General features: G+C 32.5%; 59 protein-coding genes and 1 tRNA gene (2 of these 60 cut by a window edge). 16 read left to right on the forward strand and 44 right to left on the reverse strand.

Going from position 1 to position 57671, the window contains the following annotated elements:
* The 4 genes from asnS to ACSYSW_RS08960 form a co-directional block, all read left to right on the forward strand.
* On the forward strand, positions 1 to 247 hold the 3' end of the coding sequence (gene asnS, locus ACSYSW_RS08945) for an asparagine--tRNA ligase (protein WP_491705386.1). 1157 nt of this gene lie to the left of the window's left edge; the window shows 247 of its 1404 coding nt (coding positions 1158–1404); the start codon falls outside the window, past its left edge; the stop codon is at positions 245 to 247.
* Between the two features lie 432 nt (positions 248 to 679).
* On the forward strand, positions 680 to 1801 hold the full coding sequence (locus ACSYSW_RS08950) for a porin (protein WP_491705385.1): 1122 nt from the start codon (positions 680 to 682) through the stop codon (positions 1799 to 1801).
* Positions 1802 to 2040: 239 nt separating this feature from the next.
* Positions 2041 to 3171, forward strand: a complete 1131-nt coding sequence (locus tag ACSYSW_RS08955) for a porin (protein ID WP_491705384.1) — start codon at positions 2041 to 2043, stop codon at positions 3169 to 3171.
* 160 nt (positions 3172 to 3331) lie between these two features.
* Positions 3332 to 3793 carry a methylglyoxal synthase gene (locus ACSYSW_RS08960; protein ID WP_491705383.1) on the forward strand — a complete coding sequence of 154 codons (462 nt, stop codon included), beginning with the start codon at positions 3332 to 3334 and terminating at the stop codon, positions 3791 to 3793.
* Here the strand turns inward: ACSYSW_RS08960 and ACSYSW_RS08965 are convergent.
* The 5 genes from ACSYSW_RS08965 to ACSYSW_RS08985 form a co-directional block, all read right to left on the reverse strand.
* The gene (locus ACSYSW_RS08965) at positions 3790 to 4569 is read right to left on the reverse strand and encodes a class II glutamine amidotransferase (protein WP_491705382.1); all 780 of its coding nucleotides are present in this window, start codon (positions 4567 to 4569) and stop codon (positions 3790 to 3792) included. The genes ACSYSW_RS08960 and ACSYSW_RS08965 overlap by 4 nt on opposite strands.
* Positions 4570 to 4572: 3 nt before the next feature.
* The gene (lpcA, locus tag ACSYSW_RS08970) at positions 4573 to 5151 is read right to left on the reverse strand and encodes a D-sedoheptulose 7-phosphate isomerase (protein ID WP_491705381.1); all 579 of its coding nucleotides are present in this window, start codon (positions 5149 to 5151) and stop codon (positions 4573 to 4575) included.
* A gap of 89 nt (positions 5152 to 5240) precedes the next feature.
* Positions 5241 to 5447, reverse strand: a complete 207-nt coding sequence (locus tag ACSYSW_RS08975) for a heavy-metal-associated domain-containing protein (RefSeq protein WP_491705380.1) — start codon at positions 5445 to 5447, stop codon at positions 5241 to 5243.
* Positions 5448 to 5479: 32 nt separating this feature from the next.
* Positions 5480 to 6856 (reverse strand): tRNA uridine-5-carboxymethylaminomethyl(34) synthesis GTPase MnmE, encoded by a 1377-nt coding sequence (mnmE, locus tag ACSYSW_RS08980; protein WP_491705379.1) that lies wholly within the window; start codon positions 6854 to 6856, stop codon positions 5480 to 5482.
* Between the two features lie 117 nt (positions 6857 to 6973).
* Complete coding sequence (locus ACSYSW_RS08985) at positions 6974 to 7585, reverse strand: DNA-3-methyladenine glycosylase I (RefSeq protein ID WP_491705378.1); 612 nt, start codon at positions 7583 to 7585, stop codon at positions 6974 to 6976.
* Between the two features lie 211 nt (positions 7586 to 7796).
* On the opposite strand from ACSYSW_RS08985, the gene ACSYSW_RS08990 reads away from it, so the two are divergent.
* Positions 7797 to 9143: an MFS transporter gene (locus tag ACSYSW_RS08990; protein WP_491705377.1), complete on the forward strand. Its 1347-nt coding sequence runs from the start codon at positions 7797 to 7799 to the stop codon at positions 9141 to 9143.
* A 113-nt stretch (positions 9144 to 9256) separates the two neighbouring features.
* Here the strand turns inward: ACSYSW_RS08990 and gorA are convergent, their stop codons facing one another.
* The 22 genes from gorA to sohB all read right to left on the reverse strand — a co-directional run bounded on the left by gorA (position 9257) and on the right by sohB (position 30479).
* Positions 9257 to 10609: a glutathione-disulfide reductase gene (gorA, locus tag ACSYSW_RS08995; protein ID WP_491705376.1), complete on the reverse strand. Its 1353-nt coding sequence runs from the start codon at positions 10607 to 10609 to the stop codon at positions 9257 to 9259.
* A gap of 281 nt (positions 10610 to 10890) precedes the next feature.
* The gene (gene hldE / locus ACSYSW_RS09000; protein WP_491705375.1) at positions 10891 to 12315 is read right to left on the reverse strand and encodes a bifunctional D-glycero-beta-D-manno-heptose-7-phosphate kinase/D-glycero-beta-D-manno-heptose 1-phosphate adenylyltransferase HldE; all 1425 of its coding nucleotides are present in this window, start codon (positions 12313 to 12315) and stop codon (positions 10891 to 10893) included.
* Positions 12316 to 12341: 26 nt separating this feature from the next.
* Positions 12342 to 13121, reverse strand: a complete 780-nt coding sequence (tatC, locus tag ACSYSW_RS09005) for a twin-arginine translocase subunit TatC (RefSeq protein ID WP_491705374.1) — start codon at positions 13119 to 13121, stop codon at positions 12342 to 12344.
* On the reverse strand, positions 13114 to 13461 hold the full coding sequence (tatB, locus tag ACSYSW_RS09010) for a Sec-independent protein translocase protein TatB (protein WP_491705373.1): 348 nt from the start codon (positions 13459 to 13461) through the stop codon (positions 13114 to 13116). Before tatB ends, tatC begins: the two co-directional genes overlap by 8 nt.
* A 6-nt stretch (positions 13462 to 13467) precedes the next feature.
* Complete coding sequence (gene tatA / locus ACSYSW_RS09015) at positions 13468 to 13695, reverse strand: twin-arginine translocase TatA/TatE family subunit (RefSeq protein ID WP_491706045.1); 228 nt, start codon at positions 13693 to 13695, stop codon at positions 13468 to 13470.
* A gap of 70 nt (positions 13696 to 13765) precedes the next feature.
* Positions 13766 to 15334, reverse strand: coding sequence for a ubiquinone biosynthesis regulatory protein kinase UbiB (gene ubiB, locus ACSYSW_RS09020; RefSeq protein WP_491705372.1), 1569 nt, complete (start codon positions 15332 to 15334; stop codon positions 13766 to 13768).
* Between the two features lie 11 nt (positions 15335 to 15345).
* Entirely contained in the window at positions 15346 to 16122 is a 777-nt protein-coding gene (gene ubiE / locus ACSYSW_RS09025; RefSeq protein ID WP_491705371.1) for a bifunctional demethylmenaquinone methyltransferase/2-methoxy-6-polyprenyl-1,4-benzoquinol methylase UbiE, read from the reverse strand.
* Between the two features lie 79 nt (positions 16123 to 16201).
* Positions 16202 to 17134: a multifunctional transcriptional regulator/nicotinamide-nucleotide adenylyltransferase/ribosylnicotinamide kinase NadR gene (gene nadR, locus ACSYSW_RS09030; RefSeq protein ID WP_491705370.1), complete on the reverse strand. Its 933-nt coding sequence runs from the start codon at positions 17132 to 17134 to the stop codon at positions 16202 to 16204.
* Between the two features lie 139 nt (positions 17135 to 17273).
* Positions 17274 to 18353 carry a TrmH family RNA methyltransferase gene (locus ACSYSW_RS09035; protein ID WP_491705369.1) on the reverse strand — a complete coding sequence of 360 codons (1080 nt, stop codon included), beginning with the start codon at positions 18351 to 18353 and terminating at the stop codon, positions 17274 to 17276.
* A 20-nt stretch (positions 18354 to 18373) separates the two neighbouring features.
* Positions 18374 to 18793, reverse strand: coding sequence for a transcription antitermination factor NusB (gene nusB / locus ACSYSW_RS09040; protein WP_491705368.1), 420 nt, complete (start codon positions 18791 to 18793; stop codon positions 18374 to 18376).
* A 4-nt stretch (positions 18794 to 18797) separates the two neighbouring features.
* Positions 18798 to 19268, reverse strand: a complete 471-nt coding sequence (gene ribH, locus ACSYSW_RS09045) for a 6,7-dimethyl-8-ribityllumazine synthase (protein WP_491705367.1) — start codon at positions 19266 to 19268, stop codon at positions 18798 to 18800.
* Between the two features lie 285 nt (positions 19269 to 19553).
* Positions 19554 to 20912 (reverse strand): Trk system potassium transporter TrkA, encoded by a 1359-nt coding sequence (gene trkA, locus ACSYSW_RS09050; RefSeq protein ID WP_491705366.1) that lies wholly within the window; start codon positions 20910 to 20912, stop codon positions 19554 to 19556.
* Between the two features lie 23 nt (positions 20913 to 20935).
* Positions 20936 to 21931, reverse strand: a complete 996-nt coding sequence (gene trpS / locus ACSYSW_RS09055; protein ID WP_491705365.1) for a tryptophan--tRNA ligase — start codon at positions 21929 to 21931, stop codon at positions 20936 to 20938.
* 25 nt (positions 21932 to 21956) lie between these two features.
* Positions 21957 to 22652 (reverse strand): phosphoglycolate phosphatase, encoded by a 696-nt coding sequence (locus tag ACSYSW_RS09060; protein ID WP_491705364.1) that lies wholly within the window; start codon positions 22650 to 22652, stop codon positions 21957 to 21959.
* Positions 22645 to 23322 carry a ribulose-phosphate 3-epimerase gene (gene rpe, locus ACSYSW_RS09065; RefSeq protein ID WP_491705363.1) on the reverse strand — a complete coding sequence of 226 codons (678 nt, stop codon included), beginning with the start codon at positions 23320 to 23322 and terminating at the stop codon, positions 22645 to 22647. Before rpe ends, ACSYSW_RS09060 begins: the two co-directional genes overlap by 8 nt.
* A 53-nt stretch (positions 23323 to 23375) precedes the next feature.
* Entirely contained in the window at positions 23376 to 24197 is an 822-nt protein-coding gene (locus ACSYSW_RS09070; RefSeq protein ID WP_491705362.1) for a Dam family site-specific DNA-(adenine-N6)-methyltransferase, read from the reverse strand.
* Positions 24198 to 24246: 49 nt separating this feature from the next.
* Positions 24247 to 25113, reverse strand: coding sequence for an SPOR domain-containing protein (locus ACSYSW_RS09075; RefSeq protein ID WP_491705361.1), 867 nt, complete (start codon positions 25111 to 25113; stop codon positions 24247 to 24249).
* Between the two features lie 51 nt (positions 25114 to 25164).
* Positions 25165 to 25686 carry a shikimate kinase AroK gene (aroK, locus tag ACSYSW_RS09080; protein ID WP_491705360.1) on the reverse strand — a complete coding sequence of 174 codons (522 nt, stop codon included), beginning with the start codon at positions 25684 to 25686 and terminating at the stop codon, positions 25165 to 25167.
* A 414-nt stretch (positions 25687 to 26100) separates the two neighbouring features.
* Positions 26101 to 27063 carry an arabinose-5-phosphate isomerase GutQ gene (gene gutQ / locus ACSYSW_RS09085; protein ID WP_491705359.1) on the reverse strand — a complete coding sequence of 321 codons (963 nt, stop codon included), beginning with the start codon at positions 27061 to 27063 and terminating at the stop codon, positions 26101 to 26103.
* Positions 27064 to 27298: 235 nt separating this feature from the next.
* Positions 27299 to 27916, reverse strand: a complete 618-nt coding sequence (locus tag ACSYSW_RS09090; RefSeq protein WP_491705358.1) for a LysE family translocator — start codon at positions 27914 to 27916, stop codon at positions 27299 to 27301.
* A gap of 16 nt (positions 27917 to 27932) precedes the next feature.
* Positions 27933 to 29372 (reverse strand): LTA synthase family protein, encoded by a 1440-nt coding sequence (locus ACSYSW_RS09095; protein WP_491705357.1) that lies wholly within the window; start codon positions 29370 to 29372, stop codon positions 27933 to 27935.
* Positions 29373 to 29447: 75 nt separating this feature from the next.
* Positions 29448 to 30479 carry a protease SohB gene (sohB, locus tag ACSYSW_RS09100; RefSeq protein ID WP_491705356.1) on the reverse strand — a complete coding sequence of 344 codons (1032 nt, stop codon included), beginning with the start codon at positions 30477 to 30479 and terminating at the stop codon, positions 29448 to 29450.
* Between the two features lie 150 nt (positions 30480 to 30629).
* On the opposite strand from sohB, the gene ACSYSW_RS09105 reads away from it, so the two are divergent.
* Together ACSYSW_RS09105 and ACSYSW_RS09110 are read left to right on the forward strand one after the other, a co-directional pair.
* Entirely contained in the window at positions 30630 to 32330 is a 1701-nt protein-coding gene (locus tag ACSYSW_RS09105) for a formate--tetrahydrofolate ligase (RefSeq protein WP_491705355.1), read from the forward strand.
* Positions 32330 to 32740, forward strand: coding sequence for an RnfABCDGE type electron transport complex subunit B (locus ACSYSW_RS09110; protein WP_491705354.1), 411 nt, complete (start codon positions 32330 to 32332; stop codon positions 32738 to 32740). Before ACSYSW_RS09105 ends, ACSYSW_RS09110 begins: the two co-directional genes overlap by 1 nt.
* Before the next feature lie 63 nt (positions 32741 to 32803).
* On the opposite strand, the gene ACSYSW_RS09115 is transcribed toward ACSYSW_RS09110, so the two are convergent.
* The 9 genes from ACSYSW_RS09115 to ACSYSW_RS09155 all read right to left on the reverse strand — a co-directional run bounded on the left by ACSYSW_RS09115 (position 32804) and on the right by ACSYSW_RS09155 (position 40457).
* Positions 32804 to 33637 (reverse strand): DNA adenine methylase, encoded by an 834-nt coding sequence (locus ACSYSW_RS09115; RefSeq protein WP_491705353.1) that lies wholly within the window; start codon positions 33635 to 33637, stop codon positions 32804 to 32806.
* A 26-nt stretch (positions 33638 to 33663) separates the two neighbouring features.
* Positions 33664 to 35358, reverse strand: coding sequence for an AAA family ATPase (locus ACSYSW_RS09120; protein ID WP_491705352.1), 1695 nt, complete (start codon positions 35356 to 35358; stop codon positions 33664 to 33666).
* A gap of 137 nt (positions 35359 to 35495) precedes the next feature.
* The gene (locus tag ACSYSW_RS09125) at positions 35496 to 36410 is read right to left on the reverse strand and encodes a hypothetical protein (RefSeq protein ID WP_491705351.1); all 915 of its coding nucleotides are present in this window, start codon (positions 36408 to 36410) and stop codon (positions 35496 to 35498) included.
* Between the two features lie 116 nt (positions 36411 to 36526).
* Entirely contained in the window at positions 36527 to 37435 is a 909-nt protein-coding gene (locus ACSYSW_RS09130) for a restriction endonuclease (RefSeq protein ID WP_491705350.1), read from the reverse strand.
* Between the two features lie 272 nt (positions 37436 to 37707).
* Complete coding sequence (locus ACSYSW_RS09135; RefSeq protein WP_491705349.1) at positions 37708 to 38016, reverse strand: hypothetical protein; 309 nt, start codon at positions 38014 to 38016, stop codon at positions 37708 to 37710.
* A gap of 329 nt (positions 38017 to 38345) precedes the next feature.
* Positions 38346 to 38603, reverse strand: a complete 258-nt coding sequence (locus ACSYSW_RS09140) for a hypothetical protein (RefSeq protein ID WP_491705348.1) — start codon at positions 38601 to 38603, stop codon at positions 38346 to 38348.
* A 205-nt stretch (positions 38604 to 38808) separates the two neighbouring features.
* Positions 38809 to 38894: transfer RNA gene (locus ACSYSW_RS09145), tRNA-Leu, on the reverse strand.
* 6 nt (positions 38895 to 38900) lie between these two features.
* Complete coding sequence (secG, locus tag ACSYSW_RS09150) at positions 38901 to 39269, reverse strand: preprotein translocase subunit SecG (RefSeq protein ID WP_491705347.1); 369 nt, start codon at positions 39267 to 39269, stop codon at positions 38901 to 38903.
* 198 nt (positions 39270 to 39467) lie between these two features.
* Positions 39468 to 40457 (reverse strand): hypothetical protein, encoded by a 990-nt coding sequence (locus ACSYSW_RS09155; protein WP_491705346.1) that lies wholly within the window; start codon positions 40455 to 40457, stop codon positions 39468 to 39470.
* A gap of 810 nt (positions 40458 to 41267) precedes the next feature.
* On the opposite strand from ACSYSW_RS09155, the gene thiI reads away from it, so the two are divergent.
* The 4 genes from thiI to trmL all read left to right on the forward strand — a co-directional run bounded on the left by thiI (position 41268) and on the right by trmL (position 45746).
* A complete protein-coding gene (gene thiI / locus ACSYSW_RS09160) occupies positions 41268 to 42719 on the forward strand; it encodes a tRNA uracil 4-sulfurtransferase ThiI (RefSeq protein ID WP_491705345.1) in 1452 nt (483 codons plus the stop codon).
* 303 nt (positions 42720 to 43022) lie between these two features.
* A complete protein-coding gene (locus tag ACSYSW_RS09165) occupies positions 43023 to 43742 on the forward strand; it encodes a response regulator (RefSeq protein WP_491705344.1) in 720 nt (239 codons plus the stop codon).
* A gap of 33 nt (positions 43743 to 43775) precedes the next feature.
* The gene (gene cpxA / locus ACSYSW_RS09170) at positions 43776 to 45149 is read left to right on the forward strand and encodes an envelope stress sensor histidine kinase CpxA (RefSeq protein WP_491705343.1); all 1374 of its coding nucleotides are present in this window, start codon (positions 43776 to 43778) and stop codon (positions 45147 to 45149) included.
* Between the two features lie 108 nt (positions 45150 to 45257).
* Positions 45258 to 45746, forward strand: coding sequence for a tRNA (uridine(34)/cytosine(34)/5-carboxymethylaminomethyluridine(34)-2'-O)-methyltransferase TrmL (gene trmL, locus ACSYSW_RS09175; RefSeq protein WP_491705342.1), 489 nt, complete (start codon positions 45258 to 45260; stop codon positions 45744 to 45746).
* 72 nt (positions 45747 to 45818) lie between these two features.
* Here trmL and efp read toward each other — a convergent pair whose 3' ends face one another.
* The gene (efp, locus tag ACSYSW_RS09180) at positions 45819 to 46385 is read right to left on the reverse strand and encodes an elongation factor P (protein ID WP_491706256.1); all 567 of its coding nucleotides are present in this window, start codon (positions 46383 to 46385) and stop codon (positions 45819 to 45821) included.
* 37 nt (positions 46386 to 46422) lie between these two features.
* Between efp and epmB the strand changes: the two genes are divergently transcribed.
* The 5 genes from epmB (at position 46423) to yidC (ending at position 50070) form a co-directional block, all read left to right on the forward strand.
* On the forward strand, positions 46423 to 47448 hold the full coding sequence (epmB, locus tag ACSYSW_RS09185) for an EF-P beta-lysylation protein EpmB (protein ID WP_491705340.1): 1026 nt from the start codon (positions 46423 to 46425) through the stop codon (positions 47446 to 47448).
* A 188-nt stretch (positions 47449 to 47636) separates the two neighbouring features.
* On the forward strand, positions 47637 to 47777 hold the full coding sequence (gene rpmH / locus ACSYSW_RS09190) for a 50S ribosomal protein L34 (RefSeq protein ID WP_491705339.1): 141 nt from the start codon (positions 47637 to 47639) through the stop codon (positions 47775 to 47777).
* A gap of 10 nt (positions 47778 to 47787) precedes the next feature.
* Positions 47788 to 48144, forward strand: a complete 357-nt coding sequence (gene rnpA, locus ACSYSW_RS09195; RefSeq protein WP_491705338.1) for a ribonuclease P protein component — start codon at positions 47788 to 47790, stop codon at positions 48142 to 48144.
* Positions 48144 to 48431: a membrane protein insertion efficiency factor YidD gene (yidD, locus tag ACSYSW_RS09200; RefSeq protein WP_491705337.1), complete on the forward strand. Its 288-nt coding sequence runs from the start codon at positions 48144 to 48146 to the stop codon at positions 48429 to 48431. The genes rnpA and yidD overlap by 1 nt, the downstream gene beginning before the upstream one ends.
* A gap of 4 nt (positions 48432 to 48435) precedes the next feature.
* The gene (gene yidC, locus ACSYSW_RS09205) at positions 48436 to 50070 is read left to right on the forward strand and encodes a membrane protein insertase YidC (protein WP_491705336.1); all 1635 of its coding nucleotides are present in this window, start codon (positions 48436 to 48438) and stop codon (positions 50068 to 50070) included.
* A 112-nt stretch (positions 50071 to 50182) separates the two neighbouring features.
* Here the strand turns inward: yidC and ACSYSW_RS09210 are convergent, their stop codons facing one another.
* The 7 genes from ACSYSW_RS09210 to aroE all read right to left on the reverse strand — a co-directional run.
* Entirely contained in the window at positions 50183 to 51046 is an 864-nt protein-coding gene (locus ACSYSW_RS09210) for a hypothetical protein (RefSeq protein ID WP_491705335.1), read from the reverse strand.
* Between the two features lie 292 nt (positions 51047 to 51338).
* Positions 51339 to 52667 (reverse strand): amino-acid N-acetyltransferase, encoded by a 1329-nt coding sequence (gene argA / locus ACSYSW_RS09215; protein ID WP_491705334.1) that lies wholly within the window; start codon positions 52665 to 52667, stop codon positions 51339 to 51341.
* Between the two features lie 266 nt (positions 52668 to 52933).
* Positions 52934 to 54229 carry an MFS transporter gene (locus ACSYSW_RS09220; RefSeq protein ID WP_491705333.1) on the reverse strand — a complete coding sequence of 432 codons (1296 nt, stop codon included), beginning with the start codon at positions 54227 to 54229 and terminating at the stop codon, positions 52934 to 52936.
* 95 nt (positions 54230 to 54324) lie between these two features.
* Positions 54325 to 55524: an MFS transporter gene (locus ACSYSW_RS09225; RefSeq protein ID WP_491705332.1), complete on the reverse strand. Its 1200-nt coding sequence runs from the start codon at positions 55522 to 55524 to the stop codon at positions 54325 to 54327.
* 303 nt (positions 55525 to 55827) lie between these two features.
* Positions 55828 to 56337, reverse strand: coding sequence for a shikimate kinase AroL (gene aroL, locus ACSYSW_RS09230; protein ID WP_491705331.1), 510 nt, complete (start codon positions 56335 to 56337; stop codon positions 55828 to 55830).
* Between the two features lie 189 nt (positions 56338 to 56526).
* Positions 56527 to 56880, reverse strand: coding sequence for an Aca2/YdiL-like domain-containing protein (locus ACSYSW_RS09235; RefSeq protein WP_491705330.1), 354 nt, complete (start codon positions 56878 to 56880; stop codon positions 56527 to 56529).
* 60 nt (positions 56881 to 56940) lie between these two features.
* Positions 56941 to 57671, reverse strand: the 3' portion of a protein-coding gene (gene aroE / locus ACSYSW_RS09240) for a shikimate dehydrogenase (RefSeq protein ID WP_491705329.1). 100 nt of this gene lie beyond the right edge of the window; 731 of the gene's 831 nt are visible here — the last part of the coding sequence; the start codon falls outside the window, past its right edge; its stop codon occupies positions 56941 to 56943.

Consider the following 57671-nt stretch of genomic DNA (forward strand, 5'->3'; position numbering starts at 1 on the left):
AGGTATTGGTGAAATTATCGGCGGATCACAACGTGAAGAACGTTTAGATATGCTTGATAAACGCATGGAAGAACTTGGCTTAAATAAAGAAGATTACTGGTGGTATCGTGACTTACGCCGTTATGGAACAGTGCCACATTCAGGCTTCGGTTTAGGTTTTGAGCGGTTAATCGTTTACGTAACGGGCGTTCAAAATGTTCGTGATGTTATTCCATTCCCACGCACACCAAAGAATGCTAATTTCTAGTTAACTATCATAAAAAAACCTCAAATACTTTGAGGTTTTTTTAAATTTTATTAATTAGGAGAAGTACAAACAATACGATAATTATTATTATCTAATTGAATAATAAATGATATAAGACTAAAAATATCTATCATTTTAGGATTAATTCAAAACAATAATCAATATTTTTAGAAAAAAAGCTGTAAACAAATCGTAACATTAAGGTTGTTTATTAATCAAACAATGCATTTTATCCATTAGACAGAATAATTATTAAAAAGTTCACTTGATTTTAAAAAAAATTTATACATAATTCATGCAATGAAAGTAGTTATAGCCAATATTATTTAACACTCGATATTATTTAGCATTCAATATTAAGCATTAAATAATATTCCATTTTAATTGGTAGATTTGGCTACCAATTAATGACAATAACCTTGAGGGTGAAAAATGAAACGTAGTCTTTTAGCAATCGCTATCCCTGCACTTTTAATCGCTGGTTCAGCAAGTGCATCTATCGAAATTTGGAATAAAGATGGTAATAAAGTTGATCTAAATGGTCGTGTTAAAGCTTTAAATCAAATTACTGACCGCAATCAAGATAAAGAAGGTGATCACACTAATGCACGTATTGGTTTTAAAGGTGAAACTCAAGTCACTGATGGTTTAACTGGATACGGACGTTTTGAATGGGAAACTAAAGCAGGTCACAATGCTAATAACGAAACTCGTTATGCATTTGCTGGTTTAAACTTTGGTGATTTCGGTTCATTTGATTATGGTCGTAACGACGGTGTTTTAAAAGCAATTACTGCTTACACTGACGTTTTACCAGAATTTGGTGGTGATGCTGCAAATAATGACAATTATGTATTATCTGGCCGTACTAAAGCCGTTGCTACTTACCGTAATAATAACTTATTCGGTTTAACTGATGATGTTTCTTTTGCATTACAATATGCTGATAATGGTGATAACTCTTCCACTTCAGATGGTAAAAGCAATGGTTCACGTGAAGCATTCGGTGCAAATGTACAATGGAAGATTTTTGATTCTGGCTTAACAGCAGTCGGTGGTTACGCACAAACTATTGGTAATGGTAAAACGTGGGAGGATCCTGTTACTGATGAAGGTAATTGGATTAAAAATGTTAAAACTTGGGCAGTCGGAATTAAATATGATGGCACAAGCGAAGGTAATAACCTATATTTAGCCGCTAACTATTTCCAATCTAAATTTAAGCAAGATCATAAATTAGAAGCAGATGATTTTAAAGTTAAAGGTGTTGAATTAGTTGCTCAATATGGACTTGATCTTGAAGTGGGTCGTTTAACACCATCACTTGCTTATGTTCAACATAAAGAAGATGGTGATGATGCCTACATTGAAAAATACGTATCTTTAGGTGCAACTTATGCGTTAAATAAAAATATCAGTGCAATTGCTGAATACAAATTTAACCTATTAGATAAAGATGATACAGGTGCTTACGTGCATAGTAAAAACCCTGAAAAAAGTACTAAACCTGGTACAAAAGATGTGTTAGCGCTTGGTTTAATCTACCAATTCTAATTATCTTTTCTAAAAAAGGCACTTCGGTGCCTTTTTTTATATACAAAGTCAAAGATAATTTTATGACTGAATCATCTTATTTACGTTTTCATCAAAATAATGGTACGTAAAAATAAATACTTAATTCTCCATTTAAAATTATTCAAGTAAATTTAAATATTTTGTCATTAGCTATTGAAAGTATATAGATAAAATATAAATAACAATGCAACAATCATAAAAAATCCTTGAGGATAAAAATGAAGCGTAATCTTTTAGCTATAATAATTCCCTCTTTAATCATTATAGGTTCAGCAAACGCCGATATTGAAGTTTGGAACAAAGATGGAAATAAGGTAAATTTCAACGGACGCGTTTATGCGTTAAATTACATTACGGATCGCAATAATCAAACCGACCATGGAGATAATACAACTGCGCGTATTGGTTTTAATGGTGAAACACAAATTACAGATGATATTATCGGTTTTGGGCGCTTTGAATGGGAAACTAAAACAGGTAAAGATGCTGCCGATGAAGCGCGTTTTTTAAATGCGGGTATTAAATTTGGTCGTTATGGTTCATTTGATTATGGTCGTAATTCTGGAATTTTAAAAAGATTAACCGCTTATACTGATGTTTTACCTGAATTTGGTGGTGATGCCACAAACAATAATTATTATGCTATGACAGCACGTTCGAGTGGCGCTACAACTTACCGTAATTCAGATTTTTTTGGATTCATTAACGGCTTAGATTTTGGATTACAATACTCAGATAACGGTAATAACAGCTCAACTAAGCACTTTTCAAAAGATGGCAATAGTGCCGAGGCTTTTGGATCATTTGTTGATTGGGAAATTTTAGATACTGGTTTTAGTGTTGCTACCGGTTATAGTCAAACAGGTGGTAAAAAAGAAGCGAGTGCTATAGCTGCTGCCGCTAAATATAATTATAGTTTTGATATTGGTGATAACGTCTATTTAGGTGCCTTATTTATTCAAGGCAAACAAAAATATGGTTGGAATGCTTCAGAAGAAGATGCATTAAAAACGCAAGGATTAGAATTTGTTGCTCAATATGAATTTAATTTTGACATTGGTCGCTTAACGCCTTCAATTGGTTATATTCAACATAAAGTCAAAGATGCTGGTAAATATACGAATGATGCTGGCTTGAAAGGTGATTACCTGATTAAATATATTGATTTTAGTATCATGTATGATTTCAATAAAAACCTGCAAGCATTAATTGATTATAAGTATAATTTATTACATAAAGATGATTTTGGTGCACGTCAAAAATTATATAATATTGATAGCTTTAATAATTCACAAATTAAAGCAACAACCAAAGATACTGTGGCAATCGGTTTAATTTACCATTTTTAAAATAAATACATTAATAAAAAAGGCATAATGCCTTTTTTATTCTGTTTTTATTTTTTAATTTAAATTTTTTATATTATTTCAAACAGAAGAGATTTATTAAGCTTATCTAACTTAACATAATCGTTAACAGATTTTTGATTACTCTTCTTTAGGAGTTTAAATGCTTGTAACTACCCGCCATTTAGCGGCACAAAAAAATATTGCATTAGTTGCTCATGATCATCTCAAAGAAAGCCTATTATCTTGGTGTAAACAAAATCGAGAAAATTTATCTCTTCATCATCTTTATGCTACAGGTACAACAGGAACCTTAATAAAGAAAGAATTAGATTTACCAATTAAACCTTTATTGAGCGGTCCAATGGGCGGCGATCAACAAATTGGTGCATTAATTGCAGAAGGTAAAATTGATATCTTAATTTTCTTTTGGGATCCTTTAAATGCTGTTCCTCACGATCCAGATGTTAAAGCCCTTTTACGAATTGCAACCGTTTGGAATATCCCTGTTGCAATTAACCAAGCCTCGGCAGATGCGTTAATTCAATCGCCATTATTTAATAATAAAGTTGATATTTTAGTACCTGATTATCAACAATATTTAGAAAATAGAGTAAAAAGTTAATTACCAAATTGACAAACTTTCATCCCATGTTTAAACAAAATTGCTTGATTCGGTTTTAGTTTAGTCCAAGTTTCATTTGAAGTTAAAGGTTGGGTTGTGATGATGGTGACTATATCGGTCGGGCTTGTATGTTTTTGAAAATCGATTTCGACATCTTCATCTATCAATTTTGCTTTTCCAAAAGGAGCATGGCGGGTAATGCTATGTAAATTGTTTGCACAATAAGCAAGAACATACTCACCATCAGACAGTAACATATTAAAAACACCTAATTGATTTAATGTGTCAGCACATTGTTTAATAAACATAAATATTGATAATTTATCTTCTGGAAGTGATGGATAAGCTTGATAGAGTTGATTAAGAATATAACAAAAAGCATATTCACTATCCGTTAACCCAATCGGCTTAAAAAGACCAATTGGTAAGTTTTCATAATCCGTTAATTGCCCATTATGAGCAAATGTCCAATTATAACCCCATAATTCTCGTGTAAAGGGATGGGTGTTTTCTAAAGCGACAGCACCTCGATTAGCTTGACGGATATGAGCAATAACAGCTTGTGACTTTATTGGGTAATCTTGTACCATTTTAGCAATAGGAGAATAACTGCAAGGCTTAGGATCTTTAAATGTCCGCGATCCTTTACCTTCATAAAAGGTGATGCCCCAACCATCTTTATGTGGACCTTTATCGCCACCACGTTTCATTAGACTGGTAAAACTAAAGCAGATATCGGTTGGCACATTAGCACTCATACCCAATAATTCGCACATCGTTTATTTTTCCATTTCTTTTTCAATTAGCATAATTAAAATATGGATAATTTTGATATGTATTTCTTGTACCCTGTCAGCATAACCAAAGTGTGGTACGCGAATATCAATATCAGCAAGCCCGTTCATTTTACCGCCATCTTTACCGGTAAGGGTAATAACCTTCATACCTTTTTGTTTTGCTGCATGGATTGCTTTTAAGACATTAGCTGAATTACCTGATGTTGAAATCCCTAGTAAAACATCATTTTTTTGACCAACGCCTTCAACAAATCGTGAAAATATATCTTCAAATCCATAATCGTTACCAACACATGAAATATGGCTGACGTCAGAGATAGCAATGGCAGGATAAGCCGGACGATTATTACGATAACGACCGGTTAACTCTTCGGCAAAATGCATCGCATCACAATGAGAACCACCATTACCACAAGATAACACTTTTCCTCCTTTTTTAAAGGAATCGGCTAAAAGGATAGCCGCTTTTTGAATATGCTCTAAATTGTTAGTATCGTTAACAAATTTCGTTAATACATTAAGCGCTTCGGTCAATTCTTGACGAACAGTATCAATATACATCTAATGTAACTCCTTTAATAAAAAAATTCTGTTTTATTCGTTTTAAAATCTTTGATAGCAAATACCAGAATATAGCAATTAATATTTATTCAGCTAATTTCTTTTATATCCTGATAACCCGCATTTCTTATTGCATCAATCACAACACTTGAAGACAGAAAACTATCTGCTATATTCACCTCATGCTTTGCTAAATCAATGGTTACCTTAGCGTTAATATCAATCTCATGAATTGCGTTTGTAATGGCATTAATACAATGTTGACAGCTCATATCTTTGACTATGAATTTCATCATAAACCTCTTCATTAAATAAAATTATTTTAAACTTATTTACCAATACAAAATGATCCAAAAATACGGCCCAGTAAATCATTTGATGTAAATGTGCCTGTAATTTCGCTTAACGATTCTTGCGCTAAACGTAACTCTTCTGCTAACAATTCACCAGCATGAAACATAATTAATTGCTGCTTACCATTCTCAAGATGATTGGCTGCAACATCAAGGGCTTGTAAATGACGACGGCGTGCTAAAAATGTGCCTTCATTATTGGCATTAAAACCCATCGATTGTTTTAAATAATTTCTTAATATATCAATACCTTGCCCAGTTTTTGCCGATAATTGTATTACATCATAACTTTCATTTTTATTTTGTGCTTGTGTATTAATTATCATTTCACCAGTAAGATCAACTTTATTGCGGATAATAGTTATGGGAATATGTTTTGGTAATCGCTCAATAAAATCCGCCCATATTAATTTAGGGTTAGTTTCATGTGTTTGTGTACCATCAACCATGAGCAAAACACGATCTGCTTGTTCAATTTCTTGCCATGCCCGCAAAATACCGATTTTTTCAACTTCATCTTTTGCGTCTCTTAGTCCGGCTGTATCAATAATATGAAGTGGCATACCATCGATATGAATATGTTCACGCAACACATCCCGCGTTGTCCCTTCGATATCAGTTACAATGGCCGCTTCTCGCCCTGCGAGTGCATTAAGTAGGCTCGATTTACCGGCATTGGGTCTACCGGCTATAACAACTTTCATCCCTTCACGTAAAATTGAACCTTGTTTTGCCGCTTGACGTACCTGATTTAAATTGTCGATAACATCATTTAATTGTTGTTCAATTTTACCATCTGATAAAAAATCAATTTCTTCTTCAGGAAAATCAATCGCCGCTTCGGTAAAAATACGTAAATGAATTAAGGACTCAACTAATTGATTTATTTTATTTGAAAAATTTCCTTGCAATGAAGAAATCGCTGATTTAGCGGCTTGTTTAGAACTTGCATCAATTAAATCAGCAATGGCTTCTGCTTGTGCTAAGTCTAACTTGTCATTTAAAAAAGCGCGCTCGGAAAATTCGCCAGGTCTTGCTATACGTACATTCCCTGTTGATAATATACGCTCTAATAACATATCTAAAATGACAGGACCACCATGTCCTTGTAACTCAAGTACATCTTCACCAGTAAAGGAATGAGGATTTGGAAAAAATAACGCAATGCCTTCATCAAGCGTTGAACCATCTAAATCTAAAAAAGGTAAATATTCAGCATACCTTGCTTTAGGTAATTTACCCAATATTGATTTTGCGATGCTTATTACATCCGGCCCTGAAATTCGCAAAATACCAACACCACCTCGACCAGGGGGAGTTGCTTTCGCGACTATAGTATCTTTATTCATCATGGTAATTTAACTAACTGACTTTAATGACCATGATAACATAGGCTTTAGAGGAGTTCATATTAAAAACTCCCTATAAACAACTAATCATAACGTCATTATTTTAATTTAAAAAAATCTCTAAGACTTCTTTGCCGTATTTTTTTTACAACAATAATCAAAATGATCATTAACAAGACCCATCGCCTGCATAAAAGCATAGCACGTCGTTTCACCAACAAACGAAAAGCCACGTTTTTTTAATTCAATTGACATACGCTTAGCTTCATCTGTCGATTTTGGCATTTCTGATAAATTATGAAAATGATTTATAATCGGTTTATGTTCAACAAAAGACCAAATAAACGTAGAAAAATCTTCACCATTTTTTTGCATATTTAAATAAGCTTTTGCATTATTATAAATACTTTTTAATTTTGCTGCATGGCGAATTACCGCGGTATTTTGACATAATTCATCTAAACCTTTTTCGGTTAATGTAACAATTTTTTCAGGATTAAAATTAAAAAAACAGCGCCTATAACCTTCTCGCTTTTTTAATACAGTCAACCAAGATAAACCCGCTTGTTGACCTTCTAAACAGATATTTTCAAAAAGTACGAGATTATTATATTCTGGGATCCCCCATTCCTCATCATGATAAATAATATAATCAAGATCGTTCGTTAACCAATTACAACGTATTTCATTTGATAAATACCTGTTATTCGAAAGTATTGTTGAAGTTACCATAAGATTCTCGAATTGAATGGGATTGATAGGAAGTGTTAGTATATGTTAAATTAATGTCAATAATTATAAAATAAATAGTTAATTTTAATTTTCATTAAATTTATTTATAAATCTAAAATTTATTTTTTTATACAGCAATATCAAGCTTTATTGCTTAATAAAACTTGCAAGATTAAGGAATTAAATAAATTAAGATTTAATAGGATCTTCTATGAATCAAATAACCGCTAATAACCAAATGCAACCACAAGCACGACCACTTAATCGAAAAGATTATAAAACGCTTATTTTATCTTCATTAGGTGGTACGCTTGAGTTTTATGATTTCGTAATTTATGCATTATATATTAATACTATTATTGCTCCGCTTTTCTTCCCTAGCTCTTTAGATCCTTTTACAGCAAATTTATTTGCTTGGGGAATTTTTGCTGCTGGCTATTTTATTCGACCAATCGGCGGCATTATTATGGCTCACTTTGGTGATAAAACCGGTCGCAAACGTATGTTTACGTTAAGTGTTGCTATGATGGCTCTTCCTACTTTTGCGATTGGTTTACTACCAACTTACGAAAATATAGGAATTATGGCGCCGATCTTATTATTAATTATGCGCATTTTTCAAGGCGCTGCCATAGGCGGTGAAATGCCTGGTGCTTGGGTATTTATTGCAGAGCATGTACCAACCCAACGTTATGGTTTAGGGGTTGGTACATTAACATCAGGGATTACTGGTGGGATTTTATTAGGATTTATTATCACAATTATCATTGATCTTTGTTTTAGTGAAGCAGAAATTATCGATTATGCATGGCGCATTCCATTTATTATCGGCGGTGTTTTTGGTCTTATTTCAGTTTATTTACGTCGTTTTTTATCTGAAACCCCTATTTTTAAAGAATTAGCTGCTAAAAAAGCATTAGCGAAAAATATCCCTATTATTACTGTCATTAAAGAACATAAATCAGCTTGTATTATTATTGCGCTTTTAACTTGGTCATTATCAACCGCTATCATGGTCGGAATATTAATGACACCAGGTCCAATCGTTGGCAATATATATCATTTTCCCAATTTAGATTGGCGGATTGGTGGTTGTATTGCCGCATTAACTTTAACGATTGGATGTATAATTTGCGGTTGGTTATTTGATAAAAGGGGTGCAACTAAAACCTCTATTATTTCATGGGGCGGTCTTGCCTTAGCCAGTTTTTATTTTTATGCAACATTAGAAGTCAATCAAAATTTATTATTTCTTTATATAAATTGGGCAATTTTTGGATTATTTATCGGCGCTATCGCATTAACACCTATTATTGGGACTCGCTGTTTTCCACCCGCGATACGTTACTCAGGTTTGTCATTTTCGTATAATCTAGCTTATGCTATATTTAGTGGCTTTACGCCGGCTTTAACGGCTTATTTGTTAAGTCCCGATCATTTCTTAGATAAATATAGTTATTTAGGTGCTGCAATTTATCTTGCCGCCGTTAGTTTTATTGGTATTGCTATCGGATTCACAACGCTTGCTAAAAAAGGCTGGCAAGAAAAAATTAATTAAGATAAAAAATGTCTACTCAGCAAAAAAACCGATAAATTCCATCGGGTTTTTATAAAATAGAGCAGCTAAAAATTATAAATCATAGCTTACTTGTGTAGTCAACCTAAAATAGGTTAACGCATTGTTACAAATTCTTCTGCAGCCGTTGGGTGAATAGCAATCGTATTATCAAAATCTTGTTTTGTGGCACCCATTTTTAATGCAACGGCAAAACCTTGTAAAATTTCGTCCATACCATGACCAATACCATGAATTCCAACAATTTTTTCTTCTTTACCAAGGCAAACAAGTTTCATACGACAAGGTTGTCGATACTTTGTTACTGCGGTATACATAGCGGTAAAAGTTGAAATATACACTTTGACATTTTCATCACCAAATTCTTTTCTAGCTTCCGGCTCCGTTAATCCAACCGTTCCAATAGGGGGATGAGTAAAAACGACCGTTGGAATATTGTGATAATCTAAATGTTCATCTGGTTTATTATTGAATAATCGTTCTGATAAACGTCGACCCGCAGCAACTGCAACCGGCGTTAAATTTGCCAATTCAGTATCATCCCCAACCGAGTATATCCCATCGATATTCGTATTTTGGTATTTATCAACAATAATAAATCCTTTTGCATCCACGTTAACACCTGTTGCTTCAAGATTAATATTTTTCGTTGCAGCTTCTCGTCCTATTGCCCAAATTAAACAATCAATAGTATAAGATTCACCATTTTTAAGTTTTAAAGTTAAAGAGCCATCATCATTTTTTTGTACGGATTCAGGAATAGCAAATGTATGTAGAGAATGACCATCCGCATTAGTGATTTCTAATAAGGTATCAACAATTAAAGGATCAAAAGTTCTTAACGGCGTTGCTTGGCGAACAAATTGATGTGTTTCAGCGCCTAATGCGTGTAAAACACCGGCAATCTCGCAAGCAATATAACCTGCACCAACTACCGCAACACGTTTTGGCAAGTTTCCTAAAGCAAAAAAACCGTCCGAGGTTATACCATATTCTGCTCCCGGTAAATCAGGAATAACGGGTTTACCACCAACAGCAATTAAAATATGATCAGCCGAAATTTTTTCACCATTGACTTCAACGGTGTGTGCATTAACAAACTTTGCAAACCCTTGAATAACATCGACTTTATTATTAGTTAATACTCGATCATAAGATTGATGGATTCTATCTATATAAGCATCGCGACTCGCAACTAATGTTTGCCAATTTAATCCATGTAACGATACATCAAAACCATAATCAGGTGCATAATGATTAATCGCATCAGCAATTTGCGCTCCATACCACATAATTTTTTTAGGGACGCAACCAACATTTACGCAAGTCCCTCCTAAAGCTTTTGCTTCAATAATCGCGCATTTTTTTCCATATGAAGCAGCCCGATTTATTGATGCAATTCCACCACTGCCACCACCTATAGCAATATAATCATAATGTTTTATCATAAATATCCTCTAAATTAGCTTTTTTCTTTATAATATGTTATCTCTGCATAGATTGGCATATTGCCTAAGATAAAAAAAGTCATTAATAAAAACTTTAGCAATAGTTATTAACTATCAATATAAAGAAATTAAATGGGAAAATAAATAGAAAAATCAATAAATAAGTTATTAATCAATAAGTTACTATTGAAACAATAAAAATAAAGAAGTTATATTAACTAATAACTTCTTTATTAAAAAAGCAGATACTAATAAACAATAAAATTATAACTCAACAAATATTAACGATTTTTTATAAGGTTAATAATATTTGAAGTTGAACAACCCTCTTCAAAATTTAATACTTCTACTTTACCGCCTGCTGCGATAACTTGCTTACCACCGGCAATATCGTCAACTTTATAATCACCACCTTTAACGAGAACATTCGGTAATATATTAGCAATTAAACGTTCAGGAGTTTCTTCACTAAATGGAATTACCCAATCTACAGCACTTAATGCACTTAATACCGTCATACGTTGATTTAACGGATTAATGGGTCTTGTATTTCCTTTTAATTGTTTTACCGATTCATCGCTATTTACCGCGACAATTAAACGATCGCCTAATTGTTTAGCTTGATTAAGATACGAAACATGACCCGCATGTAAAATATCAAAACAACCATTAGTCATAACAATTTTTTCGCCACGATCTTGTGCTTGTTTAACACGTTCTTTAAGATCTTCTTCATTAATAATCCCAAAGCCGGTATTAGGATGTATATTAATCGCATTTGCTAATTCAATAGGGTTAACCATGGAGGTTCCTAATTTACCGACAACCACACCAGCAGCTGCATTAGCAAGATAGCAGCTTTCTTCTAATGATTGACCAACAGATAAAGCTGCAGCTAACGTTGCAATGACAGTATCGCCTGCCCCTGTAACATCAAAAACTTCTTTAGCAAGCGTTGGCAAATGATAAATTGGTTTATCTAATTGTAATAAAGTCATTCCTTTTTCACTGCGCGTTATCAATAACGCGCTAAGATCATATTGTTTAATTAAAGCATAACCTTTGGTAATAATTTCATCTTCATTTTGGCATTTACCAACGACAGCTTCAAATTCTGCCATGTTTGGTGTTAATAAAGTGGCACCACGATAACGATCAAAATCATCGCCCTTTGGATCTACAAGTACAGGAATATTTAATTGTTTTGCATAGCTTATAATGGATTGAGGATCGTTTAATACCCCTTTAGCATAATCTGAAAGAATAATAATTTTGGCAGATTTAACTGCAGTTTTGACACGATCAAGAATAAGATGGGGATCAATATTATTAAAAGCTTCTTCAAAATCAAGACGAATAAGTTGTTGATTATGCGATAAAACACGTAATTTTGTAATGGTTGGATGGCTTGATAATGCTACAAAATCGCAGCTTACATTCATTTGCATTAAATGATCATTTAAAATTTTAGCTGCTTCATCAATACCTGTTAAGCCAATTAACTTTGCCTTACCTCCTAACGAGGTAATATTAATAGCCACATTAGCTGCGCCGCCGGCTCTTTCTTCTAGATTTTCAATTTTAACAATAGGAACAGGTGCTTCCGGTGATATTCGATTTGTGCCGCCATGCCAATAGCGATCTAACATAATATCACCAATAACAAGTACATCAGCATTATCAAAGGCAGGTAAGATAATTCTCATAAATAATTTCCTTTATGATTCATTGGTTATTCTTCTAAATCCATATGTTCCGATTTTTCATTTAAACAGTTTGATTTAGTTGCTGTTTGCCGAGGGCGGTAAAATCTTGCAAAAAAAATGCCTATCTCAAATAATAAACAAATTGGTATTGCTAATAATATCTGTGAAAAAACATCGGGAGGCGTAACAAACATCGCAACAGCAAATACGCCTACAATAATATAGGGTCTTTTTTTACGTAGACTTTTCGGCGTCGTAACTCCAGCCCAACAAAGTAATATAATGGCAACAGGAACTTCAAATGCGATACCAAAGACTATAAATAATGTCATAACAAAATCAAGATATTTAGTGATATCAGTATTAATTGCGACATCGGCTGGTGCTGTATGAATGAAAAAATAAAAGGCTAATGGAAAAACGACATAATAAGCAAAAGCGATACCTGCATAAAATAATAATGTACTTGAAACAATTAAAGGAGCAACTAGACGTTTTTCATGTTGATAAAGTGCAGGTGCAATAAATCCCCAAACCTGATACAGAATATAGGGAATAGAAATAAAAATCGCGACGATAACAGTCAATTTTATTGGCGTAAAAAAAGGTGCAGCGATATCTGTTGCTATCATACTGCTGCCAGCTGGCAATTGACGCATCAAAGGATCGGCTACTACATGGTAAATAGTATTTGAGAAATACAATAATGCACCAACAATCAATAAAATACAGATAAGGCATCGTAATAGCCTTGTTCTTAATTCTATTAAATGGCCTATTAAAGGTTGAGTAGATTCATCAGTCATGTTTATCTTGGTTTGTTATTTGTGTTGGTTTATCAGTTTGCGTTGCATCATTGATATCTTTTTGTAAAGATTCGGCGACACGTTTTAAATCATCAATAGACTGTTGAATTTCGGGGGTGATATCTTTTAATCCACTTTGCTCTGCTTTTTTTAAACTGTCTTGTAATTCTTGCAATTTTAGATTTTTATTAAGTTCTAATTGAACCGTTGCTGACATACGTCTTAAAACGTTAATCCAATTGGCAACAGTTTTTATTGCAACAGGTAATCGCTCAGGTCCTAACACAACAAGCCCAATAATTAAGACTAATAGTATTTGCCCAAAACTGATATCAAACACGAAGAATTACCCTTTTTTATTATCTTCTGACGATTGTAAATCAAGTTCTTGCTTATCTTTACTCGAATCATCTGCTTTATTAGCTAAAGTTTCGTTTGTTTTATCGTCACTCATGGCTTTTTTGAAGCCTTTAATGGAGGCACCCAAATCCGATCCTAAAGATCGTAATTTTTTAGTACCAAATAATAAAACAACAACTAAGATTAAAATAAGTAATTGTGGCCAACTTGGCATCATGATAAGCATCTCCGTAAGTATGATGTATTAAATTATACACTTAATTTTTATTTGCGGTAAATGGCGATTAACCGAATAATGAAAATATAGACAGACCTAATCCTACAAGAGTTATCATAATAATAGATACAAATAAATGAGTTTGTGATCGTTTAATTAGTTGTAATTCCTGCTGTAAATCATTTAAACTTTTTAACATCTTTTGATTTATAATCTGTGTATTTACCATTTTAGCGGGTATTTCAGGTAATAAATTACGCCATTCTGGTAAAGTTTTATATAATTGTTTTAAGAGCGATTTAGCGCTGTATTTTTCAGCATACCATTCTTCTAAAAAGGGTTTTGCCGTTTTCCATAAATCAAGTTCAGGATATAACTGGCGTCCTAATCCTTCGATATAAAATAGCGTTTTTTCAAGTAATGTTAATTGCGGTTGGATTTCCATATTAAATTGACGAGCCACTTGAAATAATGCCAATAAAATTTGTGAGAATGAGATTTCTGCTAATGGTTTAGCAAATGCCGGCTCACAGACACTACGCATAGCGTTTTCTAAAGCAAGAACATCCGTATTTTCAGGTACCCAGCCCGAAGCAAGATACGTTTCCGCAATTTTACGATAATCACGATTAAAAAAGGCAAGAAAATTTTCAGCAAGATAATGTTGATCATCGGGACTTAAAATCCCAACAATTGCACAATCAATACCAATGTACCTTGGATTTTGAGGATCGGTTATATCGACGAAAATGTTCCCAGGGTGCATATCTGCATGAAAAAAGTTATCCCGAAAGACTTGTGTAAAAAAGGCCTGTACGCCTCTTTCAGCAAGTAATTTCATATTGACATGATGTTTTTTCAGTTCAGCAATATTTGCAATAGGGATCCCATATACTCGCTCTTCAACCAGAATGTTTTTACGGCATAAATCTTGATAAACATACGGAATATACAGTATTTCGCTATTTATAAAATTTTTTCGCAGGCGCATTGTATTAAACGCTTCTTGATTAAGATCTAACTCTTTTAATAAGGTCGTTTGATAATCTTGGACGATTTCGACAGCCCGCAAGTTTTTTCCTTCTTGTACTCGTTTCGTAAATTGTTTGGCAACCCAAAACATAAGTGCAATATCTGATTGAATAACAGGCAAAATATTGGGACGTAATACCTTAATGACAACTTGTGCACCGGACTTTTTTAAAATAGCAGTATGCACTTGTGCAATCGATGCGGAAGCTAATGGCGTTGGATCAAAATCCCTAAAATAAGTATCTATAGGTTCTTTCAGCGATTTTTCAATAATCTGTTTTGCTAATTCACCATCAAAAGGCATAACTTGATCTTGTAATTTAGCTAAAGCATTAGCAATACTTTTCGGTAAAATATCACGACGCGTTGAAATCATTTGCCCGAATTTAATCCATATAGGACCTAACTCTTGCAAAGCTAAGCGCAAGCGTTCAGCAATATCTTTATTTTTATCTTTACGCCTTACCCAAAATAAACAAGCTAATAATATTTTTAGCTGCCTAGATCCATAAGATTTATAACCTTGGTTAGATGGTGGTAATAATTCATTTAATCGATAAGCTCGGAACACAGCTAAAATTTTATAAAGTCGAAAAAAAATCATCGCTTCTCACTTTAAAATTTAAAGCCAATATGCAGAGCAACTATACCGCCTGTCATATTGTGATAATTAACATCGACAAAACCCGCATCTTCCATCATTTTTTTCAATGTTTTTTGATCAGGATGCATACGAATAGATTCGGCTAAATAACGATAGCTTTCAGAATCATTAGCGACAATTTTGCCCATTAAAGGTAACATGGTAAATGAATACAAATCGTAGGCTTTATTTAAAAGTTTATACTCTGGTTTCGAAAATTCTAAAACTAATAAACGCCCACCTGGTTTTAAAACTCGCCACATTGAATTTAACGCTTTTTGTTTATCAGTAACATTGCGTAAACCAAATGAAATCGTAATACAATCAAACGTGTTATTGACAAAGGGTAATTCCTCAGCATTGGCTTGGACATATTCAATATTTTTAAATAATCCTTTGTCACGTAATTTATCACGGCCAACTTGCAGCATCGATTCATTGATATCCGCTAATACAACTAATCCATCGTTACCTACAAGAGTTGAAAATTTAGCAGTCAGATCGCCTGTCCCACCAGCTAAATCTAATACTTTTTGCCCTTTACGTACTCCACTGTATTCAATAGTAATTTTCTTCCAAATACGATGGATACCAAAAGACATTAAGTCATTCATTACATCATATTTATCAGCAACAGAATGGAAAACATTGGCAACACGTTTGACTTTATCTTGTTTTAAAACTTGCGTAAAACCAAAGTCTATTTTTTCTTGATTTGTATTATCTTGATTATCCGAATATTGAGACATAACCACATACCTATCCTAACGATTTTAATTATTCTAACATACGCTAGAATAAATGTGATGAACTAAATTATATCAATGATTATGATAATAATTTAGCAACCAGTTTTGTTACCATTTCAAATTGCGTTAATGTTGATTTTTGCTGATCCAGCATGTTTTTAGTAATGACTAAATCAAAAGGATAACTTTGAATTAATTGATTGAGATCTTTATTTTCTTTCTGGTAACGCAATGTATAAAAACGAGCCAACGATTGAAAATCGATTGAAGTAAACAAAATTTTATTCGCTTTTTCATTTAATTCAGAAATGCGCTCGGCTTGAATTAAAGCGATTTTCATAAATTCTGTTTCATTTAAATAAAGGGGGGCTTGTTTATTTAAATCAGATTGGATGTAGTTAATATAACCATTAGCCACAAATTCAGTATTATAAATATTAGCAAGTTGCATCGGTAAGTCGTTAAATTTATGTTGCCCTAAAATTGCCACTTTACGGACAAAAAAAGGCTGGGCGGCTTTAGCAATATATGACCAATATTGATACGGGTTTTGACGTATCATAGTTGCGCTAATATTAATAAAATCGCGTTTAGCATCAATTAATTTAACTGGACAATTAAAATATTTTTCATGATAGATGGTATCTTGCTTTTCACTTGTAAAAATTACCGTTGGCGTTATTTTTTCAGCATCTAATATTAGCTTAACTCTAGCACTCCAATCTTGCCAACCATTTGGATAAGCTTTGATACCCGATTCATCGAGTAAATGAATATGAATATTGGGACGATTTTGGAAAGTTTTTTGTAACCAAGCAAAACGATCACTAACTTGTGGCGCTTTTGGTAAATGACTTTCTTCAAAAAGACGTAAATCCCTTGCGGCTTCATAACCAAGCATAATATGTAAAATATCAACCTGAGAAACTGCTTTTTCAATTAAATAAATATGTCCACAATGTAAGGGATAAAATTTACCAAAAATCAAACCAATTTTAAGCTCTAATGACATAAAATATTACCTTATTAGCTGATAAAAGTAACATTACTCGATATACAAAATAGCTATTTATAATCAATTCACTCGTGATATTAAAGTTGCTTCATTAGGATTAACCTTTTTAATTTAAAAATTAAAAAGGTTAATTAAATTATTCAGCAATTTGATGATAAGCTAATAAAATACCTGTCGCGACCGAAATATTCAGAGACGGCATATTTTCATTACCTTTCAAATAAACAACCTTATCAGCACAATTAATTAATTTCATATTGATCTGTTGAAAAATAACAAACACCACTTTTTGATTAAATGATGATTTTTGTAATTCAATTGCCTTAATTGACTTTACTTGACAAGGTAATAAAGCAATGACCTCATAACCTTGTTGCTTGAAAAGATCTAATGATGCTAACAAATCATCACTTTTAATTGATGTTAATGCTTCAATTCCCCCTTCGGCAACCCGCATTGCTGCACCGCTATCTAATAACGCCGGATCACGTAACATGACACCATTTACATCAAAAAAAGCGGCACTACGTAATAATCCACCTAAATTATGAGGGTTATTAATATCATCAATGGCTAAAACACAATCATGATATTTTGATTGAGTTTGTTCTAAATAAGATAATACTTGAATCGATTGATGTTTTTTGACAATCAGACAAACGCCGCCATGGTGTGGTGTTTGGGCTATTTTATTTAATTGTTCGGTATCGACAATATCATAACCTAAATGATGCTCAACTAGCCATTTAATCAAATCCTTAAATTGGTAGGTCATTTCTTGCGTTATAAACAATTTTATCATGGCACTCGGGCGATGTTTAAAAACAGCCTTACAAGCATTTTCGCTATAAACAAGTGTTTCTTCTTTTTTACCTTGACGTTTTCCATCAAAACCAAAAGTTGGGGTTTGTTCAATATTACTAACTTTCTTTTTCCATGGTGATTTAGGATCTCGATCATCATTTTGCCTATCTTTATAAGAGTCACGTTGTAACTCTGTTTTTTTATAAGCAGTATTTAATTTCGGTTTAAACGCTTCAATACGATCCGAAAACACCTCATTATCACGTTTTGTTTTTGAATAAGGTTTAATATTAGATTTTGCTTTAAACTTATTTTCACCCGATTTATCTTGCCAATTCTTATGAGGCTTATTCGTTGTAGTATTTTTAGCATAAAAGATAGTTGGCTTTGCTTTATCAATGTTATCAGTCATATAAAATTCACTTTAAGCGTTTATCGAGTACGGATAGTTGGGGCGACTTTATCTAATACCCCATTTACAAATTTATGGCTTTCTTCTGCGCCAAATAATTTAGTCAGCTCAATAGCTTCGTTGATAACGACTTTATAAGGGACATCTTGGCGTTTTGTTAATTCATAAAGTGCTATACGTAATATAGCTAATTCGATTTGATCTAATTCATCAATAGTACGATCTTTTAAAAAAGGCATCATTTTTTGATCAAGATCCGCGGTATTAGTTGCAACACCATTTAAAAGTTCACGAAAATATTTATTATCGGTTCCTTTCATATCTTGTTCAGCAATAAAATTAACTTCAACATCAGAAATAGCATTTTTTGAAATTTGCCAAGAATAGATAGCTTGTAAAGCAAATTCTCTAGCTCGACTGCGGGGATTAACGGTAGCCACTTATTTACTCCTTAATGGCATGGATAACATTTAACATTTCAAGCGCAGTTAAAGCCGCTTCAGCGCCTTTATTACCCGCTTTTGTTCCTGCTCGCTCAATGGCTTGCTCAATACTTTCGGTTGTTAAAATTCCAAACCCAACTGGAATAGAAAATTCTAGGCTGGTTGATAGCAAACCAGAACTCGACTCACCCGCTACAAAATCAAAATGAGCAGTACTGCCACGAATAACTGTGCCTAAAGCTACAATCGCATCATATTTCTTTGACGCCGCGGCAACTTTAGCAGTAAGGGGAATTTCGTAAGCACCTGGTACCCAAATAACGGTAATATTTTCTTCATTTACTTGACCAATTCGTGTAAGCGCATCAACTGCACCACTTACCAGGCTTTCGTTAATAAAATGATTAAATCGAGCAACCACAATTGCCACTTTTGCTTCTGGTGCCGCAAGTTTGCTGTTAATTGTCTGCATATACATCCTTATTTTTTAAATCTAACATCATAGAATATCTATGAATAGGGCAAAAAATGATGCCCAATTTTACCATAAATTAAACACTTATCCTATCAGCACGTTGCTAATTCGCAGGATTAAACCTGCAAAAAGCGCTAATTATCTTGTTGAATATTTAGATAAAAACATGCACTACATATTAATCATGACGTTCGAAATAATTTTGTAAAGGCTTATCCTATTTTACAAAGAGGATAATATATATATATGCTTTATCATACTTACTATTGAATAATCGTTGTATTATAATAATTTTTCAACATCCGTGATTGCTTTGCGATCGGGTAAAAAGATAATGATATGATCGCCAGCTTCAATCGTTAAATCAATATTAGCAATAATAACATCATCTTTACGTACAACAGCTCCAACTGTTGCCCCTGAAGATAATTTAAGACTATTAATATTTTTACCGATGAGTTTTGATGTTTCAACATCGCCTTCGACAATAACTTCTACAATTTCAGACTCACCTTGTCGTAATGAAATGACTTTCTCAATTCCTTGACGCCTCACATGACTTAATAACTCTGAAATAGTGGCATGTTGTGGAGAGATTGCAATGTCAATAACACTATCGTTGATAAGCTCCAAATAAGCTTGCCGTTGGATTAAAACAATGACTTTTTTGGCACCCATCCTTTTTGCTAACATCGATGCCATTATATTAGATTCATCATCACTCGTTACCGCAATAAAAAGATCTGTCAACTCTACTTGTTCTTGAGATAACAATTCTTGATCAGAAGGTTCACCATGTAAAACTGTCGTGTTGGTAAGTTGCTCTGCAACATGCTCTGCACGCTTTGCATTGGCTTCAATTAATTTTACTTGATAATCGTTTTCAAGCCGTTTCGCAAGTGCAACGGCAATACTTCCGCCTCCACTAATAATAATATGTCGGCAAGGTTTCTCAAGTCGTTGAAATTCACTAGTAACGGCTTTAACATTGTCTGGCGTGGTAATAAAATAAACAATATCCGCTGCTTCAATTAAAGTAGATTCCATCGGGCGAATAAAGCGATTTTGTCGATAAATCGCGACAATTTTTGCCTCAACATGCGGCAAATGTTCCTTTATTTCGGATAATTCGTTACCAACAAGTGCTCCACCATAATAAGCCATGACAGCAGCTAAACAAACTTTACCATCGTTAAAGGACGCAAATTGTAAGGCACCCGAATACTTAACTAACTGGCTAATGTTTTTAGTTATTAATTTTTCCGGTGCAATAATATGATCTATTGGGATCCCATTATTATTAAATAACGAATACTTTTCTTCGTTATATTCTGGTGCTCGTATTCTAGCCACTTTTTTGGGAATATTAAAAAGTGTATAACCAATTTGGCAAGAAATCATATTCACTTCATCAGAACTTGTCACAGCAACAAGCATATCCGCTGATTCGGCCCCTGCTGATTCAAGAATTTGTGGATAAGAGGCTTTACCTAAGATGACTTGTAAATCAAATCTTTCTTGAAGAGACTGTAATTTATCACCATCTTGATCAATAACAGTCACATCATTTTGTTTATCAGCAACTAAATATTCAGCTAACGCACTACCTGTTTGACCAGCACCTAGAATAATAATTTTCATTTCATACCCACATAAGTGAATGGTTATACAAATCCAATTGCCTCATACACTTTTTTAAGTGTTAACTCTGCTTTGGCATTTGCTTTGTCTGCGCCTTCTCGCATAATTGAATATAAATAATTTTCATCATTACGATATTGATGGTATTTAGTTTGAAGATCGCTAATCATTGCTACAACTTGCTCAGCAACTTCTGTCTTTAAATGCCCATACATTTTACCTTCAAAATGTTTTTCTAATTCGGAAATAGTTTTACTTGTAACGCCCATTAAAATATCTAATAAATTCGATACCCCAACTTTATTTTTTGGATCATAACGAACAATAGGTGGTTCATCTGAATCGGTTAATGCGCGTTTAATTTTTTTAGTGATCTCTTTGGGATCTTCAAGTAAACCAATCACATTATTCCTATTTTCATCTGATTTTGACATTTTTTTAATCGGCTCTTGTAACGACATTACCCTAGCACCAACGGGTGGAATAAATCCTTCAGGAATAGTAAAAATATCACCATACAAGGCATTAAAGCGAGTTGCTATATCTCGGCATAATTCAAGGTGTTGTTTTTGATCATCACCTACTGGCACTAAATTTGCTTGATATAATAAAATATCTGCCGCCATCAAAACAGGATAATCAAATAATCCAGCATTAATATTTTCCGTATTACGAGCTGATTTATCCTTAAATTGGGTCATTCGGCTTAATTCACCAAAATAAGTATAACAATTAAGCGCCCAACCTAACTGAGCATGAGCAGGAACATGCGATTGGATAAAAATAGTACTTTTGCTAGGATCAATTCCACAAGCAAGGTAAAGAGCCATCGTATCTAATGTTGCTTTTCGTAATTTAATCGGATCTTGTCGTACCGTAATAGCATGTTGGTTAACAATGCAATAAATGCATTCATATTTTTCTTGCAATGCAACCCAATTTTTTAATGCCCCTAAATAATTACCCAACGTCAATTCACCTGAAGGCTGAGCGCCGCTAAAAACAATTGGTTTACTCATAATTTTTATTCCTAATTTATTCTCATTATTTTTTTGCTTCAGCTTTAGGCTGAGGTAAAACAGTTAAAATTTGGCTAAAATCATCCGTGATGTAATCAGGGTGACTATTTGCAATCGGAATACCATAATTATAACCATAAGATAAAGCTATAGTTGGGCAATTGGCATTTTGTGCCGCAAGAATATCATTTTTAGAATCTCCGACAAATAATAGTTGGTCAGCAAAAAGACCTAACGTTGCCATTACTTGATATAAAGGCGCTGGATGCGGTTTTAATTTCAAAACATCTCCGCCACCTAAAATAATCGTAAAGTACTCTTTAATCCCTAAAGAGGTTAAAAGTGCGGGTAAAAAATGTGCAGGTTTGTTGGTCACCAATGCCAAAGGATAACCATTTTCATGTAGTTTTTTTAACGTTTCTTTGACATGAGGAAAAAGTTTCGTTTCACTATCAATCACTTCATCATAAAATTGATTAAACAATTGATGAGCATGGCTTAATTGTGCCGATGATAATTGACTTTTTGTAGCTTGAAATACGCGTTCTAATAAAATATTAATCCCATTGCCAACCCAATTTTTTATTTGTTCTTCTGTTACGGTAGGCAGATTTAACTCAGCTAACATGCGCTTTGTTGCAACAGTTAAACCAGGTACGCTGTCAACTAATGTGCCATCTAAATCAAATGCAATGGCTTGAATATCATTAAATTTATGCAATTTTAACTCCTGTAAGTTGCTGTCTCATGGCCTCGATGACCGTTTTATAATTAGGTTGACCAAATATGGCAGATCCGGCGACAAACATATCTGCCCCGGCTTTCGCAATCTCTGCAATATTATCAACTTTAACGCCACCATCAATTTCAAGGCGGATATTATATCCTGATTGAATAATACGCTGTTTTGCTTGTTGCAATTTAATAAGCGTCGAGGGAATAAAAGATTGTCCACCAAATCCAGGATTAACACTCATTAATAAGATAATATCTATCTTATCCATAATATAATCCAAATAATTTAAAGGTGTTGTTGGATTAAAAACAACGCCAGCAGTACATCCATGATCTCGAATTAATTGTAAAGATCGGTCAAGATGAATTGTCGCTTCAGGATGAATCGAAATATGACTGGCACCCGCTTTAGCAAAGGAAACAATCAAATCCTCAACAGGTGATACCATTAAATGAACATCAATAGGGGCTTTGATCCCATAGTCACGTAATGCTTTGCAAAACATTGCACCCATCGTTAGATTTGGCACAAAGTGATTATCCATGACATCAAAATGAATAACATCAGCGCCGGCATCAAGAACATTTTGCGCCTCTTCACCTAAACGTGCAAAATCTGCTGATAGAATCGACGGCGCTATCAGGAATTCTTTCATAATTAACCTTTTATTTTTTAGCGAAAACCTATCATCAGTGTACATCAATAAACTTAAGATTTTTTATATAAAGCTAAAATTTCTTCTGTTTTTTTTCGACCGTTGCTTGCACAACTAATAGAACGCCTCATATGCGCATAAAAAAGATGACTCGCATTTTGATAGAGTTCACGCGTTAAATGCGTTGCATGATTTGAAATTAAAACAGCAATATTCCTATCTTCCGCGATTCTTTTAGCTAAGTTTGCTAAATCTTGATGCTCTGTAAAACCAAAGCGATTGGAATAATATGCTGTGAAACTTTGTGTATCATTGGATGATAGATACGGAGGATCACAGTAAATCACATCACCAGGTTTTGCATGCATCATAGTTTCTTGATAGGTTTTACAAACAAATTGCGCCTTTTGCGCCTTTTCGGCAAAAAAATATAATTCTTTTTCCGGGAAATAAATTTTGCTATAACGACCAAACGGAACATTAAATTCACCGCTATTGTTATAACGACAAAGGCCATTATAACAATGACGATTCAAATACACGAATAACAATGAACGTTGATATTCATCATGACTACGATTAAATTTATTACGTAATTCATAAAATGCATCAACTTGATTATTTTGATGTGTAAATAGCAATTTTAAATCATTAATAAAACTATCTGGTTTAGATTTCAGTAAATTAAATAAAGCGATTAAATCGTGATTAATATCTGATAATAGATAATTGTCATAATGAGAATTTAAAAAAACTGAGCCTGCGCCGACAAAAGGCTCTACTAATTGATTTCCTTCTGGTAAGCATTCCTTTATTTTTTCGACAAGTTCATATTTCCCCCCAGCCCATTTTAAAAAGGCTCGCTGCTTACTCAAGATACACTCCTATTTATTTGATGAATCAGATAATTAAACGATATAATAATTATTTAACTGACTTTTCCTTATTAATTGTCAATCCTGATTTTACCCACGGTTTATTTTTTTGTATATCAAGAGGTAAGGCTTTAATACTATTTTTTGCCTCAGTTAATGAAGCATAATTCCCTTGAATTAAAATATACCAATCTTTACCATCATGTTTAGTTTTGTAAATTTGTGTATGAGTTAAACGATGTTGTTTTACAAATTTTTTTAAGTTTTCTTCAGATGAAGAAGCACTCAATTGAATAACATAATGATTATTAGCTATTTTTTCAGGTGATTTTTTTTCCGTTTTAGAAGACTGAACTTTTTCGTAAACTGGTTTATTACCATTAAAAGCGCTTTCTTCATTTAATGAGGCATTAATAGGTGGTTTTGCTGTGATTGCTTCATCACTAACATTGCCATTAAGATTAGGAGATGATTCCACTTTAGCATTTTGAACAGCGATCGAATTATCAGCATGAACGGTTTCTACAGCAGTAACCATATCGGTTTCGTTAACTTCATTTCTTGATTCATGAGATAGCTGCGCTATCTCATCGGTTGGGCGGTCATTCTCTATATGTGAACTTTCAAGATTAATACTATTATTATTTAGATTCGTTTCTGATTCATCGTTTGTATTATTCTCATTTTTATCATCCACACTTGCTGTGACAGGTGGGGTCAATAATTTAGGCTCATTATGACGATTTGAACGAAAAATCATTAAACTAAGCGATAATAAAATAATAAAGAAAATAAGAAAAAATATTATAATCTTTGTTTTCGACAAGCCTAATAGAAAATCAAACCAACTAGATTGCTGCGTATAGTCTGCTTGATTTTGTTCTGAAACATAACGATCATCTTTATCTACACGCATATGCGCTCCTTATCTATATCAAAGAGTTTAAGTTAAGAAAGACATACCCAATTAAATTTCTTCTATTTTATCGATAATATAACCGGCAACACCTTTAGCACTTTGCTCATCAGTTTTAATCGTAATATCGGCTATTTCTTCATAAAGCGGTTCTCGCTCACCCGCTAACTCTTCATAAAGTTCACGCGGTGTGTCATTACCTTGTAATAAAGGACGGCGTTTGTCTTTTTGTGTTCTAGCCATTTGCTTTTCGATAGTTGTTTCTAAGTAAACAACAATTCCGCGAGCTGATAAGCGATTACGTGTTTCTTTAGATAAAACCGAACCACCGCCAGTGGCTAAGACAACACCTTGCCTTTCAGTTAATTCATTAATGACTTTTTCTTCTCTAGCTCTAAATCCATCTTCACCTTCTAAATCAAAAATCCAAGCGATGTCTGCACCTGTCCGTTTTTCGATTTCTTGATCAGAATCAAAAAATTCCATACCAAGTAGTTGTGCGATTTGCCGTCCAATTGTACTTTTTCCAGCCCCCATTGGGCCAATTAGAAAGATATTTCGTTTTTCTGCCATTGTAGTTTCATCATCTATTTATTTTGGTTAAAAATATATAACACAATTCTATTTATCTTTTTTATTCTCTACGTTTCTTGCTATGTTGTTTAAAGATTCATCGATTTAACAAATAAAAAAGAATCTTTGCAAGGAATAATCTAAAAAAACATTGAGACAAACATTCACTTAGCTATATTAAAGTTGAAGCTGATTACTCAATTTAATTAATAAAAAATTATATGTATTTAATAATTCCTTTTTAAAATCATTAAGTAACAAAAATTTTTATATCTTAATTCTAAATTAGCTATAGAGATTAATGAATTTGAAGAACGTGTAACTGTTTTGATCTCCGTCTAACGACAAAAATTTAGGTCGGTAATTATCTCAATTAATCGACCCTTTTTGCAATAGGTATTTACGAATACTTTTTTATCTAATACCGGCTTCATGTAAATCATGGATGTTTAAGGCTCCGACTAATTCTCCCTCATTATTAACAACAGGAGCGGCTGTAATATTTTGTTCATTAAATGCGTTTAGTGCTTCTACCGCTTTCCATTTGTCAGGAATTTGATAACCCGGGCTTGTCATAACATCAATAATTGGGTCGTTAAGTGTGCCATTTTTTAATAACAAACGACGTAAATCACCATCTGTAAAAACACCTAAAATATCATTATTCTTATCACAAACAATCACTAAACCAACACCGGTTCGGCTAAGTTCTAACATCGCATCAAATACGGTTGCTTTATTGGATACTTTCGGGATTAAATCCCCTTTACGCATAACGTCTTTAACACGATTTAAAAGTTTTGCACCTAAATTACCAGCGGGGTGTGAACGGGCAAAATCTTCTACTTGAAATCCTCTTGCTCGCATTACTGAAATAGCCAATGCATCACCCATTAATAAGGTATTAGTTGAGCTTGCTGTTGGAGCAAGTCCCATGGGGCAAGCTTCTCTTTCAATCGAAATATCAAGAACTGCCTCAGCGGCAAAAGCTAATGAAGACTCTTTATCACCCGTAATAGCAATAATTGGTACATTTATTTCATTTAAAATAGGAATGATTAGCGAAAACTCTTTTGCTCGACCTGAATAGGAAATTAAAATAACCGCGTCATTTTCCGTAATCATACCAATATCGCCATGTAATGCTTCTGACGGGTGCATAAAAAAAGCAGGGCTGCCTGTACTGGCTAATGATGCAGCAATTTTTTTACCAATATGCCCAGATTTACCCATCCCAGAAACGATAATTTTACCTTTTGTCGCTAAGATTATTTGACAAGCTTTACTAAAATTAGCATCTAAACGAGAGGGTAATTTTTGTGCTTCATTTAATTCTAAATCAAGTAGCTCACGACCATATTGTATAAATTTATCCATGTAGGTTAACCTGTTTAATAAAAAGTAAACGTCATTTAAGGGGTAATTAGCTTATATAAAAAGCAGTCTTGCCTTAAAAAATTACGCAATGATTTAGTTTATCAAGCTAAATCATATTATTCAAAATATGAAATCAACAAAATTTATTATCAATATGCAATTTAAAATGATGTATTTGGATTAATGAATCATTTTGTATTTACTCATACACATCAATTATAAATTAATAAACACATTAAAACGCAATTTTGATTCCTAATAAAATCAATACAATACCTAATAATTTATCAATTAGATTTTGTGATTTAAAATAATATTTCTGTATAAAACGAGATTGAAAAACAAAAACCACCATCGGCCACCAAATGCATGTTTCAATTAGAATGATTAACGCAACAAGTAATTTGTCGTTTAAAGAAGAATGTTCATTCAATACTTGCGTAAATATAGCTAAAAAGAATAATGTCGCCTTAGGATTAAGTAAATTACATAAAAATCCTTGTAAAAAAGCCGTTTTATACGATATTGTTTGTTTAGTTTTGTGCTCTGCTAAATCAAAGTTTGCTGTGTTTTTAATCCTTAATGCTTTAATTCCCAAATAAATTAAATAAAAAGCACCAACATAACGCAATAAATTATATAGCCAAGGTGTAGCTTTAATTAATATCGCGACTCCCGCAACACAATAACTCATATGTATCGTTACTGCTAAAATAACACCTAAACAAGTCATTAAAGCAATTTTTCGCGAATAACATAAACTATTTTTCAGAACCATAAAAAAATCGGGTCCGGGTGAAATTATGCCAAGACAACCAATAGTTGCAACTAAAAGCACTATTTCCATATTCATAATTTAAAAATTTCCTTTAATGTATTTCGGCGGAACGATTTACCGTTGCTATCGACGTTTTATGTTGAGAGATAAATGTTTTTTTATCTTTATTTTCATCCATTAAATAATCCGATAGAAATTTAGCATTAGTTGTCACGTTTGCACCATTTAATATTAGGCGAGGTAAATCAATTTGATAAATCGTTTGCTGCGGTGATTTTTGTAAATCCGCAGTTGTCGCATTGGTTAATAAATATAATTTACGTTCTTGCTTTGAAAGCTCGCGTAAAGTTGTCGTTCCTGATCCCATCATCAGATGATCTGGAAAGATATAAAAAACGGTATTTTCAAGTAAACCTTCTTTTTTTAGTGTATCAATAAATTGACCAACGTGATAATCCAATGAGGCGGCAACGAATTCCATATTATTGTTTTTAGGACTGATTACAGGTTCCATTCGTTTATCATAAAAACCATTAGGAGCATGGGTCGATAATGTCGATACAAATAAAGCAAACGGTTTATTATCTTTCTTTAATGAATGAATTTGCTCGGTAGCAAGTTCAAAAATATCTTTATCATATAAACCAAATGGTGACATCGGATAGGCTTTTTGACTGTTTTTTTCAGAAATAATGTTAGCACCAAGTAAATGTGCAATATGTCCAAAATTTGCAAAATCCGGGCTAGTCATGACATAGCGTGTTTGGTAACCTGCTTTTTTTAATATATCTGGCAAACTAACAAGCTCTGTCGCTTTTGTTTCTTTGAGTGGTGAAGTTTGCCAACCGCCAATTAAAAAAGGCATGCCTGTCATATAAGTGTACATTGAAGCCGTCGTCCAACTACTCCCAAGGCTCATTGGCATATTGCCAAAAAAAGTATATTCACTAGCAAGTTTATTTAAATTTGGCGTTATACCCTCAAAAGATAAAAATCCTTGTTCAAACGATTCTAATGATAAAACAACAATATTTTTACCTCTTTGACTTGTTAACTGGCTTTTAGAAGGATAATCTTTTATTGCTATCTCAGCTAACGCCGTTTGAAAATCCAGTCTCTTACCCTGCGCTATTTGGTAAATTTCAAATAATTTATGTAATGGACCATTAGGATAACTTATTGAGATAATAGCAATAATTGCAATGATGAGGCGCAACGATAATTTGCATTGACGTTTTACAATACCAGCTAATTTTGCCAAAATAATAACTAAAAGACAAAAAACAGCGATAACTAATATCGCCTGTAGAGTAAAAATAAATAATCCTTCGATAATATCATTAATATTCAAATTAACATAAAATTGATAATCGATAAAGCCACCACTAAAATAAATGGCAACTAGCTGCATAACAATAAAAATTGTCATCAAAATAATAACAATATATTGCCATTTTTTTTGCTTAAAGAAAGAAGCAACAACTAAGGTGATAATGACAAGCGGTAATATAATTAAGGTCGATAAAGGCATAAAATTTGATTCACACAATAAACAGCAGACTATGGTTAAAAGAGGCACTTTATTATATAAAGTGCCTTATCTGAATTAAAGATGAGTGTGTCTTAAGAATAACCGTTCAACACCTTTTACGACGTTTTTAGCAATTTTTTCAGAAATTTTTTGTTTTTTCTGATAGCCAACACTAATTATTTTATGCGTATCTAAATGCGATAAAATAAAATCATCACTCGTGCTAATTTCATCAACTAAGCCTTTATCTTTTGCTTGCGTTGCAAACCAATGTTCACCTGTCGCAACTTCATCAATATTAATATTTGGTCGATACTCTTTTACAAAATCTTTGAATAATACTAGCGTTTCTTCAAGTTCTTGCTTGAACTTTTCACGCCCTTCATTGGTATTCTCGCCAAACATCGTTAATGTACGCTTATATTTGCCCGCCGTTTGTAATTCAACATCAATATCATGTTTTTCAAGTAAGCGGTGGAAATTTGGGATTTGAGCCACAACACCTATCGAACCGACAATCGCAAAAGGAGCTGCTACAATTTTGTTAGCTGTACAAGCCATCATATATCCCCCGCTTGCAGCGACTTTATCAACAACAGCAGTAAATTCGATATTACGTTCTCTAAAACGTAATAATTGCGATGCGGCAAGCCCATAACCATAAACAACTCCGCCAGGGCTTTCTAGATTGATAACGACTTTATCATTAGGGTTAATAATCGCTAAGACCGCCGTAATTTCTTGACGCAATTCTTCAACTTCATGCGCATCCATACTACCATTAAATGATAATACGAAAAGTTTTGCCTTCATTGGCTCTGTTTGTTTATTGCTCTTTGCTAATGTTTTTTGTTTTTTCTTATCTTGTTTCTTTTGTTTTTTTAACGCTTTAAGATAGTTCTTAGCTTCTATCGAATCCATGCTAGACATTAACATCTTTTCTTTTAATTGTTTATACTCTTCGCTAAGATCTTTAATTGATAAACGACCCTGTGAGTTTGATGATTTACGCCTTTGACTTAATATAAAAATTAAAACAAATAATATGGCTAATACAACTGTTGTTGTTTCAGCTAAAAAAAGGGAATATTCTGAAAACCAATTCATCTTATAATTATCCTCGCAATAAATAAGCACTCCATAATAACAAATTTTATTTATTTTATCTAAATACACGAAACATAAAATTTGTTCCTTTATTCAACAATCTAATTTCTTTATACTAATTATCTTATTTATTCTCGTCAGGAAGCCAAGATGTCATTAAAACCAATAACTGAAATTGCCGAAGCTTGCCATATTCCAGAACAATTTATTCTTCCTTATGGAAGATATGTCGCCAAAATTGATTTAGCTATTATCAAAGCAAATAAACAAAAACCTCGTGGAAAATTGATTCTTGTCTCTGCAATTACACCCACTCCCCTAGGTGAAGGAAAAACGGTCAACACAATAGGTTTAAGTGAAGGGTTAAATTACTTAGGCAAAAGCGCGATAGCCTGTATTCGTCAACCTAGTTTAGGCCCTGTTTTTGGCGTTAAAGGGGGGGCTGCCGGCGGTGGACAAGCTGAAGTTGTGCCAATGGAAACATTAAATCTTCATCTGACTGGAGATATTCATGCCATTACTGCCGCGCATGATTTAGCCTCAGCAGCTTTAGATGCACGCCTTTATCATGAACAACAACTAGGAGAAGGTTTTACGCAACAAACAGGATTATCACGTTTAAATATTGATGCTAATCGTATCGTTTGGAAACGTGTTATGGATCATAATGATCGTGCATTGCGTAATATCCAAGTCGGTGTCGGCAATGGTGCTAATGGCGTAGAACGATCTGATGGATTTGAAATAACGGCAGCGTCGGAATTAATGGCCATTTTAGCTTTAGCATCAGATTTACATGATATGCGCGATCGAATTGGACGAATTATTTTAGCTTATAATACCGAAGGTGAACCTATAACGACCGAACAACTCGAAGTTGCTGGCGCCATGACAGCGCTATTAAAAAATGCCATTAATCCGAATTTAATGCAAACAGTCGAAAATACCCCTGTCTTAATTCATGCCGGTCCATTTGCCAATATTGCACATGGTAATTCCTCTGTTATTGCTGATCGTATTGCGTTACAACTGGCTGATTATGTCGTTACAGAAGCTGGATTTGGATCTGATATGGGGATGGAGAAGTTTTTTAATATCAAATATCGTCAAGCCGGTATTGAACCTTCTTGTATCGTACTTGTTGCAACGATTCGCAGTTTAAAAGCCAATAGTGGTAAATATAATATTAAACCAGGGCAATCATTACCTAAAGAAATCACCGAGTCTAATCTTGAATTACTCGAAATAGGCGCCGCTAATTTAGCATGGCATATTAATAATGCCAAAAGTTATGGTTTACCTGTTATTGTTGCCATTAATCGCTTTCCGTATGATAGCGATGAAGAGCTCGCTTTTTTACAACATTACGCCGTTAAAAATGGTGCTTTTGCTTGCGAAGTGAGTGAAGTCTTTACGCAAGGCGGGAAAGGTGCTGAAAAATTAGCACAGCAAGTCATTTTAGCCTGTGAAACAAAACATGAAATAAAATTACCTTATTCAGATAACATGCCTTTGATTGAAAAGATTCAAACTATGGTCAAAAAATATGGCGCGAATAAAGCAAATTTATCAGAAACAGCGCTTGAAAATATCAAAGAAATTGAAAAACTAAAACTCGACTATCTACCCCTTTGTATCGCTAAAACACCTATGTCGATTAGTGCCGATGCAAATTTAAAAAACGTTCCGACTGATTTTGATGTTAATATTAGTCATCTAGCCATTTCGGCGGGCGCAGGATTTATCCGCGTTTATACCGGCAGTATCATGACTATGCCCGGTCTGGGTACCAATCCATCTTATCGAAACATTGATATTGATAAAGATGGCAATATAGTAGGATTAAGTTAATGCAACAAAATGTAGTACAAGAATACAAAGCTTTTATTGATGAAGAAAATTGTATAGGTTGTGGTAAATGCATTCGCGTTTGCCCAACCGATGCCATAGTTGGAAGTAAACAAGTTTTACATACAATATTGCCTGAATTATGCACTTCATGCAGTAATTGCATAAACACTTGCCCAACTGATTGCATTTCGCTAAGCACATTAGGGTTTGCATTAACGGCGCAACAAGCGTTAACCTTAACCGAAAAGAAACAGCAACGTTTAAATCAAAAACAAACTTATGTACCACCGACGATCTTTTTTCCAGATTCGATGCCAGCCAATAACACTCAACCCACTAGCTTATCTGAACGTAAGCAATCAGTGGCTGATGCAATTGCGAGGATGAAGGCGAAGCGAGCGAATAAATAAAATAAGATACCTATTGATGGTTAATCTTTTCCTAAATAAAGATTGTTTATATCAAAAAGAAAATTAAATATTAATAGGTATTTCTAAAGAATGACTATAAATGACGATTTCTGTTGCTTTCATTTTTAAATGAGCGCAATAATTTAAACTATATTCTTGTTGTCTATACGATTCATATATAGCTTTTATATTTTCATCATTATCATAAGATACAAGCCAATGACAATTAATCTCATCTAAAATTTGCCGAATTTGTAAATGGTCTTCATGACGATAAAAATTTCTATATAAACCTTGACCTTTTATATAATAAGGTGGATCTAAATATAAAAAAATATTTTTATCGTCTATTTTTTTAATTTTGTTTAATAAATTCAGCGCATCTTCATTTGTTACATGAATATTTTTTGCGTATTCGCCGATTTTTTCAATCTTTGCTGCCAATGAATCTTTATTAAACCTTGCATCAATTTTATAGTTTCCATCTTGATTTTTACCACCAATGACCCCTGCTTTTAAAATTCCTGAACGATTAGTTCTATTTAAAAAGAATGCAGCAAACCCTAATTCTAATATTGAATAATTTTTAAAATCAGAAAGTATTTTTTTTTGTTGATTCCAAATATCAACAGTTATAGGCGTATCATACATTAAGCGCAAAAAATCTTCTGTTTGATCAGTAATAGCTTTCCAAAATGAATAAATAGCAGGATCAGCATCATTAATATAAATATTCTTACAATAGCCATCAAGTAACAAAATTAAAGCAACGCCTGCTCCTCCTGCATATATTTCATAATAATCTGAATTATTAATATTGTTTTTTTCTATTATTGATTTTATATGAGGTGAAAATTTACTCTTACCACCTGGGTATCTTAAAGGAGTGTATAACATAAAATTATACTTTTCCTTTAACAGTATTATTTAAAATAACTATTAATAAATTCATTAGTTTTGCCATATTTTTTATTTAACATACAACTTATTTTCTCTTCAAATGTTTGTTGAAAATATGCTCTATCTTCATCTGTAAGCATTAGATAAAATGGATCATAATTTTTATTACTCATATAACTTTCTATTTCAGGATCCGTTATAAATTTCTTAAACAATTCTCGCATTTTACCTTCTTGTAGATTATTATTTTTAATTACTTCAACAATATCAATTTTACCGTTATTTTCGATTAAATTTAACTCTTTCAATATGTTTTTTACAGGATTAATGCGTAAAAACTGTTGCCTTCTTCTTCCAGTTTTTATCCAATACTCATCATTGGCAGGTAAATTATATAAAAATTCAAAAAATAATTGATCTGGCGCTTTATTTAAGGGTAAAAACACAATGTTTTCAATGCCTTTTGTCTTACTTTTTTTAACATCACCATCCAATACTATGATTGAAAATCGTTCAAAATAAGGGATTTTATGTTTTATTAATGATATATAATTATTACACCCCATATTCACATTTTTCATAATATTAATTGTTTTTTTTATTTTTTGAGATGTGATTATTCTAGAAAAAAATAATCTTGCTTCTTCATCTTCAAAATAAACATCAATTTTAGGCAGCTTTGTTTCAATATTGATTTTCGCTCTAACAAATAAATCAGAAACTATCTCAGACCAAGATATATTGTTTTTTTGTATCATTTCCTCTTGAGGTGCACATAAATAAATAATTTTATGGTTATTTTTATCTTTTAAAAAATGATTATATACATATTCAATAATAACGGGCGAATGAGTCGTCATAATAATTTGTAAATTCAAGTCTGTTGAATAATTATCTAAAACACCCATTAATTCTTCTTGTGCTGCAGGAAATAAAGCCGCATCGACTTCATCAATTAAAAGCAATCCCCCTTTATAATTTTCATATTCTGATTTTAATTTTGAAAAAGACATTAACGCTTGTATTATTTGACCAACGTTATCTTCCCCAACAGAGATGGATTGATGATCATAATTATAATCATGCGCAACTGCTGAGTTCAAATCGCCCTCAGTTGTCGTTATATTAGATTTCTTATATTCCTTACAAAGAATTATACTATTTAATCGTATAAATTCTTTTTTGTTTTTTTCGATATTAAAAAATTCACTATGGGTAGCTTCGTATTCATCTCTATTTGCTATTGGCGTTAATCTTTTTAGATTTAAGTAAATGACAGGATGAGTAAAGTTTCTTGATAATTTATCATCTCCAAGTTGCCAACGATTCACCATTCTATGATTCCTATCGTTATGACCTGTCATCGATAATTTACTAGTAATATCCTGTTGAAAATAACCATCATAGATCTCACATAACACATCCATTGAATCTTTAATATCAAACTTTTCTGATAATCTAAAATGATCGGAAAACTGAGATTTAAATAGTCTACCATCTATTGTCTTGTAATGAATAGCATTACCCATTTTTGGATTTGTTACATCATTATATTCGTTTTGAAAATTAAAAATTTGCGCGGCAATACCTAACACGGTAGATTTAGACATTCCATTTTGTCCGCAAATAATATTAATTCTGTTTGAAAATTCGAATTCAATTTCTTTTAATTTCCTAAACGACCGCACCTTTATTTTTTTTAGCTTTGTTATTGACATCTAATCACCCATTATCTATTTTTGCGATTTTATTGTTTTTAAAATATCAAATATAGTTTACTTAAATAATATGAAATCATTAATTTTTTTATTAGTAAAATACATTATTCGGTTTATCATGTAGCTATAGTGTTTTTTCATTTAAATTCAGGATAAATGATATGACCAATAATAGAACAAATAAGTCTCTGATCATTTAAATGAAAAATATTAAAATTTATTTGATCCTGTTCGCCAATAAAAAAGATCCAGGCTTTATCTTCTTTACTGGCTTGTTTAGCCTCTTCTTGAGCAGTTGCAAGCTCATTCAATAGCATTGTTTTTTTAACCTTAGACCATTTAGACCAATCTACATTAATTTGATAATTATGCATAAGTCTCTTATCAATCCAAATTCCTTCATTCAATGGTATAATCAATAAGTCATCATTGTAATTAATTCTTGTCCATTGCAATGAAGAATAAAAAATTTTATTTTCGTCGTATTTTCTAATCTCATTATTAGCTAACTTTTTGAAAATTTTACAATAATTATCTCCAACGATCCCTGGGATATTTAAGGACATATTACGATCATAAGGAAAGTTGATAAATGCTCGGCATATTGGACGAATTGTATTAGCTGGTCGCCTAGATTTTTTATTAGCATCACCATTTAGTTCTTTGTTCTTATCACTTGAATTTCCTGATATATATACTCTTTCATTATTAGAACCTGCTAGTTCGCCAACATGTTTTCTTTCGTTGATAAGAACTAAACTTGAAGGAGATAATCCGGGGGAAGTTTCTAGCCTATATTTAATACTCCTTTTTTTCCCTAATCCCTGATTAACAACGTTCTCTTCTGCGTCTGCATCACAATTTTTAGCATGAGATTGATTTGGATACTTCGAAAAATTTGGGCGCATTTTATTTTCTTTTCGCCATGAACGAGGTGCCATATCAATACCACATCCCCAACATTCATAGCCTTTTGGATCAAGATTGTCTAACATCCATAACATCTCAGCCTCAACAATTTCTTTTGTCAATTTATCATGAGCAGATTCCATATTTTCTCCTATTTTATATTTAATAATCTTTGTTTTAGATATTACTTGAAAAAATTTAGAAAGTTATATTCATTCATTCGATTTATTGGTCATGATATAACCAATTATCAGATAAATTAGGTATCCTCAAAATAATCACTATCAATTTGCTTTATTTCATAAGCCTGCCTTGTTGAAACACCCACATTGTGATCAATCATTAACTCTGCCAACTGGCTACCGTTAATTAGAATGATTTTTACATCTAAGTGTTTTACATAGTCAATTGCTTCACAGCTGAAATCAGAAGTTGTAATAAACACGCCTTTTTTTGCTTTTTCACCTTGTAGGGCGCCTGCAAATTTTTGTACTTCAGGTCGCCCAACAGTACCTTGCCACTTTTTAGCTTGTAAATAAATCATATCAAGACCTAGTTTATCTTCACGAATTATCCCATCAATGCCACCATCTTTAGTTATGCGTGTTGCTTCCCCAGCTTCACGACGAGAGCCGCCATAACCTAAAGCTAGCATAAAATCTACAACTAACCGTTCAAAAAATTTAGGTGAACAGATTTTAATAGAACTAAGTAATTCTATAGCAAGCGCGTCTCGAATGCTTTGATAGGATATTTCCATTAGTTCTGTTGGCGTGCTTTCAGATTCAATCTCAGTTTGCTGTGTTTTGTTCGAATTGAAACAAGATGATTGCTTAAATGATAAAAATTCAGGAATTTGCATTAAGTCTTCATTAGTTAAACGTGTCGGCTTGTTTTGTAAAAACTTTAATCCTAAATCACTTATTTGCCAAATACCTCTTATAGAATTATTAACCAACCCAGCCTTTTTTAAATAGGTTTTAGCCCAACCAATTCGATTTTCTATAACAGGTTGATTACCATTAGGAAGTAGTTGGTTTATCTCATCAGGCGTTAAGTTAAATAGACGAATCAAGTGATTATATGTTTGCCTTGTAGTGTGAGTTTTTCCATCAGATAACCATTCTAATAATGGCAGCATAAGCGTTTGATAATCTGGAATAGTCATTTCTTTCTCCTTAATATAATGCATTGTATTTTTATATTTATCGCAATTTTTTTATGTAAGTTCTAACTAATTAACTTCAATATATTCATAAAAAGAATATATCAACAATCTATTATCTAATGTTACAAAACCTTATGGATCAAATAAGTGCTTAAATTCAAAGTAAAATCGTAATAATTAAACTAAATTTTAGTTCAAAAATTTTAATTAGAAAAATTCTCTACAAATATCATCATCTCAAAGATCATCTTTACGTTTCAAAAGAAACTGTTTTAAAAACTGCTCAATGCGAATAGATCCCATTGGCTGAGACAGGCAAATGATCGATGTAGCTCATTTAAGGAGATTTTAATATTTGCATGGTTTTGATGGTTATTTAACTCTTCTAAATATTTATCAAAACAGTTATTTATGTAGTTGGTATCCATTTTACCGGTATTTATTTCCGTTAAATAACCACTGACATCAAAAGACACATCAATGCCACCTGCACCAATACTTTCATCTTTTAGACTAACTCTTTTTAACGCAAAACGAGGTTCAAGTAAGTTTGTTCGTTTATAATTAGCGTTAACTAACATTTTTTATCATTTTCAGTAAAGGAATAAACCGATTGCTTCCTAATAAAGCTAGCCTTATACCTTTAAAAATACTGCCTAATTAGCTGATTTTAAGCATAATCATACAGATGATTACAAAAAAAATCTATAAATGTTATCACTATCGATATACCATAAGTGGGTCATTATATATGATGCTTTCTTTTTTGCTATTGAATCAAAAAATAACTATTACTAGCAAAAAGTAATTTTAGCGTTTAGAAAGATTGGAATTGTGGATTAGTAAACTTTTCTATCTCTTCATATTGCGACATTTGAAGGAATGTCGTATGATTATATTTGAAAATTTTTTATTGAAAAGATTTCATTATAAATATAATTTTCTTCAATAAGATTAACTTTACGGAAAGTATTTTTTTCTCAACCCATTGTTCATTTTCAAAAACATATATTTGACCTTCGAATAATTCTTCACTAGGTAATTTAATGTGCATTGAGTTTGCTGGAAGTTCAACCCCTTCTTGTTGGTAGTAGTTTTCTTGTTTATATTTAAAGTATTTGTCCCATTTATCATAATGGGAAATCGTTACATATCTAGCATTAATCATAAAATTTTATAGGCTTTCTTTACCTTTTAGGACTATGAAATTATAGGCTATATTTATGTAGTCCTTAATCTTAATATAGTCTCAAAAAATCTGAATGCAAATGTGCCTATTGATACTTACTGAATAGCAAAATAGGCTTGAATTCTTGTTATTAAAGGATTTGAGTGTTTTAAAGGAGTTAAAAGAATGTTACTAAATATTGAATTGGTGCCGTGGGCGGGACTTGAACCCGCATGCCCGATGAGCACTACCCCCTCAAGATAGCGTGTCTACCAATTTCACCACCACGGCGCCGTTTTATTCTGGAATGTCAGACGTTGGGCTAGTATTTTCTGTTTTTTCGGACGGAATAATATCGTTAACCTTATCGCTTGGTGTCTTTTGATTATCAGTTGTCACAGTATTTTGCTGTGTTGTTCCTTGATAATATATATTATGGCGACCGCTAATATTAGCTAAAATAAGGCTAAGAATAAAAAACACAATACCTAAAATTGTTGTTAAACGTGTTAAAAAATTGCCATTACCTGATGAGCCAAATAAAGTTGCAGAAGCCCCTGCACCAAAAGATGAGCCCATATCTGCGCCTTTGCCGCGCTGCATTAAAACTAATATAACTATTGCTAATGCAATAAATAAATATCCTACAATTAAGATTTCGTACATTTTAACCTGTCAAATTTATATATTAACAACAGAAATTATTGATGCGAAATATTAGCGAAAGAGAGACCAACAAGCAAGTAAAATTTAAATATTGTTGGTCAATTATAAAAATTTATTTTTAAATAACATCAAAAATACATCTAGTTTGTTTATAAAGGAGAATTATTTCTATTTTATTTCTAAACCTATCAAATAAAACTACCCTTTACAAACAGCATTTGCATTTAGACCTATATTTATTCCCATTGCACCAACTTGTCCTATCCAAGCATCAATACCATAATAATAAGTCTGTGATGAAGATTGGTAACTATCGCTTGTTATATACCAATAATAGTTATTTGCCCAGTTAGATTTTGGATAATTTTTTTGATTGACCATACCCCATTCGGCTAATACACCTTGATTAATTGTTCGTGTATATAAATCCCATTCTAATGGCAGAATTGTCCAGGAAGGAGAGGCATTAGGTGTATTAGTCATGTCTGCTCTAGTTGGCAAATGATTATAACCACCACAAACTTGCGCAGCTTCAGCAACTGTATAATAATGTTCACCTTGCGGATATACCCACGTTTTAGTAGGATTAAAACTGTAAGTGTGAATAATATTATTATCAGGTTTAAACGTAGCGCTGATTGTTACTACACCAGATGGCTTACTGTTTAAGAGTACATTTCCTTCAGCATCAACAGAGACACTCCCGGCTGGCGTTGCATTCACACTATAAATCCAATCTGATTGTGCGCCGGTCATAATTAACTGAAATTGCGCGCCAGGAAACCCACTTGTTGGAAATTTAGGATTTGCAAAAGCATAAAAACCATTATTTGGATCAAATACAGCTGAATCATATCCCCCCCCACATGTAGGATTTCTTTTTTCATATCCAGGCTTATTCCACCCTTTAAGCTCCCTTCCTCCCTCACCAACATCGTTATAAGATGCAGGTATATCAGGAAATCCAGTTAAAACACAATCCGTTCTTCCCTTATATTGAGTTATATCTGCCCCTCCCCATGTTCGATTTGGATCAGCAATTATTTGATTTGGTTTTACAAAGCAAATATTTGAAGACGTATTAATTTGATACGTTTTAGTCAATTGATAAATATCACTATCTTTAGGTAAACCATATTCAGAATGAACTTGTATATTATCTACTGTTATAGATAAGGTAAGGGGCATTTGTAGACCACTATTACAACCAATAATTTTATTATATTGTGATATCGGAATTTCCTTACCAGAATGTTCAAACCATTTATAGGTAGTAGTACCTATCGAAAAAGTTCCAGGGCCAGATGTTTGCTCGGCATCGCCATCATTATCTAAATAATTTAAAGACGAAGTAAGATTTAAATCAGCAAGTATAAAAGATTTAATATGAAAATCGTTTAGCGTATATTTTCCATTAAATTCTTTGGGTATTGTACTTATAATATTACCGGACTTTTCATTATAAAACGTATCTCCTACTGTAAAACCTAGATTATTTTCAGCAGAATGACTTATAAAAATAGGACGAGTGCCATAAATAACGTTAGTGGTTATAGCCGAAAGTGATGCGCTAGCAGGATGGGATAAAAAGAAGAGGAAATTAATAAAAGCTAGGACTAAATATACGCTGTGCTGTGCTGTGCTGTGCTGTGCTGTGCTGTGCTGTGCTGTGCTGTGCTGTGCTGTGCTGTGCTGTGCTGTGCTGTGCTGTGCTGTGCTGTGCTGTGCTGTGCTGTGCTGTGCTGTGCTGTGCTGTGCTGTGCTGTGCTGTGCTGTAAAACATGATTATTTCCTCTAATTAAATGTCAAATTATTTCTTTATTTTTACTATCATTAAATATAAGTTTATATGTATCATCCAAATACATGCATTTAAACGAAATTATATGCTAATCTTAGTTTGCAATTTTTCCAATTTTTTTGATTATAATAATCAATGATTCGTTTTTTATTAAAAAGCAGTATAATGACGCCATTTTTATACAAAATACGTCGTTTATGAAATTTATAGTCAAATTATTCCCCGAAATAACCATTAAAAGTGATTCTGTCCGTTTACGTTTTATTAAAATTTTAACAAGCAATATTCGCAATATTTTAAAACATCATATTAGTGAAATTGCCGTTATTCGCCATTGGGATTTTATTGAGGTTCGACCAAAAGTCGAAGGAATTAATGAACAAATAATTGATTTATTATCAAAAATCCCCGGCATTCATCATATTTTAGCTGTCGAAGACCACTCATTTACAACTATGCATGATATTTTTACTCTCGCCAATACTTATTATGCACCTTTAATTGCAAATAAAACGTTTTGTGTCAGGGTAAAACGTCGTGGTAAGCATGATTTTACCTCAATTGAAGTTGAACGTTATGTTGGTGGAGGATTAAATCAGCATGTCGAATCGGCAAAAGTAAAATTAACACGTCCTGATATTACGGTTAATTTAGAAATCGATCACGATAAACTTTTATTAGTTAAAGGTCGTTATGATGGTATTGGCGGATTCCCAACAGGGACGCAAGAAGATGTGATTTCATTAATTTCCGGTGGGTTTGATTCCGGCGTATCAAGTTATATGTTTATTCGTCGTGGTTGCCGGGTTCATTATTGCTTTTTTAATCTTGGTGGTAAAACACACGAAATTGGCGTAAAACAAATGGCTCATTATTTGTGGAATCGTTTTGGCAGTTCACATAAAGTTCGCTTTATCGCTATTGATTTCTCACAGGTTGTTGGTGAAATTCTTGAAAAAGTTGATGATGGGCAAATGGGTGTTATTTTAAAACGGATGATGATCCGAGCAGCGTCACAAGTAGCAAAACGCTATAATATAGAAGCTTTAGTTACTGGAGAAGCCTTAGGGCAAGTTTCAAGTCAAACATTAACCAATTTACGATTAATAGATAATGTTAGTGATACATTAGTATTAAGGCCTCTTATTACCACCGATAAAGAAACGATTATTAATCTAGCACGTAAAATTGGTACCGAAGATATTGCAAAAACAATGCCTGAATTCTGTGGTGTTATTTCAAAAAATCCAACAGTTAAAGCTATTAAGGAAAAGATAGAAGCCGAAGAACAACATTTTGATTTTGCTATTTTAGATAAAGCCGTTTTAGAAGCCGAGAATATCGATATACGCGAGATAGCAAAACAAAGCGATACCCAAATCGAACACGTTGAAGTTGTTCGTGAATTATCTGCAAATCATATAGTCATTGATATTCGCTCACCTGATGATCAAGAAGATAACCCTATTGATCTACCTAATGTAACGATTAAATCCATTCCTTTTTATAAACTTTCAACACAATTTGCTGATTTGGATCAATCAAAAAACTATTTACTTTATTGTTCTCAAGGAGTCATGAGTAAATTACAAGCGCTTTATTTAATTGAGCAGGGCTTTAAAAATGTAAAAGTATTTAAAGTTAATTAAACACTAATTACTTTTTTAACTATATAGTATAGATAGATAAAATAAAACTAAGTAAAAATATGCCATTTTACTATTAAATAGGATTGCTTTCATATGCATCTAAATGATTAATAATATTATTTAATATGTAAGATAACATTATAAAATTACTAGATAATCAAACAGGAATATTATATTTAAATAATCTAAATATCAATATATAACTAAATGCCGGCAGTTGCTTAATCACTCATTATAGGTATAATAAAATCAAAAATATAATGCCTATAAATAATATAAAAAATAAAAACAAAGAGGATTGGAATGAATAAATTACTTCTCGTGGATGACGACCCAGTTATTGCATCATTACTTAAAGAGTTATTGGAACTTGAAAATTTTCAAGTTGAAATTGCCAATAATGGCATGCAAGCATTAGAGAAATTTAATAGTTCGTTTGATCTTATTTTGCTAGATATTATGATGCCTGAAATGAACGGTTTTGGTGTTCTTTCTCAACTACGAAATAAATATAATGTTCCTGTTATTTTTTTAACCGCCAAGAATAATGAATTTGATAAAATTATTGGATTAGAATTAGGTGCTGATGATTATATTCAAAAACCATTTAATGACCGTGAACTTATTGCGCGTATAAAAGCATTGTTACGTCGTAATGTTTGGAATAATAATGCTATCAATGGAGGAGAAAAAAAACAAATCTATACTATTGATAAACTCATGGTTAATCCCCTTCAACAAACCGCTTATTTCGAAGGTCAATGCCTTAATCTCACTTTTACAGAATTTCAAGTATTAGTGAAACTACTCGAAAATGCAGGCTCTCTTATTACACGTGAAACGTTATGTAAAACAATATTAGGTAAGAATTTTATACCGACTAAACGCTCTGTTGATGTACATGTATCGAATTTACGACATAAACTACCAAAACGTCACGATGGTTTACCTTGGATTAAAACATTACGATTAAAAGGTTATCTATTAGTAACGGATCGTGATAATAACGAAATGTTTAGTTAAAATATTTCTTACTATAAGTATAGCGGTACAATTATGAGGATGTTTGATCGTTTAACTTTTAAAATATTTACTCTATTTTTATTAACTGTTACATTTTTCTTAGTGTTATTAACAATATTACCTCGCTTTGATATCCGTAATATTTCCGCGCTAACAAAAGCACAAAAAATTATGGGAGATTCAGTTGCGAATAAAATATCATATGATTTATCTAATTCAGAAGATACTTTTCCGAGTTGGATGAAACTTATCATTGTGATGAATAAAATACAAAAACCAGAACAAGATTTATTCATTATCACACCATTCGATCAAATAATTACAAATGAAACTCAAGACATTCCTCTTATTAAAAATTTTATAAAACAACCACAAAATATTATTGAACCTGCAAAAAAAATTTATCATTCAAAAGAAGTTTTAGGTCCTTTTTCGGTCAAATATAAACAAGATATTTATCGATTATATATTTTACAACCCGCCTCAAAAACACAGCCTAATTTTGTTAATTTGATATTTGATTCGCCGTTTTTATTGTTAGGGTTAATTATGTTAATCAGTGCACCTTTATTATTATGGTTAGCTTGGATGATTGCTAAGCCTGCTAATCGCCTAAAAAAAGCGGCAGAGCAAATCGCGTTAGGTAATTTACAAGAATGGCCTGAACTTGAAAAATTAGGATCATATGAGTATAAAGCAACCGGTGTAAGTTTTAATCGAATGTTACGAGAATTAAAACGTATGCAAGAATTACAAAAAAGCCTATTTTCGAACATTTCACATGAGCTGCGTACTCCACTAACACGTTTACAACTTGCAATATCATTATTACGTCGTTATCAAGGGGAAAGTAAAGAAGTTACCCGTATTTATAATGAAGCACTAAAAATTAATTCAATGATTGGCGATCTTTTATTACTTTCTAAACAACAATATCTTAATAATGAAATTAAAGAATATAAATCGATTGATGAGCTGTTTAAGCAGGTGTTAGATAATGCTCTGTTTGAATCAGAACAAATCGGTAAACAGCTTATTATCAAAAATAATCCTCCTAATACAAAAATCTTGTGTTATCCCTTTTCTTTATGTAGTGCTTTAGAAAACATTATCCGTAATGCTTTTCGCTATTCATATCATACAATCGAAATAAATTTTTCAATTCGATATCGTACTATGATAATTACCATTGACGATGATGGACCGGGAGTTGCAGAACAGGAATTAGAAAAAATCTTTATCCCGTTTTATCGAACAAGTGAAGCTCGTGAAAAAGAATCAGATGGTGCAGGTATTGGACTTGCGATTGTCGCAAATTCCATCACACGTAATAATGGAATTGTTAAGGCTGAAAAAAGTAACTTAGGTGGATTAAGAATTATGATAGTATTGCCTCTTTCGAACTAAGTCTAAACTTAGATTTTATGTTTATTTTAGTAAAAAAAGACTATCAAATTATTACTATCAAATAAATTGATTATTAATTGTATCACTTCAACCTTAAGAGAATTATACGTGTTAAACATTGTATTATTTGAACCAGAAATACCCGCTAATACGGGTAATATTATTCGTCTTTGTGCTAATACGGGCTTTAATTTACATATCATTGAGCCGATGGGATTTTTTTGGGATGATAAAAAATTAAGACGAGCTGGTTTAGATTATCAAGAATTTGTAGATGTAAAACGTTACAAAAATCTTGACCATTTTTTAGATAGTCAGCAAATTAATTTACAAGCTCAACTATATGCTTTAACAACAAAAGGGCATAAATCACACTGTGACGTTAACTATCAAGCTAATGATTTTTTAATGTTTGGACCAGAAACTCGTGGGATCCCTAATGTTATTTTAGATAAGATGCCGCAAGATCATAAAATTCGTATTCCTATGCTGCCCATCAGTCGTAGCATGAATTTATCTAACTCTGTAGCAGTTGTTGTTTATGAAGCTTGGCGACAATTAGACTTTGAAGGTTCGAAAAACACGCTAGGATCATAAAAATAAAAAGTGGAGCTTAATGCCTCCACTAAAATTTATACAACCTAAATCGATACAAATAATTTATAAAAATTATTTTACTCGAGAAACATATTCACCATAACGAGTATCTACTTTTAGCACTTCGCCAATTTGAATAAATAAAGGAACGCGGACAACAGCACCTGTTGATAAAGTTGCCGGTTTACCACCTGTGCCTGCAGTATCACCTTTTAAACCAGGATCGGTTTCAATCACTTCTAGCTCTACAAAATTAGGCGGCGTTACCGCGATTGGTTGCCCATTCCAAAGCGTTAAAATACATTCTGCTTGTTCAACTAACCATTTTGCATTATCACCTACTGCTTTTGCATCTGCTGATAATTGTTCAAATGATTCATTATTCATGAAATGCCAAAACTCACCATCAGCATAAAGATACGTTAAATTCATATCCATGACGTCAGCGGCTTCAACAGATTCACCTGATTTAAATGTTTTATCAACAGTTTTACCAGAAAGTAATTTTTTAATCTTTACGCGGTTAATGGCTTGTCCTTTACCTGGTTTATAAAATTCATTTTCAACGATGACACACGGTTCGCCATCTTGCATTATTTTTAGACCGGCTTTAAACTCATTTGTACTATAAGATGCCATAAAAGCTCCAACAATTATTTATTCTGAAATTAAAAAAATGAGCCATATTATACAGCAAAACATTGAACTACCCAATAAAGAAGCATGGATTTTTGAACTGGCAAATGTTATTACGGATATTCATACTCTTTATCAATATTTAGATATTGATCCAAATACTATTTCATCAGAAATGTTACTTGCTAAAAAGCAATTTGCTCTACGCGTTCCACTTGCTTTTGTAAATCGTATGCAAAAAGGTAATATCCACGACCCTCTCTTATTACAAGTTTTATCAAGTGAAGCTGAATTAAATAACTTGGATGGTTTTACTAAAGATCCCTTAGCAGAGCAACATAATGAGATTCCTGGTCTATTGCATAAATATTATAATCGTGCCCTTTTAATGACCAAAACAGCTTGCGCGATTAATTGCCGCTATTGCTTTCGCCGCCACTTTCCCTATCAAACAAATCAGGCAAATAAAAAAAATTTATACTCAGCTTTAAAATATATTGCAGCTCATGACGAACTTGATGAGATTATTCTTTCAGGCGGTGATCCCCTTATGGCAAAAGATCATGAAATGGCGTTTTTAATTCATGAATTAGAAAAAATTGATCATATAAAACGTTTACGTATTCATACCCGTTTAGCTGTTGTGATTCCCTCAAGAATTACCGATAAACTTTGCCAATTATTTAATCAAACTCGATTACAAATTATTCTTGTTACCCATATCAATCACCCTAATGAGATTGACAATAATGTAAGTATTGCCATGGAAAAATTAAAACAACATCGAGTTTATTTACTAAATCAAAGTGTGTTGTTGAAAGGCGTTAATAATGACGTGGCAATTTTAGCAGAATTAAGTAAAAAATTATTCTCAATTGGAATATTACCTTATTATTTGCATCTTTTAGATAAAGTGCAAGGTGCCGCTCATTTTTGGGTAGATGATGCCGTTGCTAAACAACTAATGCAACAATTGGCCAAACAATTATCGGGTTATTTAGTTCCTAAATTGGCTCGCGAAGTCGGCGGTGAAAAAAGTAAACGCATAATAACATGGAATGATTAATGATTAAACTTAAGCTAAATTATTAGATGATAAAAAATAAACCATTAGCTTTATGATATCTACCATTTATCAATGAAAATCTCATTGACGAATAACAAAATTGACACTATAATTTCGACCTCTTTAATTTTTGCCGTAGATTTATACTCTACGACTTGTTGATAAACTAGATTTGGATATAAATCGTCATGAAACGCACATTTCAACCATCTGTATTAAAACGCAATCGTGATCACGGTTTTCGCGCTCGTATGGCTACTAAAAATGGTCGTCAAGTTCTTGCTCGTCGTCGTGCAAAAGGCCGCGCTCGTTTAACTGTTGCAAGCTGATTTACACTAAGTGATTAAATTCACTTATCCACGGGAGTTACGGCTGTTGACTCCCTCTGATTTTAATTTCGTTTTTCAAGAATCCCTTCGTTGTGGTTCACCTTATCTTACCCTAATTTCACGTAAAAACCATATTAATCATCCTCGTTTAGGCTTTGCGATTGCTAAAAAACAAGTAAAACGAGCGCATGAACGCAATAGAATTAAGCGTTTGGCAAAAGAGTATTTTCGTTTGCATCAACATCAGCTTCCAAATATTGATTTTATTTTGATGGCAAAACAACCGGTTATAGAAATAACTAATGAACAATTTTTGATAACATTAGATAAACTATGTCACAAAATAATCCAAAAGCAAATGGGCTAATGAGCGGCATATACAAGTTACTTCATCAACATGTGCTTGCGATTAAATTATTAATCATTAATTTGTTTGTTTTAATTATACGTTTTTATCAAATTATAATTAGTCCACTTTTGGGACCCAAATGTCGTTTTACACCATCTTGCTCACAATATGCAATAATTGCATTAAAGCGATTTGGATTAATAAAAGGTGGTTGGCTAACGGTTAAACGTGTATTAAAATGTCACCCTTTACATGACGGAGGTGAAGATCCTGTCCCTCCGAATACTAAAAACTCTAGAGAATAAAATAATGGCATCTCAACGTAATATTTTTGTTATTGCTTTACTGTTTGTATCTTTTTTAATATGGCGAGCTTGGCAACAAGATCATGCTCCTTTGCCACCACAAACAAACCAATTAAACCAGCAACTCAGTAGTGGAGACGAAGCGGCGCAGTCTGAACTTGCTAAATCGATCACGATAAAATCAGATGTATTATCTTTAACGGTTAATACTTATGGCGGTGATATCATATCGGCTCAATTATTAAAATATGAGCAAACAAGACACTCAGGTCAACCTTTTCAATTACTAACATCTCACCCTGATTTTGTTTATATTGCAGAAAGTGGGTTAACTGGTAAAGATGGTCCAGATAATGCTAGCCAAGGTAAAAAAAGACCACTTTATCAAACTAATCAATCCGAATATATTCTACAAGATGGTCAAAATGAATTAAGCGTTCCTTTTACATATAGTGTTAATGGCGTTACTTATACTAAATATTATATTTTGCACCGCGATAGTTATGCTATTGATGTCCAATATGATATTAAAAACCAAAGTGATTCGCCAATTGAAGTTGCAATGTATGGCCAGTTAAAACAAACCATTAATTTACCTCATGATGCAGTAAAAGAAGGCGGTGGCGGTTTAGGTTTAAGTGCTTTCCGTGGCGCGGCTTATTCGAGTTCAAGCAGCAATTACAGCAAATATAGTTTTGATGATATTAAGGACAAATCCTTAACGATCGAAACACAAACGGGCTGGATTGCAATGTTACAACATTATTTTGCTTCAGCTTGGATCCCAACGCAAAATCAGAATAATACGCTTTATTCACGTGCAACAGCCAAAAATACACAAGCAACTATTGGTTTTCGTGGTGAAACAACTGAAATTGCACCTAACACTAACCAAACGATTGAAGCAAAATTATGGTTAGGTCCTGAAATCCAAAATCAATTGAAAGAAACTGCCAATCATCTTGATTTAATTGTTGATTACGGTTGGTTATGGTTTTTATCACAACCTTTATTTTATTTATTAAAATTTATTCAAGGCTTTGTTGGTAACTGGGGCGTCGCGATTATTATTATTACCTTTATTGTGCGCGGAATTTTATTCCCGCTAACGCGTGCTCAATATACGTCTATGGCTAAAATGAAATTATTACAGCCACGTTTACAAGCCTTAAAAGAACGTTATGGTGATGATAGACAAAAAATGGGGCAAGAAACCATGGCGCTTTATCGACAAGAAAAGGTAAATCCCCTCGGTGGCTGTTTACCTTTATTAGTACAAATGCCTATCTTCTTAGCACTGTTTTACATGTTAGGTAATAGTGTTGAATTACGTCATGCACCATTTATGCTTTGGATACAAGATTTATCTGCGCAAGATCCTTACTATATTCTGCCATTATTAATGGGTGCGACAATGTTCTTAATCCAAAAAATGTCACCAACACCTGTCTCAGATCCTTTGCAACAAAAATTAATGACTTATATGCCTTTAATTTTTACAGTATTCTTTTTATGGTTCCCATCAGGGCTTGTTCTTTATTATATCGTTAGTAACTTATTTACCATTGTTCAACAGCGTATAATTTATTGGGAACTCGAGAAAAAAGGGTTACACGAAAAGAAAAAAAATAAAAAATGACTTTGATTAACCATAATAAAAAAAGGAGGGACTTACCCTCCTTTTTTTATTTTAATTAATTTATTTGATAACAATTTAGATTAATTAATTATATATTGATTTAAAGTTACACTTATTGATTACTCGTTTGTTCTTGTCGATTAATTATTTGTTCAGGTAAATATTCAATCGTACGTTTTAAATTATAAAATATATCTACGCCACCTTCGACAATATGACATTTTGCTGTTGTCCAATCATTATTTTTATTATAACCTAAATAGGTACAGGTATCAGTACTTACAACCTTAGGATCTCCATTATCATTTTGTGCAATTTTACCTGTTTCATCTAATTCATAAATATTGCGAATTGACTTTTGTAGACGTTGCTTTTTATCATAAACAAAATTTTTACTTCCTCTAAAATAAATCATCGCCTCTTCTTTATCTGAGTCAGAGTTTTTAAGTTCAGTGTTTTCAACACGATTATTTTTATAATTAATAGAGTTAGTATAAAAACCCTCATTGCTAGCGAATTGATATATGGCGATATAACTCAAATTAACATCATTATATATTGTATCGATAACAACTGAATCATTAAATTCAGGATCTTTCAAGTTTAAAATATTACCTTTATCATCCAATAACATGGTGTACGATTTTACATCGCCATCATGTTCAAAATTATATTCATTATTAGCATAATCTACATTGGCTTTAAATTCCGGAAAAGTATAACTAATAATATAACCTTTATTATCATAATTAATCACTTTATTCTGGATGTTGTCTCTACCAATATCTTGATAAACAATATCGATATTTTGTTTTTTAAATAGTTTTTGAAAAGGTAATAATTCTGGCTCTATATGAAATAAATGATTATTCTGAATTTCAGCGGGTAAAGTAATAATTTCTTGCCCATTACATGCCACTAACATAAAAGTAGATGAGCATAAGCTCAATAGTAAAATGCGGTAATTAGTTTTCAAAATACTTCCTTAATATATTTCGATGAATTTCATTATAAATTGTATTAAACTCATATAATTAATTCATTAATTTGTTTTTCCAATAATTAACGAAACATGAATTATCTAATTATTATTAAATTATTCATGTTTAGATTAGATCATAAAAATAGTTAAATATAAAGTAAATTTTTTGTGATGCAAATAATTATCTCTTCATAATTAAGATCTAACGTTTATCCTATGATCTATTTTTGATTATTATTTTAATAAATTAAATATGTTAGAAGATAATAAAAAATACGCTACCTTATTAAATAAGATCTAATATTAATATTTTTGAATTTCGTTGATAATTATAAAGTTCTTTCTTTTTAACCGGTAAATCATTTACTTCAGCGGGACGGAAACCTTTTTCACGAAACCAATGAATACTTCGTGTTGTTAGTACAAATATCTTTTTTAATCCAAAGAATTTTGCACGTTCAATAATTTTTTCGAGTAATAAATCCCCCCTTGAAGAATGTTGATAATTAGCATGAATCGCAACGCACGCCATTTCCCCCATATTTTCGTCTAGATAGGGATATAAAGCCGCACAACCTATAGTCATACTATCACGCTCAATAATCGTAAATTTATCAATTTCGACTTCAAGCTGTTCACGTGATCGTCTTACTAAAATGCCTTGCTCTTCAAGAGGACGAATTAATTCTAAAATCCCACCAATATCATTAATTGATGCTAAACGAATCTGTTCAGAATGTTCCATTGATACCTGAGTACCAATTCCATCACGCGAAAAAAGTTCTTGTAAAATTGCACCATCAAGTAAATAGCTTACTAAATGACTACGCCTAACACCATGACGACAAGCATTCGCTGCTACTCGTAAAAAACGTATTTCACTGGAAAGTCGCTTACCTTGGTTAAGTTTATTATTTACATATGCTTCAGCATCAATTGGGAAAAGATCCGTAATTACATGACCTTGTTCACTAATAACGCCTTGTTCAGCACAAAAACTAATTAATTTATCTGCCTTTAGTTTAATCGCAACTTCAGCGGCAACATCTTCTGAAGATAGATTAAAACTTTCCCCTGTAACTGATACAGCAACTGGACCTAAGAGTACAATCGCACCTCGATTGAGCTGTTCTTCAATCGCTTGACTATTAATGCGTCTTATTTTACCAGTATGAAAATAATCAATGCCGTCATCAATCCCTAGAGGTTGAGCAATAACAAAATTACCCGATACAACATTAATATGCGCACCTTGCAGAGGGGTATTATGAAGTCCCATCGATAAGCTAGCAGCAATATTAAATTGTAATAATCCAGTAATCTGTTTAACAATATCTAGGGTAGGTAAATCGGTAATTCGAACATTTTTGTGATATTTCGGTTCAATATTATGTTCTTGTAATGCTTTATCAATTTGATTACGCGCACCATTCACGATAACAAGTTTAATTCCCAAACTATATAATAAACCAATATCATTAATAATATTTGAATAATTATTACTTTGCAGTGTAGCACCTGTTAATAAGATCACAAAAGTTTTGTGATGATGAGCATTGATATAAGGTGCTGAATGACGTAAACCTTCGACTAATTCGGTCGTTCTTTGTTGCATGTTTAAACCACCCAAATGAATATTTATTCAATATTTTTGTATTTTTATTTATTTTTAATTCTCTTGCAAGTATTTTTTGTTCCCAATTAAAAAAGTAAAGTTAAACCTATCAAGTAAACATGTTTTTTTATCATAAAAAAAGAGAATAACAACACTTTGTTATTCTCTTATTAAATCAATTAGTTATTAATATCCAACTTTAATCCCAAGCGATAAAAAGTAAGATAAATGTAATCTTAATCGATTAAATTAATTTGTAGGCAAAATTAAGCCTTTACATTTTTATCTTCTTTAAAAACGATTAAATAACGATATAGCACAATACACGCTAATAATGTTCCTAAACCTGCAATTCCTGCATCAATAAGCATAATATAGCGTAATCCCCAATTTGCTTGAACCCAACCAATAATCGATGGAATAACAGTTGTTGCTATACTGGATGAAGTAAAGAAAATACCCAATACTTTACCTTTACCTGACGGAAAGAATTCTGCCATTGTTGTTAAAGCAAGTTGTAAAACGCCACCAGCAGCTGTAAATCCAAGCACTGCCGCCGCAATAATACACATTGTTGATGATGGATATAAAAATAAAGTAATAAGCATTAAACAAGAAAGTAAAGGGTAAATAACAATAACATATACAGGTTTAATGACAAATTTAACTAAAATAGCTGTTAAAAATACGCTGACTAATGTACCTATACCATAAGCTGAAATTGCTCTTACTGAGCCAGATTGCGTCATTCCTGCTACATTTTGAGCAAAATCTTTCAAACCTGTTGAGATAAGATAAAACGTTGCTGTCGCTGTAAAGCCAATAATAATAAAACAGAGCCCTTCAATTAAGAAACTGGATTTATTTTTGTGTGCAGGTGATTTAATGTCATTTGATAAAATAAGATCATCCTCTTCTTCAGCTTTACTTATCTTATGATTAGGGAATGGCATGAATAAAACAATTAATGCATTTGCGACTAAAATTACACAACAAACAATAAATGATATTCCAAAATAGCCATCATAAAACATGATAATGCTCATGATAATCGGTAAAACAGATTGGCCTGCGGCAATAGCAGCCTTAGTCAGAATTGAAGCGGAACCTGTTGCTTTAGGAAATATTTCCATTAAGGCTGGGTAAGTTCCTGCATCTAAGGTTGAATTTGCGATCCCACCTAATACAGCAAACATAAAGGCGATTTGAACAGTTGGGCTGACTAATATACCGAGTAAAAAACCGATATAGAATATACCACCTAATACAATAAATGGTTTACGACCAAATTTATCAGACAAAGACCCCATAATAAAAAGAACTAATAAACGACCGATCCCTAAACCTGCCATTACGTTATATACGCTTTGTTTTGCATCACCTACTAATACTTTTTGAGCTTCAGTTAAAACATCTGCATGCAAAGAGATTAAATAAGCTACATCCGGATGGAATTGTGCAGCTAAATAATCAATATTTAAGCCTAATATAATTGCGCCCATCCCATGAATAAAATAATTCATATATAAAAAGAAGGACGTCCGTAGATATTTATTTTTCATCTAATTTTTCCCATAAATTTTTAATACAATATAAAAGTTTAAAACAAAATCTTTACTTCAATTAATTTTCCTATTTCTTAAATATGCCAGATCCATTATATTTTCTTCATATCAATAACTTTAATAAACCGACTATAAACGGCTAGTCCTAGAACAACACTTAAAGCTGCGAATCCTAAAGTAGATAAAATAGTATATTCAACATCTATTTTATTAAGTCTTGTAACCAATTGTGGCACAACGATATAAGCGATACCGCTTAATGTATAAACGCTACCCACAGCAAGACCTTTATGAGTTGGAAATAATTGTTGCATAACAACAAGCGTTAATTGTAAGACGCCACCAGCCGCCGAAAAACCAATACCAATTGCCGCTAAAAAGAACATAGTAGGTGTACTAAATACATATAATAATGCCAATACGATGACAGATAATAATGGCAAAATAATTATACAAAAAATGGGTTTTATATAATGTTTAACCATAAACGCTGTAAAAAATACAGACACAATCGAGCCGACACTATAATAACTAATTAATTGTTTTGATTCTAATTCAGGCATATGAACAGCTTCTTGAGCAATAAGAGGTAACCATTGTGCAAAAACAATAAATGTAGCAGTTGTTGTAAATCCCATTAAAATGAGTAAAAAACCTTCTAATTGAAATTTTGGTTTACCAATAAAATAATCACTTTCACCAGAATGCCCTTGAATTGTCGTATTTTTTAAAGGGAAAGTTTGTGGTGCAAGTAGTAATCCATTAATTAAAAGATAAATGACAAAACCAATAAATACCCAACCAAACCAAATATGATTATTTGTTACAAAAATAACAATGAATGGAAGAATAAATGAACCAAACGAAATAAAAGATTTAATTAAAATACTGGCTGTTCCAACCGAACGTGGAAAACATTCCGCTAAAGTTGGCATTGAACCCGTATCTAAAAAGGAATTACCCGCCCCAACGATAACAGCTAAAATAAAAGCAATATGAATATCGGTATTAAAAGTCATTCCCATGAAAAAAGTGATATAACAAAGCATCCCTAGGTATATAAAGGGTTTGCGCCCAAATTTATCAGATAATGTACCGCCAATAAACATAAATAGGACTTTACCAACACCAATACCAGAGGCAACATAACCAAGTCCAATTTCATCTGTATTAAGTAATTTAGCAAAATCACTTGAAAACTGAGTAATAACGATTAAAGCTATACTCTGAATAATATAATTAGCATAAACTGATCCAGCAATTCCATAGGAATTGACCTTTTTATCGAACATTAGTAATACTCCAAAAGTAAAATTAAAAATAAAATCTAAAACTTAAATTCGGTCTTAACATCGTGCACCTCCAAATTATTGCTGTTATTTTTTATACTTTTTAAATGCAAAGAATTTTTATGGATTTACTTTTATTTATATAAATATCTTTATTAATTTGATTACTTATCAATCGATTCTATATAGTTATTTTATCGTATTTTATAAATTTATGCTTTTTAATTATTAATTTTAGACAAAAAAAACCACATTTCCTGTGGCTTTTAAAAATTTTGATATAATTTTGATTTAATAACGTATATATTATTTAATTTTTTCAATAAGTTGCTGAAGAATCTGACTTTCTTGCTGATCAACGTCAATAATATGATGAGCAGTTTCATGATAAAGTGAAAGGCGATCAGCAAGAACTTTTTCCATCTCATCAACAATCGATAACCCTGTTAAAGAAGGCCTCTGTGCGATATCAGGATCTTTCATTAGTCTTGCAGCTAAAATCGCGGCAGGTGCAGATAAGAATATAACAATGCCGTTTTGTTTCATGAAATCGCGATTTTGCTGAGCAAGAACCATACCACCACCTGTTGCAATGACACGATTTATTTTCGCTGTTTCAATAAGCACATTACTTTCACGCGCACGAAAACCTTCCCAACCTTCTTTTTCAACGATTTCGGCTACTGTTTTTTGGGTAGTTTCTAATAAATAACAATCAGTATCAACAAATGAATATGACAGCTCGTTTGCGAGCAATTTTCCCATTGTTGTTTTACCTGCTGCTCTTGCACCAACTAAAAAAATAATTTTATTCATTTGAACCCTTTCATATTTATTGATTTAATAATAAGTTAACTATGCTAGTGTTCCTGTTATGTTTTTGCAACATTTTTTTATAAAATGTCTATTTATTTTTACACCATAAGCTAAAATATACTTGATATAAACCATTTAGATATCGATGATGTAAATATTTTTTTACAATTATACGTAATCAATATCTTTCTAGCAGAGCTTTTCTAAACCACGAAAATAAAGCTCGGTTGCAATTGATTGATGTAATCGCCATTGAATAACATCTAATGTTGGATTTACTTTTTTAAATTCATCGTATGTTAAGAAATAACGTATTGTATTGCTACCAATTCGGTTATTAATGCTATCAATAATAATTGCAATTTTATCGTTTCTTTGTATACGTAATGATTTCATTTCTTCAATAACATAATCAGGAATTGCACTCTTACCTTGTTCCCAATCGTGCCACGTATTTGGATCCGTTTTACCGATATATTGGCTTGCTTCTGATACTTTTAACATCAAAAAACGTCGACAAGCTTGTAATTCTAAATTAGTCATGAAATCTCCTGTAAAAACCTGTAAATATAAAATAACAATAGTTCGTAATTATCAGCTAAATTAACTGTTCTCTAATGCATCAATAACAGCTTGTTTTGCTCTTTCAGATAAATCTTTACCGGTCCAAATTTTAAATTGTGCATTGGCTTGGCCAATAAACATATCACGACCTGATAACGATTGCCATCCTGCTTTTTCGGCTTCTTGACGGAAACGTGTATGATATGGGGTATAAACGATATCATAAGCGATACCCTTACCTTTAAACCATGCTTGTTCATAAGGAGTTTTGTCTTCAAATTTACCCAGCATTCCAAGTGGTGTTGAATTTATAATAATGTCTGCATTGACTTTATCTCTGTCTTCCCACGGAATTATATGAATTGCAAAATCTTTTGCTAGCGCATTTGGAAGATCAGTAACAATATCAGTTACTGTAATATCATTAAAACCAAGATCATGTAATCCAACAATTGCAGCTCGAGCAGCACCACCTGCCCCTAAAATTAGTACTTTTTTACCTTGTGGATCAATATTTTTTTGCTTAAGAGGCTCCATAAAACCAATAATATCAGTATTATCACCACAAAGTTTATCTCCATCCCAGTAAACTAAATTTGCAGCGCCAGCTTTTTTAACATGGTCTGTCACATAATCTAAATAAGGAATAATCGCTTGCTTGTGAGGAATTGTGACACATAAACCACGAATATTGAGTAATCGAACAGATTTAAATAACGTTTCAATTTCATCTGGAGGCGTTGGAAAAGGCACTAATACTGCTGGGATCT

The organism is Gilliamella sp. ESL1225 (assembly GCF_058502635.1).

What these genes read in the sequence shown, in the direction of transcription:
- trpS (WP_491705365.1), bottom strand. Translation starts at nt 21,931, where the DNA reads ATGAGTAAACCAATTGTTTTTAGCGGCGCTCAGCCTTCAGGTGAATTG.
- yidD (WP_491705337.1), top strand. Translation starts at nt 48,144, where the DNA reads ATGAGCGGCATATACAAGTTACTTCATCAACATGTGCTTGCGATTAAA.
- aroK (WP_491705360.1), bottom strand. Translation starts at nt 25,686, where the DNA reads ATGGCAGAAAAACGAAATATCTTTCTAATTGGCCCAATGGGGGCTGGA.
- ACSYSW_RS09035 (WP_491705369.1), bottom strand. Translation starts at nt 18,353, where the DNA reads ATGACTGATAACATTGATAAAGCAAAGCCAACTATCTTTTATGCTAAA.
- ACSYSW_RS09095 (WP_491705357.1), bottom strand. Translation starts at nt 29,372, where the DNA reads ATGCCTTTATCGACCTTAATTATATTACCGCTTGTCATTATCACCTTA.
- ribH (WP_491705367.1), bottom strand. Translation starts at nt 19,268, where the DNA reads ATGCAGACAATTAACAGCAAACTTGCGGCACCAGAAGCAAAAGTGGCA.
- ACSYSW_RS08985 (WP_491705378.1), bottom strand. Translation starts at nt 7,585, where the DNA reads ATGGTAACTTCAACAATACTTTCGAATAACAGGTATTTATCAAATGAA.
- hldE (WP_491705375.1), bottom strand. Translation starts at nt 12,315, where the DNA reads ATGAGAATTATCTTACCTGCCTTTGATAATGCTGATGTACTTGTTATT.
- rpmH (WP_491705339.1), top strand. Translation starts at nt 47,637, where the DNA reads ATGAAACGCACATTTCAACCATCTGTATTAAAACGCAATCGTGATCAC.
- ACSYSW_RS09165 (WP_491705344.1), top strand. Translation starts at nt 43,023, where the DNA reads ATGAATAAATTACTTCTCGTGGATGACGACCCAGTTATTGCATCATTA.
- ACSYSW_RS09120 (WP_491705352.1), bottom strand. Translation starts at nt 35,358, where the DNA reads ATGTCAATAACAAAGCTAAAAAAAATAAAGGTGCGGTCGTTTAGGAAA.
- tatA (WP_491706045.1), bottom strand. Translation starts at nt 13,695, where the DNA reads ATGCCAAGTTGGCCACAATTACTTATTTTAATCTTAGTTGTTGTTTTA.
- ACSYSW_RS09130 (WP_491705350.1), bottom strand. Translation starts at nt 37,435, where the DNA reads ATGACTATTCCAGATTATCAAACGCTTATGCTGCCATTATTAGAATGG.
- ACSYSW_RS08950 (WP_491705385.1), top strand. Translation starts at nt 680, where the DNA reads ATGAAACGTAGTCTTTTAGCAATCGCTATCCCTGCACTTTTAATCGCT.
- ACSYSW_RS09075 (WP_491705361.1), bottom strand. Translation starts at nt 25,113, where the DNA reads ATGCGTGTAGATAAAGATGATCGTTATGTTTCAGAACAAAATCAAGCA.
- ACSYSW_RS08990 (WP_491705377.1), top strand. Translation starts at nt 7,797, where the DNA reads ATGAATCAAATAACCGCTAATAACCAAATGCAACCACAAGCACGACCA.
- epmB (WP_491705340.1), top strand. Translation starts at nt 46,423, where the DNA reads ATGAGCCATATTATACAGCAAAACATTGAACTACCCAATAAAGAAGCA.
- ACSYSW_RS09105 (WP_491705355.1), top strand. Translation starts at nt 30,630, where the DNA reads ATGTCATTAAAACCAATAACTGAAATTGCCGAAGCTTGCCATATTCCA.
- thiI (WP_491705345.1), top strand. Translation starts at nt 41,268, where the DNA reads ATGAAATTTATAGTCAAATTATTCCCCGAAATAACCATTAAAAGTGAT.
- cpxA (WP_491705343.1), top strand. Translation starts at nt 43,776, where the DNA reads ATGAGGATGTTTGATCGTTTAACTTTTAAAATATTTACTCTATTTTTA.
- gorA (WP_491705376.1), bottom strand. Translation starts at nt 10,609, where the DNA reads ATGATAAAACATTATGATTATATTGCTATAGGTGGTGGCAGTGGTGGA.
- ACSYSW_RS09135 (WP_491705349.1), bottom strand. Translation starts at nt 38,016, where the DNA reads ATGTTAGTTAACGCTAATTATAAACGAACAAACTTACTTGAACCTCGT.
- ACSYSW_RS09140 (WP_491705348.1), bottom strand. Translation starts at nt 38,603, where the DNA reads ATGATTAATGCTAGATATGTAACGATTTCCCATTATGATAAATGGGAC.
- rpe (WP_491705363.1), bottom strand. Translation starts at nt 23,322, where the DNA reads ATGAAAGAATTCCTGATAGCGCCGTCGATTCTATCAGCAGATTTTGCA.
- ACSYSW_RS09220 (WP_491705333.1), bottom strand. Translation starts at nt 54,229, where the DNA reads ATGAAAAATAAATATCTACGGACGTCCTTCTTTTTATATATGAATTAT.
- ACSYSW_RS08955 (WP_491705384.1), top strand. Translation starts at nt 2,041, where the DNA reads ATGAAGCGTAATCTTTTAGCTATAATAATTCCCTCTTTAATCATTATA.
- trkA (WP_491705366.1), bottom strand. Translation starts at nt 20,912, where the DNA reads ATGAAAATTATTATTCTAGGTGCTGGTCAAACAGGTAGTGCGTTAGCT.
- ACSYSW_RS08960 (WP_491705383.1), top strand. Translation starts at nt 3,332, where the DNA reads ATGCTTGTAACTACCCGCCATTTAGCGGCACAAAAAAATATTGCATTA.
- yidC (WP_491705336.1), top strand. Translation starts at nt 48,436, where the DNA reads ATGGCATCTCAACGTAATATTTTTGTTATTGCTTTACTGTTTGTATCT.
- sohB (WP_491705356.1), bottom strand. Translation starts at nt 30,479, where the DNA reads ATGAATTGGTTTTCAGAATATTCCCTTTTTTTAGCTGAAACAACAACA.
- ACSYSW_RS08975 (WP_491705380.1), bottom strand. Translation starts at nt 5,447, where the DNA reads ATGATGAAATTCATAGTCAAAGATATGAGCTGTCAACATTGTATTAAT.
- ACSYSW_RS09115 (WP_491705353.1), bottom strand. Translation starts at nt 33,637, where the DNA reads ATGTTATACACTCCTTTAAGATACCCAGGTGGTAAGAGTAAATTTTCA.
- ACSYSW_RS08965 (WP_491705382.1), bottom strand. Translation starts at nt 4,569, where the DNA reads ATGTGCGAATTATTGGGTATGAGTGCTAATGTGCCAACCGATATCTGC.
- tatC (WP_491705374.1), bottom strand. Translation starts at nt 13,121, where the DNA reads ATGACTGATGAATCTACTCAACCTTTAATAGGCCATTTAATAGAATTA.
- ACSYSW_RS09155 (WP_491705346.1), bottom strand. Translation starts at nt 40,457, where the DNA reads ATGCCCCTTACCTTATCTATAACAGTAGATAATATACAAGTTCATTCT.
- ACSYSW_RS09110 (WP_491705354.1), top strand. Translation starts at nt 32,330, where the DNA reads ATGCAACAAAATGTAGTACAAGAATACAAAGCTTTTATTGATGAAGAA.
- lpcA (WP_491705381.1), bottom strand. Translation starts at nt 5,151, where the DNA reads ATGTATATTGATACTGTTCGTCAAGAATTGACCGAAGCGCTTAATGTA.
- ubiE (WP_491705371.1), bottom strand. Translation starts at nt 16,122, where the DNA reads ATGTCTCAATATTCGGATAATCAAGATAATACAAATCAAGAAAAAATA.
- gutQ (WP_491705359.1), bottom strand. Translation starts at nt 27,063, where the DNA reads ATGGATAAATTTATACAATATGGTCGTGAGCTACTTGATTTAGAATTA.
- ACSYSW_RS09225 (WP_491705332.1), bottom strand. Translation starts at nt 55,524, where the DNA reads ATGTTCGATAAAAAGGTCAATTCCTATGGAATTGCTGGATCAGTTTAT.
- ACSYSW_RS09235 (WP_491705330.1), bottom strand. Translation starts at nt 56,880, where the DNA reads ATGACTAATTTAGAATTACAAGCTTGTCGACGTTTTTTGATGTTAAAA.
- efp (WP_491706256.1), bottom strand. Translation starts at nt 46,385, where the DNA reads ATGGCATCTTATAGTACAAATGAGTTTAAAGCCGGTCTAAAAATAATG.
- mnmE (WP_491705379.1), bottom strand. Translation starts at nt 6,856, where the DNA reads ATGATGAATAAAGATACTATAGTCGCGAAAGCAACTCCCCCTGGTCGA.
- nadR (WP_491705370.1), bottom strand. Translation starts at nt 17,134, where the DNA reads ATGTCATTAGAGCTTAAAATTGGTTTGATTTTTGGTAAATTTTATCCC.
- secG (WP_491705347.1), bottom strand. Translation starts at nt 39,269, where the DNA reads ATGTACGAAATCTTAATTGTAGGATATTTATTTATTGCATTAGCAATA.
- ACSYSW_RS09125 (WP_491705351.1), bottom strand. Translation starts at nt 36,410, where the DNA reads ATGGAATCTGCTCATGATAAATTGACAAAAGAAATTGTTGAGGCTGAG.
- argA (WP_491705334.1), bottom strand. Translation starts at nt 52,667, where the DNA reads ATGCAACAAAGAACGACCGAATTAGTCGAAGGTTTACGTCATTCAGCA.
- ubiB (WP_491705372.1), bottom strand. Translation starts at nt 15,334, where the DNA reads ATGATTTTTTTTCGACTTTATAAAATTTTAGCTGTGTTCCGAGCTTAT.
- aroL (WP_491705331.1), bottom strand. Translation starts at nt 56,337, where the DNA reads ATGAATAAAATTATTTTTTTAGTTGGTGCAAGAGCAGCAGGTAAAACA.
- ACSYSW_RS09090 (WP_491705358.1), bottom strand. Translation starts at nt 27,916, where the DNA reads ATGAATATGGAAATAGTGCTTTTAGTTGCAACTATTGGTTGTCTTGGC.